The sequence below is a fragment of the Thalassospira sp. Z349TD_5 genome (assembly GCF_056173045.1).
In genome coordinates this window covers 1,760,001-1,817,551 of record NZ_CM149654.1, presented here as the reverse complement: position 1 = coordinate 1,817,551, position 57,551 = coordinate 1,760,001, and the positions used below count along the sequence as shown (strand labels likewise).

Below are 57,551 nucleotides of genomic sequence, written 5' to 3'. Positions count from 1 at the left end.
CACCTGCTCACAAACCCGCTCCTCCCCGCTTCCCATACACACCAGCACCTTGTCGATATGGATGGCTTCCTGACTCATGTTGCTGATCAGAAAACGGGCTTCGTTGGAATTGCCCAGCATCTGATTAATCACGATTTTCGGGCGACGGACCCGGCGATAGCTTTGAAACAGCAATTGCGCATAAAAAACCCAGACCAGCAGCGTGGCCACACTGACCCCGACCTGAAGCAATGTCGCGTGTTGTTCAATCCACGAACCCATGTGCGTCCTTTACCGGCTTAATCCAACGGCATGCTCTGCCAACCTATATCTCAACGCCTCCACACTGGTTTTGGTTCCACACCCCCGGTTTAACGCCCGCGTTGGCGTTGGCGTTGGCCTTGGCGTTGACTTTGGCTTTGGTCCGGCCCGCAACGCAAAACACCCCGGCCAAAGACCGGGGTGTTAAGATCATAGATCGCAAGACCTTGATACCAGATCAGGCCGCAACGCTCCCATGCGGGTCAATGACGAATTTCTTCGCCGCCCCGCCGTCAAAATCGGCATAGCCCTTGGGTGCCTGATCAAGGTTGATCATCTGCACATTGACCGCCTTGGCGATGTCGATCTTTTCAAACAAAATCGCCTGCATCAGGTTGCGGTGATATTTCATCACCGGGCACTGACCGGTATGCAGCGAATGTGATTTCGCCCAGGCAAGGCCAAACCGCATGCTCAGCGCACCGTGCTTGGCCGCATCATCGACCGCACCGGGATCTTCGGTCACATACAAACCCGGAATACCGATCTGACCACCCGCACGGGTGATTTGCATGGCGGAGTTAAGCACCGTTGCGGGGGCTTCATGACCATGGTTACAGCCACAGCCATGCGCCTCAAACCCGACGCAATCGACAAAGCAATCCACTTCCCGGTCGCCCAGAATGGCTTCAAGCTTGTCTTCCATCGGCCCTTCCTGTTTCAGATCGATGGTCTCACAGCCAAAGCTTCTTGCCTGTGCCAGACGATCATCAATCATGTCGCCAACCACAACACAGGCCGCCCCCAGAAGGTGGGCCGATGCCGCCGCTGCCAGTCCCACCGGCCCGGCACCTGCGATATAAACCGTTGTCCCCGGCCCAACCCCGGCGGTGACACAGCCATGGAACCCGGTCGGGAAAATATCGGACAGCAACGTCAAATCGCGGATTTTCTCCATCGCCTGATCGGCATCGGGGAATTTCAAAAGGTTAAAGTCGGCATAGGGCACCATGACATATTCGGCCTGTCCACCGACCCAGCCGCCCATATCAACATAGCCATATGCCGCACCGGGGCGCGACGGGTTCACATTCAGGCAAATGCCCGTCAGACCCGATTTACAATTGCGGCACCGTCCGCACGCAATGTTAAACGGCACCGAACACACATCCCCGACTTTCAGGAATTCAACATCCCGACCGGTTTCAATGATCACACCGGTGATCTCATGCCCCAGCACAAGGCCTTCTTCTGCTGTCGTCCGGCCGCGCACCATATGCTGGTCACTGCCACAGATATTGGTCGTGATCACTTTAAGAATGACGCCGTGTTCGCATTTACGGTTGCCCAGCGCCAGTTCAGGAAAGGCAATCGCCTCAATGGCCACTTGCCCCGCACCTTTATAGATCACGCCACGATTTGATGGATTACTCATTTTTCGTTTCCTCTCGCCTGACATTTGTTTTCAGGATTGTGCGTATCGCCTGGGCTGTCTGGGGCTGCTTGGGACTTTTTGTTTTTGTATTCGCCACCAATCAAACTCATAGCGTTTTTAATTGTCGCCATGCACAATCAAAACGGTATGGCTCACCCCATACCTTGTCAAACGAACTGAACGCCGTTCGCTAAACATCCTCTTGAATTCAGAACATTTGCGACATTTGGAAAAAACGAACAAAAAACGCCCCGGCCTGTTTCTGGCACGGGGCGTTTTTATTCAGCCTGATAACCCTTCTGATCAGGGTGCCGGCGGCAGGTCTTCTTCCAGAATGACCAAATTCAGCGAATAGCTGACTTCGCCTTCGTCCTCGTCACGATGCACGACACCGACGAATTCATCGCCAACACGCATTTCGATCGGATAGCCTTTTTTCTTCGGCGGGTCGATGGCGATGAGTTTATTGTCAAAGGTGCGGCGCAGATAATCGGTAACGCGCGCAATTTCGGTCGGTGTCATAGAACTTGCCCCTTGTTCTTTGCAGTCGGCTTACATCTGTTCGTCCGCAGAATATCGCAAGCGCCATCCGGCGTCAGCAGCGATCCTGCGATGTATAAATCTTGTGCCCATTGTCTTCCACAAACCACCCCTGCAAATCAAGCCCGAGACGGCAAAAAAGACCGATTTGATCAAATTTTACCGCCTGCTGTTTCAGGATATGTCCGATCTTCGACGCTGGACCCGTTTCTCAAACATAGGGAACTTTGCGCATTATTTCCAATCTGCGTTTCCCATCCGGTGTGCTTTGGGGCAAAATCCGCCCAAAGCAGTTGCAATCCCAGAGCACAGCCGTTAAGCCGAAGATATGACCGAGATTGACCAAACCACCCCGGCCCAAAGCGACGCCAAAGCCACCGACGAAGCCCGCAACGCGGCGACAAATCCGCCCGTTCTCTATAGCTTCCGGCGCTGCCCCTATGCCATGCGCGCCCGTATGGCCTTGCTCTCGGCTGGCATTGACGTCGAACTGCGCGAAGTTGTGTTGCGCGACAAACCCCAATCCATGATCGATGCGTCCCCCAAGGCAACCGTGCCGGTCCTGATCCAGTCCGATGGCACCGTGATTGACGAAAGCCTCGAAATCATGGTCTGGGCCCTGGTCGAAAACGATCCCAATGAGTGGATGACACCCGAAAGCGGCACGCTCGATGATATGCTGGCCCTGATCGCGCAAAATGACGGCCCGTTCAAGCATCACCTTGATCGCTACAAATACCATACCCGGTATGAGCACGCCGATCCGGCCGAACACCGCCGCGATGCCGAAAAAATCCTCAACCGTCTGGATGGCCGCTTGGCCGTTGGCCGCTATTTGTTTGGATCGCGCCCGGCTCTGGCCGATTTTGCCATTGCCCCGTTTGTCCGCCAGTTCGCCAATGCCGACCGCGATGCGTTTGATGCCATGCCGTTTGTCCATGTCCAACGCTGGCTGGCTGACTTTCTGGCCTCAAGATTCTTTGAAGGCGCCATGGTAAAATACGACCAGTGGCACGAAGGCGACGCACCGATTGTTTTTAAAGCGGCGTAATCTTTAAAAACAGCACACCGCTTTCCATCTAAGCAAAGATATCGCACCGATGCGTGCAACCCTGCGCACTCCCTCGCCCTTGGCGCGACAAACGATCACCAAACGTCGGGATTATACTTCTGTTACCATTCAGAGGCTGGTCAAGCACCGCTCCCTATGCTAGCAAGCTGCACACCATATCATAACGCTTCAGGACCGGAATTTATGGCCGATTACGATGTCAAGCCGCTGATAACGGCGGACGAAATTGCCACCAAGATTGATGCACTTGCCGCCCGGATCAATGAAAGTTTCAAAGACACCGAAAAGCTGATTGTTGTTGGCTTGTTGCGCGGGTCTTTTGTTTTCATTGCCGATCTGGCCCGCAAACTGACCGTCCCGGTCGAAGTTGATTTCATGGTCGCGTCAAGCTATGGCGACAGCACCGAAAGCTCGCGCAATGTGCGCATCATCAAGGATCTTGATGGTCAAATCCGGGGCAAGGATGTGCTTCTGGTCGAAGACATCATTGATACCGGATACACGCTTTCCGAAGTCGTCCGCCTGCTCAACACCCGCGATCCAAACCGTCTGGAAATTTGCACGCTTTTGAATAAGCCGTCGCGCCGCGAAGTCGAAATTCCGATTGGCTTCTGTGGTTTTGATATTCCCGATGAATTCGTGGTTGGCTATGGCATTGACTATGCCCAGAACAACCGCAACCTGCCCTATATCGGCACGGTGCATTTCCACGGCGAATAAGCCGGAAGAACTTCCAAAGACTTAAAAAAATGGCGGGAAGCTGATGCTATCCCGCCGTTTTTGTATCTTCATCTGGGTCGGTATCTTGCACCGGCTTGGACATTGGCCTGTCAAACACGCCCAGCGCCTCCAGATCCGTCATCATCTGATCGAACCCGGTTTGCATGTGGGGCTTGTTGCCCTGCCCGGTCGCAAAGCCGGTCGTTGCCGCATGGAGCAAAAGATCAAACAACACGTCGTCTTCGCTACGCCCCGCTTTTTGCGGTGCGTCGGATGCCTGTTTGGCAATGCCTTCACCCGGATCGCGTTGCGCCATAATGGCAAGCCCGACCAGTGCGATGACAATCAACCCGCCGCCAAAGGCAACGGCTGCGGCAATCGCACCAAATTTTGCCGCCACGGCCATAAAGGCCGCTGCCAGCAAAAAGCCGATCCCGATCAGAAAGGTAAGGCCGATCACGGCAAAAACCGCAAGCCTTGCGGCTGCGGCCTTTGCCAGATCAGTTATCAGATCGGTCAGTTTATCAATTAACTGATCGATCATTTCTGAAGCAGACGACCAATCAGCATGCCCACACCAAATGTCAGGGCGACAGAGGCCAGCGGACGGTCGCGGACATGATCCACGGCTGCGTCGCGCGCATGATCAAACTGGTCACGCGCCTGACCGGACACCTCGCGGATGCGTTCTGCTGCGGCCTGCGTTCGGCTATGTGCCGCATCGCTACCCATCGTCTTCAGGGTCTTGGTCACTTCAGCCAGATCTTTGCGAAGTGCATCGACATCGGCCTGAAGTTTGGCATTCTCAGCAGTCGTCTCGGTCTTGGTCACCATGGTTTTCTCCTGTTGTCTTGAAAACAGCAACACACACCTAACGTGCTAGCCCGCCAATCAGTTCCACATTCAATTGTGATATTTTGCGGGCAATGATGAAAACCGGCCTGTACATTTCATCAATCACGCAGAAATCCGCGCCATACAAAGACAAAACGGCCCGCGTGGGAGGCGGGCCGTTCTCTAGAGCGTGCTGCATTTAATCTGCACCGTTTTGCCGGAGGCAGCCTTCTGTCCTGCAAGGAAAGGGCTGCAGAGCGTAGAGGGCTACGGTCAAGGGCCTTGACGCTGCGGGGCGGAAGGCTGTCCCGGCCCGCAGGGTTTGTTTTTGGCGGCGTTTCGCGACGTTACACCGTTTAACCGATGCGCCGCATCGCTCTGCACGCTGTGCCTTGCCAGACGTCGCCAAAAACAAACAAAATGGCGCAGATTAAAAGCAACACGCTCTACCCTATCGGAAATTCTGGGCGGAATGGAGCATATGAATGCCCCTCGGGGGTGGGTATCCCCGTTACTTAGGGCCTGAACCCAATTGAATGTTTAAAATGGCATCAGAACAAGCAAGACATGCCAGGAAATCTCCGCCGCGCGGGGTGGTGCCCCGGGCAAGGGGATTGACGCAGCAGGCCGCAGCTTGCTCTGATGTCCTTTGGATCGGAGGAATTTGCACGGGCTATTGTGTCGCATCACCTTGCAAGGCAGCGAGCCTTGCTGCGGTAATGCTCCTGATATCCGCACAAATTCCTCGCGACCATTTCAAGCATTCAATTGGGTTCAGGCCCTAGTAAGGCAAACCAACGTAATTTTCCGACAGGGTGGTCAATCCTGCTTTTGACGACAGGATATACTGCAATTCAGCCTCACGAATGCGGCCTTCAAACTGGTTGTGATCGTCAAAGGTATGCAGCATCGAGGTCATCCACCACGAAAACCGCTCTGCCTTCCACACCCGCGCTAAAGCCGTATCGGAATAGCTTTCAAGCAGATCAGATCGATTGTTCTTGTATTTCGCAATCAGCGCTTCTGACAGGTAATGCACGTCACTCGCCGCCAGGTTCAGTCCCTTGGCCCCGGTTGGCGGCACGATATGGGCCGCATCACCCGCAAGGAAAAGCCGCCCGTGCTGCATCGGTTCGGCGACAAAGCTGCGCAGCGGCGCGATGCTTTTTTCAAACACCTCGCCCTCATTGACCAGTTCTGCGTCTTCTTCGCCAAGCCGGGTACGCAACTCGTACCAGAAACGGTCATCGGACCAGTCTTCGATCTTATCGGAACTGGGCACCTGCACATAATGGCGCACAACGGTTTCTGATCGCATCGAACACAATGCAAACCCACGGTCATGCTTGGCATAGATCAGCTCATCGGCAACCGGTTTGGCATGCGCCAGAATACCCAGCCAGCCAAACGGATAAACTTTTTCAAGCTCTTTCACGCCCGGCATCGTTTTGCGGCCAACACCATGGAACCCGTCGCATGCCGCAACGTAATCGCAGGTCATCTCGACCATATTGCCGTCTTTAACGTACCGGACACGCGGCTTGTCGCCGTCGATACCCTGCAGGCTGACGTCTTCGGCCTCAAAAACAATCTCGCCGCCATGGGCAAGGCGCGCGGCAATCAGGTCCTTGGTGACTTCGGTCTGGCCATAGACCATCACGGTTGACCCACCGGTCAGTTCTTCGATGTTCACATGGGTGCGTTTGCCGTTCAGGCTGATATAGATGCCGCCATGGATGATGCCTTCTTTTTTCATCCGCGCATCAACGCCAACCCGTTCCATCAGGCCAACCGTCCCCATCTCCAGAACGCCCGCCCGAATGCGGCCTTCGACATAGTCGCGGCTTTTGCGTTCAAGGATCACCGATGAAATGCCCTGCACATGCAACAGATGCGACAACAGCAACCCGGCCGGGCCGGACCCGATAATGATGACAGGAACATGCATGGCGATTTCCTCACAAGATCATTGTTTTTCTGTTCCTGCTTGAATGGAACAAGAACAATTCTATTGCGGAAATACTACGCCTGTTGGCCAACGGGCAGAATGGACAAACCGGGATAATAATTGGACAAATCGAACATCTATGACGCCGAAGTTATACGTCACACCCAAAATGGTTCCACACCGGCCAACGTCCCGATTTGCAACACAACATCAACAACCGGTCATCTGTCGCCTGTTGACGGGGCGTGAACTGACGCAAGACATGCATGCCATTTATGGCACAATTCCTGCCCGTCATCGGACGCCATATAGCGGTCGAACTCTTCCGCAAACCGTTTGCCGTCAGGATGTTGGCGTGAAAACAGGATAAACATGTCGTCTGTTTTTATCGGTTCTGACGCACCGTAAAGCGTGGCGGCCTCTGCCCCAAGGAAATGCACCATATCCGAACGCCCGACTTGTTCTTCTTCAACAAAGACATCAGCCCGCCCGGCATTGAGGAACCGCCATGCGGATTCCGGGTTGGTGACGATATCGGCATCAAGTCCCAGCCGTTGATAGGCTTGCTCATACCAATAAGACCCCACGCCAACCGGACGCAGGCCGAGTATCGCGATATCGCGCAGGGACGAAAGATTCAACCCGCCCGGAAACCGTGATTTTTTGTAAAACGCCTTTTGATAGGCACGCGCAATCGGGTGATCGGGAATATAAAACACATCGGCCCGGTCCGCCGTCGACAGCCATGAAAATGTCCCGACATAATCGCCTTGCCGGGTTTGCTCAGACGCACGCTGCCACGGCAGGAATTCAAGACGAACCCGATATCCCATGGCCCTGAAAACATCCATCACCCGCTTGGAATGAATACCGAAATTTTCGATATTTTCGCCAATCATCGGGGCCCATTCCCCCACAGCGAAAACAACCTCGGACGCCAAGGGGGACGCAGGCTTGCCATCTTCGGCGCGAACATCCTGTGTCGCACTGCAAAGGCTCCCGGCACACATCACGACAGCCAGAAGCCAGCGTCTCAACATCATCAACGGTCCCCAACTGTTATGGCATCTATGACCGGCCCGACGGAGTATTCCATGCGCTGTCACGGCACCCCGTCACCTGGGTGTAACCTGTAAAATATATGGGTCGTAGTGTCGGCATTTTAAAGCGAATAGAACCAACCATGCCGATACAATCAACCCTACCGCAATACGCATTATTTTTCATCAAAACAACATCTTGCATAAAATTTAACCTTCCGACTGTCGCACTGCCACAATCGCTGTGCTAAGCTGCTGTTCTGACCGCGCGTTAACGGTCACCCGACAGTTTGAAAAACCGCAACAGAACGGGACGATGCAACAAACACGCACCATCGCCATCTTTACCGATCTTGACGGCACCCTGCTTGATCATGACGACTATCGCTGGGATGCGGCCCGCCCGGCCATAGAACGCATAAGATCGCTCTCGATCCCCTTGATCGCCGTGTCGTCAAAAACCCTTGCCGAGCTTGACCATATTCAGATGAACTACGGCCTGTTTGACGGCTTGATTGGCGAAAATGGCGGGGTCATCTCACTGGATGGCGAAGTTGAACAACCCGGTCCATCATCGCAAACCATTGATTCCGCCCGCGACGCGATCATCGCCGCCGTGAATGTCCCATTGGGCAGCTTTCGCACCGTCCCGCCAGAAATGATTGCCACAGAAACCGGGCTGACGCTTGATGATGCCATCCGGGCCGGGCAACGCCATTGCTCCGACCCGTTGATCTGGCAACCAAGCGAACAGGACATTGACATCGCGACTGACATCGCCAGCCAGTTTTCGCTAAAGCTGGTCAAAGGCGGTCGGTTCCATACCCTGTGTGGCCCGTCAAACAAGGGGGCGGCGATGAAGCGGATGCTTGAACGCCTTGTGGTCTCGGGAAGACTGGGTGATGGCGATGGCGATCACGATCACGATCACGATGGCGACACCCATGCCACCAATACCGCCATCACCACAATTGCACTGGGCGATTCTGCCAATGATATCCCGATGCTGGCCGCGGCCGATATTGCGGTACAAATCCCGCCCAAGCGCGGCATCCGCTCCGAACCGCTTTTGACACATTCCGACCTTCGGATTGCGCCCTATCCCGGCCCGGAAGGCTGGAACGCGGCACTGCAGTCCATTCTTGATCAAATCATCAATACCAATAAGAAAAGCGAGGTACTTCATGGCTGATTTCCATCAGGGCGGCCCGATCACGACGCTGCACCGCATTCTTGACCGCAACCCCGAAGAACTCGCCTATGAAATGAGCGCCTTTGCCCGGCAACGGCGTCAAACCCTGATCCTGCCGTGCCTCTATTCGGAACTTGAAACCCCGGCCATGACCACCATTGTCGAGGGGCTTAAACAAGCCACCTATATTGATCAGATAGTCGTCGGTCTTGATCGCGCCAATGCGCAGCAATACCTCCATGCCCGCGAATTTTTCAAAGACCTGCCGCAACATGTGCGCATTCTGTGGAATGATGGCCCGCGCCTGCGCGGCGTGCATGACCGGCTGGCCGAATTTGATCTGGCGCGTTATGAGCCGGGCAAGGGTCGCAATGTCTGGTACTGCATGGGCTATACACTGGCATCGGGCCGCAGTTCCGTCATCGGCATTCATGATTGCGACATCGCGACCTATACCCCGGACCTTCCGGCCAAACTGATGTACCCAATTGCCAATCCGGCGTTTAACTTCGCCTTTGCCAAGGGATATTACGCCCGCGTTGCCAATGGCACGCTCAAGGGCCGGGTCTGCCGCCTGTTTGTCACCCCGCTTATTCGTGCGCTGAAACAAGTGATCGGCAAAACCGATTTCCTTAATTACATGGACTCATTTCGCTATTCCCTGTCAGGCGAAATCGCCATCCGCACCGATGTTGCCTATGGCCTGCGGGTGGCATCCGACTGGGGGCTTGAAGTTTCGATGCTTTCGGAAATGTATCGCAACCATACGGTCCACCGTCTGGCCCAGGTCGATATCGCCGATATCTATGATCATAAGCACCGCGATTTTGACCCGGCGCAAAAAGATGACGGCCTGTCGCGCATGGCAAGCGACATTGCCAAATCGCTGTTTCGTAAACTGGCCACACAGGGCACAATTTTCTCGCACGAAACCTTCAGAACGCTCAAGGCAACCTATTACCGCATGGCGCTTGATTTGATCGAGCAATACCGGGCAGACGCCATGTTTAACGGTCTTAAGATCAACCGCGACGAAGAAGAAAAATGTGTCGAGGTATTGTCCGAAGTCATCATCAGTGCCGGTCAGCACTATCTGGACAATCCGCTCGAAAGCCCCTTCATCCCAAGCTGGCAGCGGGTTGAAAGTGCCATGGGCGACATCTTTGAGCATCTTTCAAGTGCGGTTGAAGATGATCTGAATGACATGGACATCGGCAAGTCCTGAACCACTGCCTTACACAAAGAAAAATACTAGGGGCAGCCCGTTACATTACCATGGGCTGCCCCTTTTATTGGTCAGTGGAATCAACATCACGTTTCCCACTTTCCCGAACAAACACCCAATAACTACTTGCCTCTCTATTGAGACTGAGGCAACCTTAAGTTTAATTATAAAAAACAAATTAATTTTTCTTAATAATCTTTGGGGGTTAGCGCGGCACGGTTGTGGCTTTCAAGCCATGCCGACGTCATAACGACTTGATGAAATCAGGGAAAAATTATGTCAGGCACAACAAAAACACAGCACGTCAAGAACCTCACACCAACCGATGATCTTAGCACCTATCTTTTTGGATACAATATTACGGTCGGCCCTCCCGAGATTACGGGAGTTGAAGAATTTTCAGCAAGCCCAACCACTTCAGTAATTATGGGGACCAACAAGCCAATAATCGAAACCCAAACTGTCGATACCGTGCACTACTACTCGAAAAATCTGAAAGAAACATCGGGAACCAAGGCCTCCGGCCCAGGAGACGCGAGCGCGTGGTATCCCAGCTCTACAAACGATCAAATCACTTTTACACTGAATCTGCCCGGACCGGCCCCAACCATACTGGAAATTAAATATCTCTTCATGGCAATATCCCACGGGGCCCCTGCAAATTTATATGTCAATGGACAACACGTATGGCCTGGTCCGAACAACGCCAGTTACACAAAAGCCTTCATCGACGCCTCTTTTTTGAAAGCAGGCGACAACAAACTGATACTTGCGACGGAAGAACCAGTGAGATCGGTCACAGTAAGCTCAATCGAAGTGCAAGCTGAATACTTTTGGACTTCGCTCCTTACCGGCTCAGTAAGACAAGGAGGCACCTTCAGCAAAGAGATCGATATAACACTTGGCAACAGCGACACGGACTCTGAAACCAATCAATTCTCTGAAACGTTAGGGGGATCGGGATCTTTAAAAGGCATTGGGTTGTCTCTAAGCGCGGCGCTATCGACAAGCGAAACGCACAGCGTGACGATTTCAGAACAAGTTACAAAGAAACAAACAGTCACGCAAAGCTGCCCCGACAACGCAAAATCTGTAACCTTCCAGATGTGGCAACTCTGTGTAAAATTTACTGCTGGCGACAAAACACTGACGTTACGTCCGCCATCAGAAATCGGTGGAGAAATCATCTCCAGAACATACGAAGAGACTTAACTCTGTCTCTCCCCAATTCAATGTTGCATTATGACATCAAATCACGCATCGGAAAAATGGCGAGGAAGACTTGAAGCCGATCTTCCTCGCCAATGTGCTTGCGCGTAATCGGCAACAACAGCCGAACGCCGCTACGCCAGTCTTTCTGGAAAATCTGTAACATGTGAATTTGCGGCCGGGCTGTGGTTCGTGCCAGTGACATCGACGCGTGCAAAGACGTGGAATAGCGAAAATCAATTTCGCGGGCATAGGCACCGCGCCAGTCCTCACCGGTCAGCGCAATGATGTTCTCCCCTTCCAGCAAAATCTGAAAATCATCCTTGTCGGCTTGATATTCATAAATGCTGATATCCTCGATCCATGGCGCAAGCGTTTCCGGGGTGAAATCATCGCGGGTTGGCAAGCCCTCCTCACCCTGCCCGGCATATTGCTGCCAAAGCGCCAGCAACCCATATGCCTCGGCCGGGGCATCTTGCGGCAAGGCTTCCTTTGCAAATTCCTTGGCCTGAATCGTATGTTGCGTTGCCATTCTTCAACTTTCAAATGCAATGCATTGGTTCATACGCGAACCGCACACCAAGGATTTGATCAATCGGATCGCCGAACCGGTCAAAGGTTTGCACCGGCAACAAAACCCGAAGCCATTGCCGCGGCTCACCAGAAGCACTGACGATGCGGACGTAATGGAATGTCGGTTTTTTTTGCCGCATGGTCTTAAGCAAGGCCGCCATCAAGCAAGTCCCGTATTTAAGATCAATTTCGCGCGGCGTGCTGTTTTGAAAACTTTCGCCGTTGTTCTCAATGATTGTCGGCGCGTCAATCCGCACCAGAAAATCTTCTCTGATTGGCTGATACTCATAAATGCAAATATCATCGCGCCACTGACGCAACCGTTCCGCGCTTAAAACCGTGCGCGTCGGAAGTGCGCCATTATCCATCTGCGCACAGGCATCGCGCCACGCATCGACAAAGCAAATAATTGACGTGTCGATATCGTCCGGAAGCCCCGACAGTTCGACGTCCGTTGATTCCAGCATTCTGTGCCGCCAAGTAAAAACTTCTCCCACAAAATTAAGTGGGCAAGCCGCTACTTAAGAACAAGTGCATGCCTGCAAAATAGGAGGATTTTCAACACTAAACTTACTCCCCACGATAGAAAAAATGGGCAACAAGTACCTGAAGGACTGCCTGCCCTGCACGGTCGCGTGTTTGCACCGGCAGCAACAGCCGAACCCATTCTTCCCAAACTTTTCGCTCCACACCGATGATATGGAATGCCGGCTGTCTGCTGTCGATGACATCGAGAAGCGTGGCATGCACCCGCGTGCCAAAATCAAGATCAATCTGGTGCGGTGAACACCCCTGATAATTCTCGCCACTCGCCGCAATCATGTTTGGCGCATCAATCCGAACAACAAAGTCGCGCCGATCGGGGAGATACTCATAAATGCCAATGTCATTGATCCACAGCGAAAGGGTGTCGCTGCTAAGATCTTTTCGGTCGGGAAGTGCATTCCCGCATGTCGCGGCCCGCCACACGTCGAACAGTTTGCGCACATGCCGAGGCACATCTTCGGGCAAACGGTTCAGACGGGTTTCCTGCGCATAAGACATTGCGCCTCAAGCCTCTGATATTCCAATACTTGCTATAGTTTTACAGAGCCGCCGCACTCTGACAACCACCAATGCCGCCAGGTTACAAGATGACCAAATTAAACCGGCATCGCATCGCGGTACCGCTGCAACAATCGGCTTTCGGTGCGGTTACGCCCATCCAGATTGGAAATCCAGACAATCTGATAGGGTGCCAGCGTCATGATGCCATCGTAATCCTCTATCACTTGCTGGGTGATCAAATCCTGCCAGCCTTCGGTCATGATCAGATTGATCTTTGACAGATCAAGGTTCTGTGGCCGCTCGGTCAGGTTAAACACACAGAAAATGCTCTGCTCATTCAAATGCGACTGGCGCCAAACGCCGAGTAATTCCGACCCAAGGTTCAGCGTATATTGCGTCGCATTGGGGTGGAATGCCGGTTGCCCTTGGCGGATCGACATCAAGGCGCGCAATTGATCAAACGCCGATTTTGCAGGTCCCTCGTCGCTAAGAACCTTTTCCGCATCTTCAAGCTGCCAGATCTTGCGATTAAGGCGGCGCGGAATGCCGGTTTCCTCAAACGCCCCTTGATCATTTTCGGTCGCCAGAATGGTCTGAACGTAAATCGCCGGAATGCCTTCAAGCGACATGGCAATCGCCTGGCTCATGACAAACCGTTCCAGCCCCATGCGCGCCTCACCGGCGAAGTTTTCCGCCAGCATGCTAAACAGCGTGACATTCAACTCATAAGGCTTCTGCCCACCGCCCTTAAGCGCACGGTAACTCACCTGCCCGCCCATCCTGACCGCATGGTCTTTAAGCCCGTCGATATCCGCATCCGGGATCAGGTTTTCGGCCGGGCGCAACCCGATACCGTCATGGCTGGCGGTAAAGTTAAAGAACGTACAGCCCGCCGGGGCCGGTGGCATCGCCATGATGCATTTACGGATATAATCGCTCCGCCCGCTCAAAAGCGCATGAATGATCACCGGGGGCAGCGAGAAATTATAAATCAGATGCGCTTCGTCCTGATTACCAAAATACGACAGGTTTTCGAGCAACGGCAAATTGGTCTCGGTGATGAAAATCGCATCGGGATGCACCGCCGTCGTCGCCAGCCGCAACGCCTTGATAATCTTATGGGTTTGCTCAAGATTGATCGACGTCGTGCCTGCTTCTTTCCAGATAAACCCGATGGCATCCAGCCGCACGACCCGCACCCCATGTTTAAGGTACTCCAGAACGATTTTCAGGATTTCAAAGAAAACATCCGGGTTGCCGTAATCCAGATCGACCTGATCATAGCTAAACGTGCACCAGACATGTTTTTCACCGTCTTTGGTGACAACGTCATTGAGCAACGCATGACTGCGCGGGCGGACAACGTCGGATAAATCATCGTCCGGGCTGGCGGTCTTGATGTAATCGACCCCCGGCTTTTCCCCAACCAGAAACTGCTGATACCACGGATGGGATGCCGAAATATGGTTGGCGACAAGATCGGCCATCACGGTCGCGTTTTTCGACAACGCATAAACATCATCCCACGTACCAAGCTCCGGGCGGAGCTTGGTAAAATCGCTGACCGAAAAACCGTCATCGGACGTAAACGGATGGAACGGCAGGATATGCACCCCGGTCAACCAGTCTTTCAGCCATTTTTGATGAAATTCACCAAGGCTTTCGATGCCGTTTTTGCCCGCCTGTGAAATACTGTCACCATAGGTAATCAGAAACGCATCGCGCTGATCCCATTTGCGCAAATATTCTTCACTGGGTTCCGGCCCGTCGCCCTCAATCGGAAGACCCAACACCTCAAACACACGGCGCACCAATTCGGCTTGATCATGGCCGGGATAGACATCCGCAAGCAGGTTGCGCATCGCACTGGCAAACGCAATCCGTCCTGATGTTCCGACAACACGATCCATGATGGCTCCTTTAGGGCAGGCAGTCAAAATTCTTGAATTCAATGAAATAATGATTTTGCCTGCGATGCAAGCAGACATTTAAAGGTGCTAGCAAACTAGGCACAAATATTCCACAAGTCATTTAACATATTGGGAAATATCATTTTAATCAGACACTAAATCTGGCTTGTAAATCACGTTTTCCGCCCCCTCGGCCCCCATGAAAACCACAACAACCCGTGCCGGTATATCGCCGTCATTGATCCCTTCATGCCAGTAATCCATAGCTTCCAGCACCCCTTCTCCGGCATGATACGTCGTCTTACCGGCATCGCCGTAATCAACCGTGATTTGCCCCTCAAGGATGTATCCATAAGTCGGAACACCATGTTTGTGCCAGCCTGTCTTCTGCCCCGGCGCCATGGTCGCCAGCATCGACTTGATCTTGGCCAAACCCTTGGGATAGCTCACCTGCTCACCAACAAAGTTCACCCCGCTATCGAGCAACGGCAACCCGTCATGCACATCTATTGCGGGTTTTCGATTGCCCGCACCGGTATCACGCCCTTGTAGTTTTGCCATATCCTGAAAATGCCCGCTTATTGCCTGAAACCGCCTTACAACTCGCGCGATCATAGACAGATGAAACACCAAAACCATAAAAAACGGGCATCGGCCACTCGCGCTGAGTCCTTAAGAGACGAAGCTTCACCCCAAAACGCCAAAAACCTTGGTCCGCTTATCAAAGCCAAACAGCACCCTCAAAATAAGGGGGCGCCAGAACAACAAGGGAATGTAAACAAGGCTCGCGGCCACAAGTGCAAATGCTGGAAGAATGAATTGGGCATCATGTTGCGATAGGGCAGAATACACAAACATGAATAGTGGCCCCCAAAAATGCATACCAATCAAGAACAATTTCGGATGGGGACGACGCCGCCACCCCCAAAGGGTCGCCTTAAAGGCAATGGAGCGAAGGCCTTTCCGACGACGTGGAGAAGTAGTAGTCAACACCAAAAGGACAGAAGAAATACTGAAGTTCAACCAATCCAAATTCGGCAATAAGTGGTTATAAATCAAAAATCCGCCAATTATTGGCCAGAGAAACAAGGCGATCCCTATGCATTTGACGGCTTTCACAGGAAAGAAGCGCACATACTTTCTTAGCGTTGAATACTTCATTTTGCGCCCCTGCCCGCCGCTACGATCATGCAACCTAAAGTAATTTATCCGATTTGCCAAAGAATTAGGGCGCCGGTTTCCCGACGCCCTGCCAAAAAGTTTGCCTGTCTGCAACGACTTACGGCGTAATCGTCACTTCAACCAGCGCATGGGTGCGATTGGCATCAATATGTTTGATCGCCGCCCGCAAAATCCCCGGCAGGTCTTCGGCCCGTTCCGCCTTGGCGACCCACGCCCGGCTGGCCTCGGCAACCTTGGTGAAATCGGGGCTGGGTTTAAGGGCGGTTAACGGCATTTCGTTGGTTTTGGCCGCATAGCCATCAGGATACATCCCGGCAACTGATTGGCGCACAGCCCCCCATTCATTATTGTTCAAAACAAGGATCAGGATCGGCAGCTCCAGCGCCTCGGCAATCTGATGGCACGCCGTCGGGTTGGCAAACATGTATGATCCATCCCCCATGGTCGCGACCACAAGCCTGTCCTTATCAGCCAACTGATAGCCCATCGATGCCGGGAACGACCAGCCAAGCCCGCCCGAATGCGGTTCTTGGAACCAGCTACTGTGTGCGGACAACGACATGGGTTCTAACGGGCAGCCAAGCTCGGAAAACACCGTTGCCGGACGGCTGGCAATCGCTTCGGACAAGCAACGCGACACATAGCCCTTGCTCATCGGGTCCACCGCCCCGGCATCGGCCATGGCCAAGGCCTTCTTCCGGGTGTCGGCATTGATCGCGGCAACCTTGGATCGACGCGCATCACAGGCATCACTGTGATCACCCTGCCGACGATCCATGGCATCGGCCAGCATCATGATCACATCGCCGGTTTCCCCGGCCAATGAAATATCGGCGGCAAAATTGCGGCCCGGGAACCGGGAGTACAGCGGATTTTGCCCGACCTGCACCACCTTGCAGTCACCCCGCAATGTGTGGATATCGGGCGACCATGGGGCAAGGCAATCAATCACCACCACCGCATCGGCGTCCTTTAACCATGGGGCCGGGTCCATGCCGGCAAACATCGGATGTTCGGTGCCGATTGCAAGCTGGATCGCCCAATATTGCACGACGGGAATGCCCCACTGATCGACAAGATCGGCAAACCGGCCGAAGGCTTCGGCCGTCCCCGTGCCACGCTGGGCAATGATCACCGGGTTTTTGGCCTTGGCCAGAATATCTGCCGCCGCCTCAACACTGGCCTGCGGCGGGGCAATCTGAACCGGCTGCTGGCGCAACGGCCCGTCAATCGCATCGCCGGGGCACGGTTCACACAAAACTTCACGCGGCAGGCTGACATAAACCGGCCCCTTGGGCACCGAAGACGCAATCGCATAGGCCCGATCGACCACATCGGGCACCTGTTCGGGGAATTTAAGCTCGTACTCCCACTTGGTTGATTCCCGGACCATCGCCCCCTGATCGCGCATTTCCTGCCCCCAGCCAATCGGCACGGTGCGCGCACCAAGGCGGCCCTTTTCCATCACCGGGGTTCGGCCCGACATCAGGACAATCGGCACATGTTCGGTCGCGGCATTGATCGCGCCAATCGCACAGTTGGCAAGACCCACATTGGTATGCGCCATCACCGCCTGCGCCTTGCCGGTCGCCAGGTAATAGCCATGCGCCATGCCCATCGCTGCATTTTCGTGCGGCATCACCAACGCATGCGGAAGGTCGATATCCTTTGCCGCCGCCTCGGCCAGCCCTTCGATGATCGGCGGGAAATCCGTGCCCGAATTGGCAAAGATATAATCAATCCCAATCGCCTTCATCCGCGCCAAAACCGCTCCACCGGCGGTCAGGGTAATGCCCGCGGTTTTTTCCATGTCGTTTTTCATCAGACGCCTTCTTGCAATATTGCTATATTTGAAATATTATTTATAATATAGTTTATTATTGAAATCCGGCTGGCGTCAAGTGCGGCGACCGGCACCTATGCTTGAACCTGTTATCGACCCTGCTACGTGAACGGAACATCATGACCAGTCAACTCAACGGCTCTGTGCTTAAGGCGTTTAAAATCCTCGACCTGTTTGCGGCGGGGAAAATAGAACTGACTGCACAGGAAACCGCCGATGCGCTTGGCATCAACATGATCACTGCCCACCGGTTTTTGCACACACTGGTCCATGCCGGGGCTTTGCGCGTCACGTCACGCGGGGTGTTTCGGTTGGGATATATGTTTGCTGATTTGGGGCATCGGGTGATGCGCGACGGCAATCTGGCAGGGCTGCTGCAACCGATCCTTGATCAACTGGCGCATGATACGGGGGAGGCCTGCATGGCGACCGAGTTTGATCGCGATATGGCCGTCTGCATTGCCAAGGCCCTGCCCGACCGCCCGCTCTATGTCGATATCCGCATTGGATCGAAACTCGATGCCTTTTGCACCGCCCACGGCAAACTCTGGCTGGCCCATATGAGCCCCGCCGATCAGGATCGATACTTTGCCAAGGCCGATCTCACCTGCATGACCGATCACACCATCACCGATGTCAAAGCCCTGAAATCCGAACTGCATCATATCCGCGATACGGGCTATGCCACCAATAATGGCGAGCGTGAACATGATATTTACGCCATAGCCGTCCCGATCCTGACCCGGCACGGCAATATGGTCTCGGCCTTTTCGGTGTTTGGCGCATCCCCCGCCACCCTGCAAACCCATCGCGACCGATTGCTTGAAAGCCTGAAAACAGCGGCCACCACCGCCCAGAACAGTCTTTATGGCGCGGACAATACGGATAGTGCCGATTAAGCCACCGACGTTGAATCCGCGTGATCCACCCGGCGCACCGCACCGGGCGACATGCCCGTCGTGCGTTTAAACGCCCGGCTAAATGCCGCGACTGAGGCATAGCCAAGCCGGTCGGCCACCTCATCCATCGGCAGTTTTTCGCGCCCGATCCACTGGCTGGCCAGCCGCATGCGCAAGTTCGTCAAATATTGCTGTGGCGTTGATTGCGTCAGCGCGACAAACCGCTCGGCAAAGACCGACCGCGACATGCCCATTTCGGACGCCATATCGGCCACCGACCAATCGCGTCCCGGCTCCTTATGCAAGGCGGCCAAAACGCGTGCGAGTTTCGGATCACGCACCGCCTCGACCCAGCCACACACATCACACCCGGCCTCGACCCAGCGGCGCAGGATGGCTGCGGCCACCACATCGGCCAGCCGGGTCAGGATCACGCCATACCCCGGCCGTTTGGATTTAAGCTCGGCGGTCATCACGTCCAGAATAGCGGGGATTTGCGGATCATGATCGGGCACGGTTTCAATATGCATGACCTCGGGCTTAAGATGCGCGAGGGGATGCAACCACCCCAGATCAAATTCCATCGCACAGCTGAAAATCAGATTGTCCTTTGTCCGGCACACATCCTTTTCACAGGCCCGGATTTCAGACGCCACATCACACAGATGCACCTTTTCAAATGCATCCACACTGCGCAGCGCAACCCCGTCCTTGCTGTATAAATCATGAATACCCGCACAGGGCAGCAGCACCGCATCCCCGCAGCCAAGCGTATGTACCGCCCCGCTTTTGGTCCGCAAATGCACCGTCCCCTGCCCGATGAAATGCAGCCACGCCCGGCTGTCATCGACATCCTCACCAAACCGCAGCCCATAGGGGGCTGAAATCTCGATCCGGCGGTAATCAAGCCCGCGCAGGCGCACGCCCGACAAAAGCTCGCTGACCATATCATGCCCGTTCGCATCAAAGCCGCCATCATACTGGCCTTCGATGTGCGTGGACGGGCTGTTAAACGCGGCATTGGCAATGGGGGACATGACACTCTCGGACGATTGATCAATAACTTCGGACAAACTGCCATAGAACGTCCGACCCGTCCAGTCTATCTTGGGTGCAATGCACAAACATCAACTCAAAGGATCCCCCATGAGTGAACCTCAAACCACCCTCCAACCCGCATCTGCGGCATGGGGTGCTGTTATTTCGATGACGTTGGGGGTTTTCGGCCTTGTCACCGCCGAATTCCTGCCCGTCAGCCTGCTGACCCCGATGGCCGATGATCTTCGCATTACCGAAGGCATGGCCGGGCAGGCCATGTCGGCCACCGCCGTTATGGCCCTGATCACCAGCCTTCTTACCGCAACCGTCACCCGCAAGATTGACCGCCGCTATGTTCTGCTTGGTTTTTCAGTCCTTCTGATTGCCGCGAACATCATGATCGCACTCGCCCCGACCTTTGCGATCCTACTCGCCGGGCGGGTCTTGCTGGGCGTTGCCCTTGGCGGATTCTGGACCATGTCGGCGGCCACCGTCATGCGGCTGGTGCCTGAAAAAAGCGTGCCCCGTGCGCTCGCCATCCTGTTTAGCGGCGTTTCGGCGGCCACCGTCTTTGCCGCCCCGCTCGGAAGCTATCTTGGCGATGTGATTGGCTGGCGCAATGTGTTTTTGCTGGCCTCCTTGCTCGGCGTTCTGGCCCTTGTCGTGCAATTTGCCACCCTGCCCAAAATGCCGCCGCGCGGCCGTGCGACCTTGCGCACCTTGATCGAGGTCATGAGCCGCCCGCGCATGAAATTCGGGCTGTTTTCACTGGTCCTGATCATTACCGGCCATTTCGCGCTGTTTACCTATGTCCGCCCGTTCCTTGAAACGGTGTCCGGTGTGACCACGGCGGGTGTTTCGGGCATTTTGCTGGGCTTTGGGGTCGCCAACTTTATCGGCACCTATGTCGGCGGCGCGCTGATTGCGCGCTCGCTGCGCATGACCATTGCGCTCATGCCGCTCGTCATGGGCCTGGCCGGGGTTGGCATGGTCGTCATTGATGGTGCGGTTGCCCCGACCACCGTGCTTGTCGCGATCTGGGGCATGGCCTTTGGCGGTGTGCCGGTGGCATGGTCGACCTGGATCACCCGCACCGTTCCCGATGAAGCCGAAAGCGGCGGCGGACTTCTGGTTGCTGGTTTCCAGCTTGCCATTGCCACGGGTGCAGCCGCCGGCGGCCTTGTCTTTGACACCAGCGGCGCGCTTGGCGTCTTTACCATCGCCGGTTTCTTACTCCTTGCCGCGTCTCTCATCGTAACGCTGGGCCTGCGAACCGCCCCTGTTCCCGCCGAACAGGGATAACAGCATCGCCCCAACCCCCGCCGATGCCGCATCGGCCCAGCCCGCCCCGGCAGTTGAACGACTGCCGGGGCATTTCTCCCTCGCAACCACCACCATCCCCACCCAAAAACCCGTCATTCCCGCGCCAGGCGGGAATCCATCCATCAAAGCGCACAGGTCCCCACGCCAGTACCCCCAAACCCGTGCCACAAAATCGTCACAGGAAAATTTGGAACGTTATCAAACCGCAGCCGTTGGCGGGGTGTAATGTTCGACATCAATGAAAGGAGCGACATTATGCCTGCGATTGATACCGCAAAGATTTTGATTCTCGCCACCGATGGTTACGAGCGCTCGGAACTGCGCGTTCCGCTTGAAAAGCTCTCGACCCACGGGGCCGATGTTAAAATCGCATCGCCCAAACCGGACCCGATTAAAAGTTGGGATAAAACCGATTGGGGCGATACGGTCGATGTCGATGTCGAAGTCAAAAATGTCGATATCGCCGACTATGACGCGCTGGTCATCCCCGGCGGGCAGATCAACCCGGACCTTCTGCGCAATGACGAAGCATCCGTCAGTCTGGTGCGCGAATTTGTCGCCTCGGGCAAACCGGTCGCGGCGATCTGTCACGGCCCATGGCTTCTGGTCGAGGCCGGTGCGCTGCGCGGTCGCCGTGCGACGTCCTATAGCTCGATCAAAACCGACCTTCTCAATGCCGGCGCGCTCTGGCAGGACGAAGCGGTCGTCTGCGAACAAGGGATCGTCACATCGCGCACCCCCAACGACCTTGACGCCTTTGTCAGCAAGATCGTCGAGGAAGTCAGCGAAGGCACCCACCACAGCCGGGCTGCTTAATCCCGTCAAACTTGACGCTTAAATAAAACGGACGGAGGGGCAATCCTCCGTCCGTTTCACGTTTTAAAAGGCACTTGGCGGCGCAAAGGAACCAAATTTTCACCGGCAGGCGTTAAAAACAGCACCGGTTGAGAAGGCCTTGCTGGGGTGCAGTTTCATGTTTCTGGCCGCAGCACTATCGGTAAAAAGGCGCTTTCCCTTGCCCAGAATGACCGGCATCACCCACAGCCGGTATTCATCGACCAGATCATTGGGAACCATGCGTCAAACCGCGCGCAACCAATTTATGGGTCGGGCGCCTAAGTAGCGGGAACAGGTGCCTGCCTCGTTCGTTTGCCCCCTTAATTCATACGCTGCGGAACTGATTCTTAGCCGTACAGCAGGGAATGGAGGCCGTAGTAAAGAACGAAGGCGTTGACGAAGGCGAGATAATAGAGGCCGGTCATGAAATAGGCCTCCATCTGTGGCGACTTTGTCGAGAGCACCAGGATGTAGCGGGCATCGGTCGGGCCGCGAAAGATCAGCACGAAGAGGACGGCATTGATCATCAAGTGGCCGACGGCATCGACCAGGCCGAACTCGAAAATGCCGAGGACCAGCAAGGTCTGGAAAGCAAAGGCGATCAAGCGGGTCACCACCGAGGCCGCGCCCAGCAAGGTGAAGATGATCACGAACTCCACGAACCCGGCCAGCACCATGTAGGTCTCCGGGTCGATGCCCATCAGAATTCCCGGATGTTTGGCCAGAAGCGGATAGGTCCAGTCCGGAAAGGCGAACTTCTCGATCGCGAGCCAGAGGAAATTGATTCCGGTGACAGCATAAAGGGTCACAAAGCCGGATTTTTTCCAGCCATATGAGGGGCTGGCAGTCGCCATGAAGAAATAGGCGATGGCCGGGAAGATCAGGTAGTCGATCAGATGGAAAACGCCGTAATGGTACAGTGCCAGGACATAGAGCACCAAAATCCCCGCACCAAGCACCGGTGTGGTCCACCGGCTCAGCGCAAAGAGCGCCAGGGCCAGCTGGAACCAGGGCACCCAGACCTCATGAGCGGCCAGCTCCGGCGCAAGGTAGAAGTGAATATCGCCGAACATGGCCATGGCCCATGCAGCGGCAAAGAACAGCCCCGCCGCGCCGCGCATGATCAGGATCGAAAGCCCGTCAAAGACCTTCAGCCGCTTGTGGAACGCGTCCAGGATGCCGCGACGCAGCGCGATGCGGTTGACCATGAAGAACATGAAGACGAGCGCGACCGAGATCAGGAAGAATGTGACGAAAGTGGTGTTCAGCACGGCGTCGATTGATTTGGGCTGGGCCGAGACGTCGAAAGGCTCGAACCACTTGATATGCGCCGCTGCGGGCGACGCGATCAACATCGTCGCAAACAGGATTGCGAGGATACGGCTTATCTTCATTACGCACTTCCCTTCCCCAGCCAATGATCTGGCCGCGTGAAAAATTGAGCCGTCATACGGCGGGGATTATTGCAGCGGGTCCGGCTGTCAACCAGCGCGCGCGTCCATTTCGATGAGGCCACGGGCGTTGTCCGGCTCCCGGAAGGAGAGCTGATTTCAACCGGCGATCGAATGCGTCTCGCAGATCAGCTGTTTCCGCACCCCCCTCCAGCATGTACACCCTTGGCCCTCAATAGCTATCATAGCCTTGATTTTAATGCAAGATTCGGGCTCAGGCGTCAAGAATACTCAGAGTCAGAAGGGCAATCCAGTGTGATAGATATCCAATTCCCTGGCGAACATGGCCGCGATGGTTACGGTTGCGAAAGCCGTCCCCGGCACGCTGTTTGAGAGCACGGAGAACGGCACCGCCTACGCGCGCCCAACCGGCCGCGTCAGCACCGGGAACAAAGCCGGCCAACAAACCCGGCCCCCCGTCATTCCCGCGCTAGGCGGGAATCCATGTGTCAAAGCGCACCATCCATCACGCATCGCGCCAGTACCCCCGCCACCATCACTCATCCATTTCAACAGCAGAAGGCAGCGCAAGCGCGTCGGCAAGCGGACGCTCTGCATCAAGCCCGACCAGAAGCTCCGCCTCTGAAAAAGGAAGATTGACCGTTCGGGGCGCTTTGCTGGAAACCCGGCCAGCGGCACTTTCCATCTGGCGCTTAATGTCGCTTTTCATAATGCCCTCTCGACGTATGCCAAGCGTCAATAATGATACCGCGCCTGCGCGATATAAATCGCGTCATCCGTGTGCTTATACACCAGCCGATCCACCTGACTGATCCGGCGCGACCAATATCCAGACCAGTTATGGCGCAACGGTTCGGGCTTTCCGGTCCCCTCATAGGGCGTGCGCTTGATCTCTTTGATCAGGGCGTTGATCCGCCTGACCATCTTTTTGTCATTGGCCTGCCAGTACAGATAATCCTGCCAAGAGTCCTCGCTCCAGACCAGCTTCATGCGTCGTCGGCAAGCGGACGCTCAACACCGTTTCCCGCCTCAAGTTCCGCAATCGACCGGTTAAGGCGCTGTGCATTGGCCGGACTGGACAGCAGATGCATGGTTTCCTGCATGGCGTCATAATCCGCCTTGCTGATGATCACCACGTCATCACCCGATTTTTGCGTCACATGAAATGGCGTGTGATCCGCATTCGCCGCCTTCATCAAGTCGGCAAAGGCCTGTCTGGCACGGCTGTAGGATAAAACCCGCATGACCATACTCCTGTTAAGGCATCCACGCACACTTGTACATTATATTGTGCAAGTGGACAATAAGTTGCCGAATTTCCCTTTTAAAAACAGGGAGCCTATCCCTAAATTTATTCTGCGAAACATGTTTCCGGAAAACGAATCCTCAGCAACAAATCAAGTTTTGGCTATGTGAACAAAACAGGAATTGACATAAGTCAACCCGTCGACAATAGTTGGAACATGAGTGATTCACCCGAACAATCTGGACGCAAGATCGTTGGTTTTTCTCTTTCGCCAGATATGGCGCGGGAAGTAAAAACCGAAGCCGCACGTCGCGGCTTATCCTTACGTAAGCTCTTCGAAGAAATGTGGACGAAGTATGAAAGAGAAAGAGGCGAGGAAGGGCATGGTCGAAAATGAACGTCAACTCGCCGGTATTGCCTATGCTTTAATCGGAACAGAAATGTGTCTTTCGAAGGCAGAACAACGCCTTGTCGCAAACGCTATATCTCCGAATCCCCAGACCATAGACATCGTCCGTCGAGCGATTGCCACTGGCGACGATCCTCTAGGCACACAATTTTGCATCCTCCGTTCACCAGAACATCGCCGCAAGACCGGCGCAACCTATACGCCTCACATGATCGTCGCATCTATGGTGGCTTGGGCGGCGAGGCAAGCGGAAACACCTTCACGAATTGTTGACCCCGGATGCGGATCGGGTCGGTTTCTCATGGCAGCCGCCCATCGGTTCCCTAAAGCAAAGCTGGTAGCTATCGATACAGACCCACTGGCGTTATTGCTTGTACGTGCCAACGCTGCGGTCTGTGGTTTTGCTAACCGGCTAACTGTTAAAGCGGCAGATTTCCTTGAAATTAAACTGCCAAGGATCAAAGGCCCAACCCTATATATTGGCAATCCGCCTTATGTCCGCCACCATCAGATCAGTGACAAATGGAAATTATGGTTTGCCAACACAGCGACTAAACATGGCCTCAAGGCCAGCAAACTCGCTGGCTTGCATATCTATTTTTTCCTAAAGACACGTATTATGGCCCAGTCCGGCGACTTCGGTAGCTTCATAACGGCAGCCGAATGGATCGACGTAAATTACGGCTCCGTTCTACGGGAAATGCTGTCAAATGGCCTCGGCGGTGCATCGCTGCACGTTATTAACCCCAGAGCACAGCCCTTTGCAGACGCGATGACGACGGGGGCGATTACCTGTTTTACGCCGGGCAATCGTGGCGACGAACTTGCCGTCCGTACTGTAGATAATCTCAATCAGCTTGCAGACCTTTCGCAAGGTAAGCCAATCGCATGGGCAGAGTTACAAGATGCTCCTCGGTGGTCGCATTTCGTCCGCAAGACCCCAAAACCGAGCGCTGGCGACATTGAGCTTGGCGAACTTTTTCGTGTTCACCGCGGTCAGGTAACGGGCGCAAACAGCATTTGGATCGCAGGAGAACAGGCAGCGAAACTGCCCAGTCGCTTCCTTCATCCAACAATCACCAAGGCGCGTGAACTTATAGCGGCAGGCAGGGCCCTTAAAGTTTCCACCGACTTGAAGAAGGTCATCGACTTGCCCGTCAATCTTGATGAACTATCAACATCCGAGCTCAAAACCGTTGAAATATTTCTTACATGGGCGCGGACTCATGACGCAGACAGTGGTTTCGTCGCTCGAAATCGGCGGGCATGGTGGTCTGTAGGGTTAAAGGATCCGGCACCAATCCTCTGCACCTATATGGCTCGTCGTGCACCAGCCTTTGTGCGTAATTTTTGTGGTGCCAGACACATCAATATCGCACATGGCCTCTACCCACGCGAGCCAATCAGCGAGCAACTTCTCGAACAAATCCACACTTATTTAAACGGTAATGTTTGCACTAGCTCGGGCCGTACATATGCAGGAGGCCTCACTAAGTTTGAGCCACGAGAGGTTGAGCGCTTGCATATTCCCTCTGCGGAACGGCTTGCGGAGATAACTGCATCATGACCATTCCAAATATCAATCGCTGGCCTACCATCTGGACCGATGAAGAGCTCACCGAGCAAGCTCAGCATTCAATAAATGCCTTTGTAGATCGCCGTTTGAAAGAGCCACGTAATCGATACATCGAACATTTTAAAGAGCGTCAAGACAGCGTCTTGCGCCTTTTTAAAACTCTGACTGATGTAGATCCGGCTAATCCTGATCCCAACACTGTGCGCGCAATCCTATTTGATCAGAAGTTGCTTGACGCACTACGCTATGTTGCTGGCCCACCGGTATCTGAGGATGATCTGGGTGTACTCGTTACCCGCTCAACAGATCGTCTCACTAAGACCCGTCTGCGCAGTGATGACACACTGCCAGTCTCAGTTCTCAAACTACTATGCAGTATGTCCGATCCCGTTCGGTTTCCTTGGATCGGCGATGGCCGAAAGCCAACGAAACATGAAATCAAACAAGCGATCCGCGCCACAGCCGCGATGCACGCAACGCAAACTCTTCAAACTGAACGTCGTGGTCATGGACGAGTTGTCGAAACGGTGCTGAAAGAGCGCCTGCTCGCTGAAGGATATGTAAAAGCCTCAACGCCGAACAGTGGAAAAATTACTACTCCGAGTCATTGGCCAAAGGAAAATACCTTCTACGGTGAATGCACTGTCTACAGCCGCAAAGCGGATATTCTCGTTGGAACGAAAGACGGTCGAATTATCGCAATCGAAGCCAAAGACTCCTCCTCCGCACTTAACAGCATAAAACGTGTTTTGAACGACACGGCTGCAAAAGCAAAGCACTGGAAAGTAAAAGCAGGTGAAGAAATTGTACCCGTTGCCCTGCTGTCAGGTGTGTTTGGGGTTGAAAGCCTGAAAATCGCACAAGAAAGCGGCCTTTACATCGTATGGACTCACGCTCTAGACAGCTTTGTTGATTGGCTGACTGCTCAATAGGGGCAACGTTCTTTTTCCGTTCGGCGCGGCCTCCCTAGGAACACCTCAGACTGAACTCGCCCTTACCCAAAACCCCCGGCCCAATCGCTTGAGCCGGGGAAGTTTGTGTCGTTCGGAGGAAGGCGGGGTTTTGACACCCCTTGGGATTTCAAAAATCCCGAAAACACGCATCAGGTTAGATGGTTTTCACAACCACCTTGCGTTCCGCCTGCGTTTTCAACCGGTTGCGCAGGGCCCGGCCAAACAGGGGCGATTCAATTTCGAACTCATCCCCATCCTGTGTCGTCACACCATCGGCAAAGCTGAGCGTCGCCGTGCCAAAGAAATGCGCATGCACATCGCCGGGGCGGCAAAACAGGTCATATTTGAAATGATGGTATTCAAGGTTGGCCAGCGTATGGGACATATTGTCTTCGCCGCTGACAAACGGTTTTTCCCAGATCACCTTGCCATCGCGATACAGGCGTGATGTGCCCTCAACATGGCTTGGCAAATCGCCGAGCAACAATTCCGGGCCCATGGAGCACGCACGCAGTTTGGAATGGGCCAGATACAGGTAATTCTGGCGTTCGGTCACATGGTCGGAAAACTCGTTGCCAATGGCAAAGCCGATGCGCACCGGATTGCCATCCGGGTCAATCACATAGATCGCGGCGATTTCGGGTTCTTCGCTGCCATCAAGCGCAAAGGACGGGCTGGGCATATCCGCCCCCGGACTGGCGACGATCGAACCATCACCCTTATAAAACCATTCGGGCTGTACGCCGGTTTCCCCGGCTTTCGGTTTGCCGCCCTCAACCCCCATGCGAAACATCTTCATGGAATCGGTTTCATCGGCCGCCTTGGTGCCCGATGTATGCATGTTGGCCCGTGCCGAGGCCGAACCAAGGTGGGTCAGGCCGGTGCCGGTCACCAGAAAATGCGCCGGATCGGCATGGCTGATCGGCGGCAAAAGACGCCCGCTTTTGGCGACCTCGTCATAACTGATGCGGTCTTCGCCCATGCGCGACTTGGCCGCCGCAATCATGGTCGTGCCTTCCTTGATCGCGATTTCGGCCAGCTTCCGGGTCGACGAAACCCCGGTCAGCACCAAAAGCGTCTCGGCATCTTCAACAACGGCAACATGCTGCGCGCCGGAGGTCTCTTTAAATTGAACCAGTCTCATGAAATGCGTCCTGATATCCTGATATAAGTCTGTCTTATGCGGGAAGTATCGTTGTGTAAGTGCGCGGGATCAGACCCAGCCCCCATCAACGATAAAGTTCTGGGCGGTGACCATCCGGCTTTCATCGGAGGTCAGGAAAAGCGCCATGCGCGCGATGTCTTGCGGCATTACCTTGTTCTTAAGGCACTGGCGTTCATCAATCTCGCGCTCGGCGGCTTCATCAACCCAAAGGTCAAGCTGGCGCTGCGTCATGACCCAGCCGGGCACAAGCGTATTGACGCGGATGTGATCCTTGCCAAGGTCGCGTGCCATGCCGCGTGTCATGCCATGCGTTGCCGCCTTTGCCGTGGTGTAGCCGGGCATGCCGCCCTGCCCCATCATCCAGCTGACCGACCCGAAATTGACAATCGCGCCACCCCCGGCCTTTTGCATCATGGGTGCCACGGCCTGAATGGCAAAGAACGATGGGCGAATGTTGATCGCCTGGCGTTCATCCCAGTATTCCGGGGTGACGTCCTGCCATTTATGGCGGGTATCATTGGCGGCATTATTGAGCAATGCGGTGATCGGGCCATTAAGCTCTGCCGCCTTGGCGATGGCTGCCTGAAGCGCAGCAATGTCGGTCAAATCGCATGTGATGAAAACCGGCTTGTTGCGCGCCGTCTTGCCAAGTTTCTCGACCAATTCATTGCCGGCATCTTCGATGATGTCGACAAAGGCAACCTTGGCCCCCTGCTCGACAAAGGCCGTAACGATGGCCTCGCCAATGCCCGAAGCACCCCCGGTGATGAATACTGATTTGTCTTCAAGGCTTGTGTAGTGTGTCGGTTTGCGATCAGCCATGATCGTTCCGTCTCCCATATTCTGGTCTATTGTTCTCTATGCGTCGGTCAAACATACAGGGACTCCGTATGTCAGACATCCGTATTCTCACACCAAAATTGGCAGAATTTGCATCAAAAAGCCGATGGCGCAGCGCAGCGGGGAAATTTTTCCTCAAGCGTGAATATGCCCTGTCACATCGGGGGATCACCGCCCTTTTCAGGTGCCAGAGATCTCAATCCCTTGTGTCCACATGATGCTTCCTCCTGACAATCTTGTTTTTGGGTCAGGGTCTATTAATTTGGCGCAAAGGACGCTCCAAATCTGTGTGGATGCCCTTCCAATCAAACTAATAGACCCTGCCCCTTATTCTTCATACAATAACATTAATGATCAGGATATCCGCCCCTGTCAAGCGTCAAACAGGCGAAGTCATGCCTTTCGATCTTGGCAACTGTGGTTTATAACACATCACCTTTGCACGAAGGATTACATCGCACCGCACAAGTCCCCTGAAATAATTATATGCTTTGCAGCACAAGGGATTAAGCTGCCTAGATAAGTTGCTCTAAAAATTAATTCATATTATATGAATAATATCAGCGCGGGCTTTTCGCCGTTTTCGTATTTAACAAGGCCGTGCCGGAGGGAATTTAATGTCGTCTACTATGTCGAGAACCTATGCCAAACGCAGCCTGCACAGCATTGTTGCGCATGATCTTGGAATGCGCATCGTTTCTGGCAAACTGGTCCCGGGGGATGTCCTGCCGACCGAGGCGGCTTTAAGTGAATCCCTCGACGTCTCGCGCACGGCCCTTCGCGAAGCCATTAAAATCCTCTCGGCCAAGGGACTGATTGAATCACGCCCCAAAACCGGCACGCGGGTTAAACCGCGCACCAGCTGGAACCTGCTTGATCCTGATGTGCTGTCATGGCACTTCCCCGATCCGGACCCGGCGTTTCTCTATAGCCTTCTCGAAACCCGCCTGATTATCGAGCCCAATACCGCCGCCATGGCCGCCATCCGTGCGACCCCGGAACAGATCAAGCATCTGGAAACCGCCTATTTCGAAATGGAAAAGGCCGAACCGGGGACCGAGGCTGTCTATATGACCGACCTTGTCTTCCATCAGGGTATTTTGGATGCGTCGGGCAATGATTTCATGAAATCGTTTGGCATGCTGATTGAAACAGCACTTATCGGCTCCTTCCGCCTGTCGTCTGGCGGGCCAAAGGCGCACGTTAAATCGCTTCCCGATCATCACGCGGTCTATGCCGCGATCAGTCAGCGCGACCCGGAAGAAGCACGTGCTAAAATGCACGGCCTGCTCCGCCGCACCATGCGTCAGCTCCGTCAGGAACTCGGCATGGAAGCCGAACATGACTGGGACGTGATCGGGCTGTAAGCCTGCCTCAACGGTTCTGGCGGGCAACGAAACAGCCCGTCCCGGACCAGATCAGCGGATTAGCCGATCAGCCGGTCAGAAGATCGCGCCGCCGATGGCTCCGCCCTATCCCATCACATCCCCTGACGTGAAACGTCGCACAACCGGCCCTTTGGCCGGTTTTCTTCATTTTAACGGAGAATGTGATGAAACACCTCATGATCGCGCTTGGCGCGCTGTTTGTTTTTGCGCTGGGCACCCAGACCGCAAAAGCAAATCTAAAGAAGGATTACTGCAGCAACCAGGAATACTACACCAATGCTGGCGCCAATGACGGCAGCAAATACCCGCACCTTCATTGCGGCAAGACCTTCCTGACCTACAGTGCCAGTTCCGGCAAACACTATAACTTTGTCGTCGGCGACGCGCTTAAGACCGGAACGGCGGGCAGTGCCTGCTCCAAAGCAGATGAGCAATCGGCCGATGCGCTGAAAGACATCATCGCCGAGGTTTGCACCGACGACAGCAAAACCTGCACCGGCTGCTGATTAGAACCGCACAACTCAGGGCGGCCCGATGGAGGGTTCAATGAACGGCCGATGGATGGTTCAATGAACGGTCCGACGAACGGCCCTAGGAACTGTTCAATGAATGATCCGACGGACGGTCAGATGAACGGTCCAATGGCCGATCCGACGAACGATCCAAACGGCCGCCCTGTCCATTCCTCATACAAATATCATTTCGCCAAAAGTTGACAAACCGGCCCCCGTCGCCGGGATCGCGCCCGACCGCCGCCCATTATTCACCAAAAATGACTAATCAGATGAATTAAACAATATATCTGAATAAAAATCGGGCCGGAACAGCACCCCGTTCCGGCCCGATTTCACATTTTTACAGTCCGATCTATTAACACATCACACTCGCCTCTGCACACCGTCTAGGAAAAGCATAGCGACGTGAGAGAAGAGAATCTTTTTTCAATAAAGCGAGGTGGCCAAAATGAAGTTGATTTTGTGTATGCTGCTCGCAGCAACTATCGACACTGTAGCTTCACTTCCTGCAAGCGCAGATTCTACAAACCCTAAACTAGTTGTATGTTCGGGGCAGGAATACTTTACAAACACCGGTGAAAATAACGGTGATGTTTTTCCCAATTTACATTGTGGTGACAGCTGGCTTACCTACAACAGTGACAAAGACAGTTTGGAGATCAAAATTGTCTCTGACGGTAAATTTTCAACGGAAAATGCGGCGGCCGCATGCTTGGATGCCCAAAGTTTAGGCGCGCGGAGCCTTTCCGAGAGGATTGCACTCGCCTGCGTCGGGTACACAGGAGAGGCGTGCCTCCCCAACGCAATCCCACCAAATCCCTGCCTGAGCGGGAATTGAGAAAGACGGCCCCACCTAAAACGCATATCGTCAAAGGAGCTATCCGTTTGATTTTTCGGGGTTTCTAAGTGCGGCTGCGTCTGGATCATACGCATCCAGACGCAGCTCATGCAATCAGCCCGCCCCGGCCCGCATGCCCGAGAACGACCGGGTAATCAGGCGCTGCAAAACGATAAAGCCAAACAGCAATGCGCCAATCATGATCTTGGTCCACCAGCTATTAAGCGACCCGTCAAACGCAATCAGCGTCTGGATCACACCCATGATGATCCCGCCAAAGAACGTCCCAATCACAAAGCCCATACCACCGGTCAAAAGGGTTCCGCCAATCACCACTGCGGCAATCGCATCAAGCTCCACACCCACCGCTGCCAATGGATAGGCAGATGCGGTGTAAAAGGCAAAGACAACACCGGAAAGCGCGCTGAAAAAGCCTGACAATGCATAGACCCGAATGATGGTTGCATGCACCGGAGTTCCCAGCAATTCCGCCGATTGTCGGTCCCCGCCAATGGCATAGACATTGCGCCCGAACCGGGTGTAATGGGCAATGATGATCCCGCCAATCACAGTCAGGATCATCAACACCGCCGATGCCGTCAACCAGCCCCGTCCGGGCAGCGGAATTTTAAAACCGCTGAACTCCGACACAAAGGAATGGTCAATCGGAACAGAGTCCAGATTGATCAAAAAGCACATCCCGCGCAGGAAAAACATGCCTGCCAGTGTGATGATAAACGGCTGAATATCAAACTTGGCAATCAGCACCCCCATTAGGGCCCCGAATGCCGATCCGACAATGATCGAAATCACTGCGGCCAACACCGGATGCATGCCAAACCCGGTGACAAGTTCGGCCATCAACACCCCGACAAAGGCAATCATCGAGCCGACCGACAAATCAATCCCGCCCGACAGAATGACAAAGGTCATGCCAACAGCAGTAATGATCAAAAAGGCATTATCGGTCAGAAGTGCGCCCAGAACGTAGGTGTCTGAAAACGCACGATGTTCAAAAATCCCATAGCCATACAGCAAGGCCAGAACAGCCAGGGTCGCGACCAGCGGGTAAAAGCGTTCATTAATTTTCATTGGATTTTCCCCGCGTCATCTTTCCCCATGCCAAACCGACAAGTTCGCGCGATTTTGGTGCCTGCACCAGCAGTACCGCCATCACGACAGCGGCCTTGACAATCAGGGTGTATTGCGACGGCAAACCCGACAATAAAATGCCGGTGGTCAGGGACTGAATGATCAAAACCCCGATCACGGTCATGCCGATAAAGAACCGGCCGCCCATCAGCGACGCCCCGCCAATCACCACGGCCAAAATCGCATCAAGTTCAAGCCAAAGCCCGGCATTGTTGGCATCCGCCCCGCGAATATCCGCAGCAATAATGATCCCGGCCACCGCCGAACACAGCCCCGCCGTGGCATAGGCCATCAGCTTGATCCCGCGTGCGTCAATCCCGGCAACCCGGCTGGCGCGCGCATTGCCGCCAACCGATTCAACAAACAGGCCAAGGGCTGTTTTGCGCATGATCAGATACAGCCCGCCAATGACAAAACCGGCAATGATCACCCGCCACGGAATACCAAAAAGATACCCGCTGCCAATACCTTCAAAGAACGCCCCGTGGAAGGTCACGATCTGACCGCCGGTGATCATCTGCGCGATACCACGCCCGGCCACCATCAGGATCAGGGTGGCAATAATCGGCTGAATATCAAGGAAGGCGACCAAAACACCGTTCCAAAGCCCGCACAAAAGCCCGGCCCCAAGCGCGGCCAGAATGATCACGGCAGGATGCAGATCGGTATCGCGGATCAAAACCGCCATCACCGCCCCGGAAATCGCAATCACCGAGCCGACCGAAAGATCAATGCCGCGTGTGCCAATGACAACCGCCATCCCGACCGCAACAAGGGCGGTTGACGCCCCGCGATGAACCACATCAACAAGCGACCCATAAAGATGCCCGTCAACAATGCGAACGTTAAAGAAGTCCGGCGAAATCACGCCAATGCCCAGAATAATCAGGACAAGGGCGGCAACCGGGCCAAACCACGGACGGCTTATTAAAGAAGATGCAGACATGATGCTGCTTTCCCGTACTTTCTTTTTATCGTGTAAACTGCTCATCGTGCGATCGCCTCGATGATGTTTTCCTGCGTGATCTGAGCACCCGTCAGCTCAGACACCTTTTCACGGTCGCGCATCACCGCAACACGGTCAGCAAAGGCAACGATTTCATCAAGCTCACTTGACGCCACCAGCAAGGCCAGCCCCTCGTCACAGAGTTCCTTGATCAATTTGATGATGTCGGCATGTGCGCCGACATCAATGCCGCGCGTCGGCTCATCCAAAATCAGAAGCAGCGGCTTGGACACCAGCCAGCGGGCCAGAATGACCTTTTGCTGATTGCCACCACTAAGCTGCCCGACGGGCTTTTCGCTGTCCGGGGTGGCAATGCCAAGCGCCTTGATCATTTTATCGGCAAGCTGTTGTTGCTCGGCGCGCGGGATTGGGCGCAGCCATCCTTTGCGGCCCTGAAGGGCGAGCATGATGTTTTCACGCACACTCAGTTCGGCAACGATCCCGTCTTGTTTACGGTCTTCCGGGCACAGGCCAAAGCCCGCCCGGATCGCATGGCGCGGCGACCGCAGCATCACCGGTTCCCCGTCCATAAAGACAAGGCCGCTGTCGGCCCGTTGTGTGCCAAATATCAGTTCGGAAAGTTCCGTCCGCCCCGACCCCAGCAAACCGGCAAGACCGACAATCTCACCGGCCTGAAGATCCAGACTGACCGGTTCAAGTACGCGTTTCTTGCCAAGGTTCTTGACCTGAATTTCACGTTTGGGTCCGGTATAATTGCCTTCGTCCTGATGACGGTGTGCGCTGACTTCGGCCAGTTCATGGCCCAACATATGATTGATCAGATCAATCTGTTCGAGTTCTTTGGTGACAAAGGTGCCGACCAACTCGCCATTGCGCAGCACCGTGATCCGGTCGGTGACGGCATAGACCTGATCAAGGAAATGGGTAACAAAAACAATGCCAAGCCCCTTGGCCTTAAGGTCGCGCATGATGCGAAACAGGCTTTTGATTTCTTCGGCATCGAGGCTTGCGGTCGGTTCATCCAAAATCAGAACCCGCGCATCAAGGGCGACCGCCCGCGCAATCGCCACAAGTTGCTGAATGGCAACCGAATAGGAGCCCAATGGCCGGTGGATGTCGATATCAAGACCCAAGATTTCAAGCGCGGCCTTGGCGTCTTCGTCGGTTTTTTTCCACGCAATCAGACCAAATTTACGGGTCTGACGTTCCAGCATCAGGTTTTCGGCCACCGACAACGTCGGGATCAGATTGACTTCCTGAAAAACTGTGGAAATACCCAGCGCCTGTGCGTCGCCCGGGTGGTTTGGATGGATTTCTGTGCCGTCGAGTATGACGGACCCGGCATCGCGCGGATGGACCCCGGTGATCACCTTGATCAAGGTCGATTTGCCGGCCCCGTTTTCACCCAAAAGTGCGTGAATTTCGCCTTCGTGCAAATCAAAATCAACGTCCTGCAGGGCCTTGACCCCGGGAAAGAATTTCCCCGCCCCGCGGACTGAAAGCACCGTCTTGCCCGTTTGTTGGGGCTGTGTTGCCTGTGCCATATAAACGCCCTCTCCCTTTTGGTTCTGACTGGGCTAAAGCATTTTGTCTGCCATCTGCTTTAGCCTATATGCACCCGGACGCACCCCCACAATCGCGGGAGCACGTCCGACGCATTATCAGCCAGAATTCATCAGATCACCGTTCATAGCGTGATGCACGGATAACCTGATGACTGCACGTTACTTGCTGCGCATTTTGTATTCTTCAGCAGCAGTCGCCGGCAGGTAGAGCGGGCCATTTGCCTTGATCCATTTCGGAACTTCTTCACCAGCCATCGCTGCTTTGATCGCATCGAAGGACGGTGCACCCAGATGCGGGTTCAGCTCGATCGTGGCATTGGTATCGCCGTCAGCCATGGCTTTGAAGATATCAGGCACCGCATCAATCGATACGACAAGGATATCATCAGCCGGGTCAAGACCGGCTTCCTTGATGGCCTGAACGGCACCAAGTGCCATGTCATCATTGTGCGCATAGACCGCACAGATGTTTTTGCCGCCATCTTCGGCCTTCAGGAAGCTTTCCATGACTTCCTTACCACCCGAACGGGTGAAGTCACCCGACTGCGAACGGATGATGTTGATCGCCGGGAAGTTGCCGACAACGGATTCAAAACCTTCTTTGCGGTCATTGGCCGCAGACGACCCAACGGTGCCCTGCAGTTCAACAACATCACAAACACCGTTGGTTTCAGCAGCCAACCAAGCAGCAGCCAAGGCACCTTCGACGACGAAGTCAGAAGCCACTTTGGTCAGATACAGGTCTTCGTCCGCAGCAACACCACGGTCCACCAGCACGACCGGAATACCGGCATCTTTGGCTTCTTTAAGAACCTGATCCCAACCGGTTTCAACAACCGGGGCCAGCAAGATACCGTCAACGCCCTGGGCGATGAAGGAACGAACTGCCTTGATCTGGTTTTCCTGTTTCTGCTGTGCATCAGAGAATTTCAGGTCAATGCCGCGTTTTTCGGCTTCGGCCTTGATCGATGCGGTTTCAGACGTACGCCAGCCACTTTCAGAACCGATCTGCGAAAAGCCGATCATCATTTCTGCCTGTGCGGCAAACGAAAGACCCAGTGCAACGCCAAGTGCCGCAGTTGATACGGCTAATTTTTTGAGACTCACCACGAGTTCCTCCCTAAGTGTGGTTTCTTGCTTAAAAGCCATATAGTAATACAATATGAGTTGAAGCGACTCAACCATATAGTTATTCGCTCATACACGGGATCGCTCCCCGCGATCCGAAACATGTGCTAAGCTCAACAAAAGCAAAGACTTCGGGAGTTGGAAATGTCGAATTCACCGCAATCCTCAAAGGTTGTACACCCCTCGTCAGACACCCCTAAAGAAGGTGCAAATGCCCCCCGGCATGTGCTGCGCACCGATCAGATTCGCGTCAGCCTTTCTGCGGTTGGCGCGCGGATGTGCGGGCTGTATCTGCGCGATGCCAGCAGCGGAAATGAAACCAACATTGCCGTCGGTCTGGAAAATGACGGGGCATATCTGGCGCAAGACAGCTATATCGGCGCAGTTTGCGGGCGTTACGCCAATCGAATTGCCAATTCGCGCTATCCCGACCCGTCGGGCAAGGACGTCATTCTTTCGTCTAATGAAGGGCCGACCCATTTGCATGGTGGCCAAATCGGCTTTGATAAAAAGACATGGACGGTGAAAGAAGCCAGCGACACAAAAGTCTGCTTTGAGCTGACCTCAGACGATGGCGATCAGGGCTATCCGGGAAGCTTCACCGCAACGGCCACCTATTCGGTCATCGCCCCCAATCGCCTGCGTCTTGAACTGACGGCGACCTGTGACCAGCCCTGCCCGGTTAATATGACCAGCCATGCCTATTGGAACCTGTCGGGCGCGTTTAACAAAACCGCCGCCGATCATGTTTTACAAATCAATGCCGATGCGTGGCTGCCAATTGATGATCATTTGATCCCGCTTCCGGGCACCCGTGATGTCGCGGGAACCGGCTATGATTTCAGAAGTGCGGCACGGGTGTCGGACATGCTGCCCCATGCGTCGCAGGGGTTTGATCATAATTTCTGCCTGACCGGAGATCGCGGCACATTGCGCCAGATCGCCACCCTGTCTGATTCCGATAGTGGCCGATCCATGAAACTGTTTTCAACCGAGGCTGGCCTGCAATTCTACCTCTGTCAGCATTTCACGCCCGATATGAAAACCGAAACCGGCGTTTCGCTTCACAAATCGGCTGGCATAGCACTTGAACCCCAAACTTGGCCCGACAGCCCCAACCGCCCGGATTTCCCGAGCCCTTGGGTGAAACCCGGTGAGACGTATCGGCATGTGATTGAGTGGGAGTTTTCCTCTCACACTTGATTGAAAAGCAACCATGGGTTTTATTAGACATATAAATGAATATTTCCTAATAAAACTGGATGAACGAAAATGCGCAGCGTTGCTTTGATATTCTGTTCTATTTTCCTGTCAACAACGCTTGCGCATGCCGGAGGTCGAGTCTCAGACGAACTGCGCTTTAAAATTGATGAAGGATATATTGAAGTAAGCGCGGGCAACATGCGATGGAAGCCCATTCCACTGCAAAAAAACGCAAAGATTGAGGTCCTAGTCGATGTTCATAACCAGAGATACGATGACCTAAGCGTTCTTATTTGTGACGCACAGCAGCTGTCCGTTTTCCGCTCTGGCAACTCTGCCAGATGCTATGGCGGCACCAGACTAAAAGATCGCTTTCAGATATCCGGGACGATAGATGAAACGCGCCAATATTACCTTGTATTCAGCAACACATTCAGCCTTCTCGTCACGAAAAAAGCGTCTTTCACAGTATACGCCACCACGCCTACACCTTGGGAGTTGGCACATAAACTGGAAGAAGGTTTTTCAGCACTCACAGCAGAGCTATCCAGAACATACGGCATCAATGAATTTGACATTCTAGTTGAATCTTGCGGTCATGAGAATGCCTACTCTGCCCACAAGAGCGGCAACATCACCCTTTGTTCTGAATTACTGATGGAGCTTATCAAAACCAACAACGAGGGGGCGCTTTTTGCTGTTCTACTGCACGAGGTTGGCCATAGCCTGTTAAACAAACTAGGGCTACCGAACTGGGACAACGAAGAGACAGTGGATGAGTTCGCGATTTACATGCTTTATCTCGCGTCCAAACAAGAGGCCGCATTATCTTGGATAGAATGGAACGAGCAGAAAAATTCGCGAGCAGAAATGATCAACGCCCTGGAAAATGACGTTCGCCATCCGCTCTCTATTCAAAGAGCGCGAAACGTTAGACGATTGTTAAATAACCCTAGCGAAATGATAACGCGGTGGAACAATCTTCTTTATCCACATATGACCAGTCCAGCCCTGCAAAAGATTGCCTCGACCTCACCACCACGCTCCGACCCAGAACTGGCCAACAGCATTCTCGCTGCCCGTAATTAATACCCCGTCGCTCCCGCAACAGCAGGAACATGATGCATACCGCCCGTTGTGAGCGATTGGGTCGAGATTCCGGGCTTGCGCTGCGCTCCACCCGGAATGACGGTTATATGGGCCTAGTTACCGCCCCCTATAGCTTACAGTGCAGCAACCGCCCCATCCGCGCGTGGATCGGTCGCACCTTCCATCACACCATCGGGCTGCAACCGAATGCCGCCCGCGTGGCCCATGATGTCTTCATAGGGGCCGACGAGTTCGACCGTATGACCGGCTTTTTCAAGTTGGTCGATCAAGGCCGGATCGAAACGATTTTCGAGTTTAAGCGTGGTGGTTTCATCGCCCCATGTTTTGCCGAGCAACCAGCGCGGTTTGGTGATGGCGTCTTGCAGGTCCTGACCAAACATCACGTTGCGGGTAAAGATCGCAGACTGGGTTTGTGGTTGGCCTTCGCCGCCCATGGTGCCGTAGGTGAGCACCGATCCGTCGTTGAGTTTTGCCAGTGCCGGGTTAAGGGTATGGAACGGCAAGCGGCCCGGTCCGAGTTGGTTGGGGCCATCATGCAAAGTGAAGCTGGCCCCGCGATTTTGGAACAAAACGCCGGTTTCGGGCACAACCACGCCGGATCCGAATTCCCAGAAAATGCTTTGGATGTAGCTTACCGCAACCCCGTTGGCGTCAATCGCCCCCATCCAGATGGTATCGCCCGGTTTGGCGACATGCGGCCATGGCAAGGCGGTGCCCATATTGATTTTGGCGGCCTCGGCATCGAGCATCGCGTCAGTCAGAAGGTCCATCGGATCAATCGTCATCCGGTCCGGATCGCCGATATGGGCATCGCGTTTGAGAAAGGCGCGCTTGGTGGCCTCGATCAAGCCATGGATATGATCAAAACCCTCGGCACTCGTCACACCAAGACGGTCAAACAGGCCAAGGATCATGAGTGACGCCGCCCCTTGGGTTGGCGGCACCATGTTAAACACTGTGCCGGTGGCAAGTTTGACCGACAGCGGGGTTGTGACTTTGGCGTGATAGGTTTCAAAATCGGAAAGTCGCAACGGGCTTCCGACCGCAGACAGGCCGTTGGCATTGCTGCGCGCGACATCGCCGCGGTAAAAATCACCGAGCCCGACCTTGCCCAGATGGGCGAGCGTCGCGCCAAGGGCGGGTTGTTTAAGCACATCCCCGATGGCCGGAACGCCGTTGGCAGCATAGGTATCGACAAAGCCCGGTGAGCCTTTGAGTTCGGGCATTTTGGAATGCGTCAGTTCGGCCTGCGATTTTGTCACCGGCACGCCGGTTTTGGCGTGATGCACCGCATCAGCCACCAGCCGCGCCATCGGAAGCGTGCCGCCCAACCCCTTGGCAATCTCAGCCGCCTTGATCCAGCCGCCAATCGCACCGGCCACGGTTAAGGCCGCCAGTGGCCCGCGTGCCGGGATCGCGGCCTTACCCTGTTCACGGTAAAAATCCGGGGTCGCAAGACCCGCCGCCCCGCCGCACGCCCGAATGGCCACCGGGTCCTTGCCCGGTTCGGATATGAGCCAGAACCCATCGCCGCCAATCGCATTCATATGCGGATAGACAACCGCAATACTGGCAGCCGCGGCAATCATCGCTTCAACCGCGTTGCCACCATCACGCAAGATATCGCGGCCTGCCTGTGCGGCCAGATGATGCGGGGCGGTGATCATGCCCCCAAGGGCGGTTCTGGAACGTAACATTTAATCGGCCTCTACTCTTGCTTCCGTGGCGTCAACCGTCGGACATGCTGCACGTGGGTGCACAGCATGTCCGGGTATAGGCCCTGAGCCTAGTTCTAGCGCTGTTTTGGAAATCCGTTCAGCGCCTTTTCACATCGTAGAATAATCGCGCTACCACCCGATCAGGTTGGGCAGCCAACTGGTCAGTTCCGGGAAGATAAACAGCAAGACCAAAGCCACCGCCTGAATGCCGATAAACGGGATCACACCGCGGTAGATATCGACCGTCGAGACCGATTTTGGCGCAACGCCTTTGAGGAAGAACAGCGCCCAGCCAAACGGCGGGGTCAAGAAGCTGGTTTGCAGGTTCATCGCCACCAGAATGGCCAGCCACGCCATATCAATCCCGCTGTTGATAAACACCGGCAGGAACATCGGAAGCGCGATATAGGAAATTTCGATCCATTCAAGGAAGAAACCCAGCACAAAGATCACGGTCATCATGAACAGAAGATTGCCCATATCACCACCGGGCACCCATTCAAACATGGCATGGACCAGTCCCTCGCCGCCCAGTCCGCGAAACGCCAGACCAAAGGGCTGCGCGCAGATCAGGATAAAGAACACCATCGCACTGGTGACCAGCGTGTCATGCAAGACATCGCGCATCACAGACAGGTTCAACCGCCCCGCAACAAGAGCCAGAATAAGCGCACCGAGTGCGCCCATGGAGGCGGCCTCTGTCGGGGCGGCGATGCCGCCAACGATGGAGCCCAACACGGCAAAGACCAGGGCCAGAGGCGGGATAACCACCTTGCAGATTTTGATCATAAGTTGCTGCGTACTGAGTGCGTCGCGTTCTTCCTTGGGGATGGCGGGCACCATGTCGGGTTTGAAAATGCCGAGCAACACCAGATAAAGGCCGAGCATCCCGGCCAAGATCAATCCGGGCACCATGGCCGCAGCAAAAAGCGTTCCGACAAACTCACCCAGAATATCGGCAAGCAGGATCAGAACAAGGCTGGGCGGGATGATCTGGCCCAGCGTGCCCGATGCGCAAATCACGCCACAGGCAACGCCCTTGTTATAGCCACGGTTGATCAACGGTTGTAGCGACAACAAGCCGACGGTGACGACCGTTGCACCGACAACGCCCGAGGATGCGCCCATCAAAACACCGACAATGACAATCGCCAGCCCCATGCCGCCACGAAGGCGTCCCATGGCATGGCCGATGACATCTATGAGTTCTTCGGCGAGTTTTGATTTTTCAAGCATCACCCCCATAAAGATGAAAAGCGGCAATGCCAGCAAAGTGTAGTTGGTGACAACCCCGTAAACGCGGGCGGGCAGCAAATTAAACAGGCCCGTGCCAAAGCCCATAATCCCAAAGGCCAGTCCCGAAATCGCAAGCGAGATTGCCACAGGCACACCCAGCACGAGGAAGCCAAAAAAGCCCCCGACCATGCCGATGGCCAGCCATTCATTTCCGGTCATGATTGATTAGTCTCCTGCACCATTTTGCGCCGCCACACCAGAGGTGCCGGGGGCGTCAGATGCATCAAAGGCACGTGCGCCGTCTTCGTTAGTGTCGGCGATAATTTGACGATAATTGATCAGCCCTTGGGCAATCGCCTGTATGAACATCAAGCCAAACCCGATGGGAATGAAGGATTTGAGCAAGAAGCGATACGGCAAGCCACCGGGATCAGGCGACCCTTCGCCCATCATGATCGATTGCCCGACATAGGGGATCGAAAACCAGATCAGGGCCGCGCCCAGAATGGCCATCAACACCGCTGAAATCAGGTCAATGATCGCCTGAGCCCGGGGGCTCAGACGTTCATAGAGAAAATCGACCCGCACATGGCCGCCATGGCGCATGCCATAGGCCATCCCCATCAGCGCAATCGGTGACACCAGATGCCATTCGAGTTCCTGCATCGCGACACTGCCGGAATTAAACAGATAGCGCAGCAACACGTTTCCGCCGACCACCAGTACAAGGGCAAGGCCGCTTAATGCTGCCCCCCATCCGGCGACATCGACAATCCGGCCCAGAACACGGTCAAGAACAGGAGCCAAAACAGGGACCGGGAGCGGTTCAGTGCGGGTCGCAGTCATATCAGCCCATCCCGTCTTTCGATGAAATGATGCCGTGATACGGCTTTTCACTGATCGCGGCCCATTCGCGGTGGGTATCGCGGAAGGCCATGAAGCTTTCGTGGACCTTTTTGGTCACCGGATCCTTGGCGGCTTCGGCTTCAAGAGTGTCCTTGGTGATGCCTTTGAGCTTGGTCACGACTTCATCAGGCAGGGTTTGCGCGATGACGCCGTAATTTTCCACCAGATCGCGCAAGGCAGCGGCATTATTGGCTTCGCACCATGAATGGCTGTCAAGGTTACAGGCCTGTGCGGCGTTTTTGACAATCGCCTGAAGATCGGCCGGAAGGCTTTCCCAGGCTTTCTGATTGATCAGAAGCTCGGTCGCGTTGGACGGTTCGTGCCAGCCGGTGGTGTAGTAATATTTTGCTGCCTTTTGCAGACCCAGACGCCGGTCCTGATACGGGCCGACAAACTCGGCGGCATCAATGACACCACGCTCCAGAGCCGGGAATATTTCCCCACCCGGAAGCAGTTTTACCTCAACCCCGATCTGCTGATAGACCTTACCGGCAAGACCGGGAATACGCATTTTCAGGCCATTGAAATCTTCAAGACTTTCGATTGGATTGCGGAACCAGCCGGTCATCTGAACGCCGGTATTGCCCATCGGAAACGCAATCAGGCCATACGGCTTATAGATTTCATGCCACAGATCAAGACCACCCGCATGATAGAGCCATGCGTTCATGCCCTGAAAATTCAGGCCGAACGGAACGGTGGTGAAATACTGCGCGGCAAAGATTTTACCGGCCCAGAAATAGGCGTTGGCGGCATTCATTTCCACCGTGCCGGCCTGAACCGCATCGAACCCTTCAAGAGCCGGGATCAGTTCGCCAGCGGCGAAATGCTGAATATTCAGACGCCCATTGGACATTTCCGTCACACGCTTACAGAAATCTTCCGGGCTGCCTGGACCGGTGACATAAAATGGCGACCCCGGACCATAGGCGTTGGTCATTTTCCAGTTAAAGGTTTCCTGTGCGCGCGCAATGTTCGGAGCGGCGACAACAGCGGCCCCAGTTGCAGCCGCGCCGATTGCCGACTTGGTGAGAAAGTCGCGGCGTTTAACATTTGTCATTGATGACTCCCTGATAGAGATAGCTATTTCAAAGAAAAGTAATCTCAACGGAATTTGATCCGCATTGTGTATACATCCTGCAACACACATGCCAATCCATTCTTTTCAATGACTTAACAAAAATATACTCTAAATTCAGCGTCGTTATTGCACATTTTTTAAACTTTATATTGCAGTGCACTTTTTTATTGCACAATAATTGCGCAAAGCTTCGTGCGAAAAACATGCTTGTTTTCACAACCATTGCGATGCTTGGATTTACAGGAAATTATCGTGTATACATCATCTTCATAAGAAGCCTTCAAACCGCGCAATAAGGGTTTAAACGCCAGATGATTGAGCTTACCCAGTCGCTTGCCATGCAGTCGGCCCCATTAGAACCGTCTGATGGTGTTGGCATTGCACAGCAACTTTGTCAGACACTGGAAGATGATATCGTCACGGGCAAACTGCCGCCCGGTCAGCGGCTTGAAGAGCCCCTTCTTGCCAAGCGGTTTGGCGTGTCGCGCACTCCGGTCCGCGAGGCATTGCAATTGCTAACGGCAAGCGAGCTTGCGGAAAAAATCCCCAACAAGGGGGTTTATGTTTCACTTGCCACCCCGGAACGGTTGACCGCGATGTTTGAAAGCATGGCCGAGCTTGAAGGCATGTGCGGGCGCCTGGCCGCCAAACGCATGACCAGCGGGGAGCGCCATAACCTTGATAAATTGCATCATGAATTGGCCGAAACCGTGCGGCTTGGCGACAGTGACGGATATGAAACGCTTAACCGGGCGTTTCACAACACGTTGTATCGCGGCACACATAATGATGTTCTGGTCGATGTGACCTTATCGGTGCGCCGTCGCGTCGCCCCGTTCAGACGCGTACAATTCACGAGCCTTGCGCGGCTTGCCTCCTCGCACGCCGAACATCAGGGCATTGTCGATGCGATCCTGCGCGGCGATGTCAGCGCGGCCGAGCAACTGCTCTATGATCACATCATGGCCGTGCACGACATCAGTCAGGATTACCTCATCAGCCTGCGCGAGGCATCGCCCGCCAATGACATGCCGGCCTTCAAGTAAGGCAAAACCATTGGCGGGGATTAACGCGTTGGGGATGCTTTGCCCGCGCTCAGGATTATAGCCCGTCAGTCTCTGGCGCGACTGATGGTCGGAGAAGAGCCGCCGGTTGAAATCCACGGACGACCATCGGCATCGACTGCAAGCCCCCCGGTGGGCGAATTATTGACTTCGTCAAAGCTGTCATTGGCACCGTTCCATTTGCGCAAGGCATTGTTGATGTCCATGATATAGACCGTCCCATTCCCGCCAACATCAATCCTTGAGGCCTTTTGGCTTCCGCGTTTTGGCCGCAGCTCAAAGCTTGATCCAGTCCACTGCCGGACCAGATTGCTTTTATCAACAATCCAGATATCATTTCCCGGCCCTGCCCCGGCCACATGAACCTGATTGAAGTCACTGAAACGTTTGAATTCCTCGGAATTGTCCACCTTGCTATAGAGAAAGGTGTCGCCCCCCGATCTAAAGATCACAAAGACAGTACCATCGGGCGCAACAGTCACGTCACTCGGAGAAAACCCACTGACTGAATACTCTTTAACGACCTGATTACGTTCACGGTAAAGCTCTGCGGTCATACTTGTGTCAATGGCCCAGATATCGCCATTCGGCGCGATGTCAACACTGGTAAAAGTGCGTGACGAATCCACCAGGCTTGACGAAAACTGGACGAATTTTTTGCGTCTTTCGTCATATTTTTCAAACTCTTGGCTGCCACCGCCGATAATGACAGAGCCATCTGAGGCGGTTGCGACTTGCCCCGCACTGGTTCTTTGATCCATCGGCACGGTTGTAAATCGCATGTTCTTTCGAAACACAACGCCGGATGTTTCGGTACTGACAACCTGTTCGGTTTCACCCGTGCCCACCGTGTCGCCACTGGTGGCATTGGCAACCATCAAGTCAGTACCTTCGTCACGATCAAAGAATTTTGAGGATAATGCGATCCCTTTGTCACTGACCAGCCAAGGATATCCCATCGGTCCAACCGCCACTGTAGAAGGCGTATGCCCCGGTGTCTGGACCCGAATGAATTTGCCGTCCTGATCCAGTCGCATCAGCAAGTTATTGGTCGATACGATATAAACGCTGTTGTCGGGCCCAACCGCAATCGACTTGGCCTTTTGCGCATAGACCTTGCACGGATTGGTGTCACAGCGCGAAACAAGCTGATCAGATCGAACCACCCATGGCGTGCCATCAGGCCCGGCGGCAATCAAGGATGCCCCGGTTCCCGAAATCATTTCAAAACGGGTTTGTGCATCGTTCAGGCGAAAAATCCTGCCCGCTGCATTGGTCAGTAAAACCGTCCCGTCATAGCCCGCGGATATATCTGATCCGGTCGCACCCGTGATCTGCTTCCAAAGGGTTCCGGTATGGCGAAACACCCGCCCGAGTGCGGAAATGCCCCATGGATTGCCTTCGCGGTCCACGGTGATCCGCACCAATTCACCGGGAAAGCTTTCAAAATCATTTTGCCGGTTCGACCAACGCAAAACTCCGCCCGCGCCATCAAGGCCAAAGACACTGCCATCCCCGCCAATCGCAAGTGATGCAGCAGATTTCAGTGTATTTACAAAGACAATCGTATCGGTTGTGGTGACGGTTACAGGATCGGTAAAGGTATTATTCCCGCCTGAACCGCCCCCTGATGAGGTTGCCTCGGTGTTGCTGGAACCCGGTACGACAACACCCGGCGCAACGGCAGACGGTGCGACATCAACGGGTGCCAAAGCAACCTCGGCGGTCGGTGCGTCGGCCACATTAACTTGTGCACGGGCATCCTTTGGGCGCGGCACTGTCGCAGACACGTCGGCGGCCTCTTCGGACGTATCATCAATGGTGAGCCCGCCATTGGCAAAGATAAGGCCATCATTTCGGACCGCCCAGATGTTGCCTTGGGGCGTTACGGCTAAACTGACAACATCCTTCACCCCATCGACAATTTCCCATCTTTTGCGGGCGGCCAGCCAAGTACGGACAAGTCCCGCGTCATCGGCCATGGCGACAACATCCGTCGCACCAAAGGCAATGTCGCGTGCGCGCCCCGGATAGGTCCGCCAGACGTCACCGTCATAGGCACGCACCTTGGCCGCATCTGTGATCGCCCATGGCAGCCCGGATTTGCCAATGGCCAAGCGTTTCGCCGTTCCGGCAATCGGTTGCCATTCATTGCGCAAGGCATACCATTTCCAGATGTCGCCATTTATCTTGGCGATATAAACATTGCCCTGGGTATCAGCAGCAACATCGAGAACATCCACTTCACGCGGCTCCCACCACAATCCGTTATATTGTGATAGTTCCCCCAGCGCATTGATCGCCCAAGGGCGGTTGCCAATTGCGGCCGATATGCGGGCAAATTTGCCCGACATCTGCCGCCAGCGTTGTTCAGCCTTATCCCATCGCCATGGCACCCCGTCCAATCCGACGGAATAGGCCTGCCCGTCTTCATTGATCGAGATATCCAAAGCGGATCCGGGCAGTTGAACCCAAGCCCCGGAATTGCTTTCCTGTGCAACTGCCAGCCCGGCCCATACGAACCAGATTCCGGAAACAAAAACCTGAAAACAACGTTTCATTGGTCTATCCACCCTTGCTGTTACTTTGCCTGTCCATTGACTGGACTTCTATCCAAGGTCAAACCTTAGTTTTCAAGCAGTCGGTCGCGCACGGATGCGATCATTTGTTGCGACTCAGGATTGCTTTGCCACGCATCGATCTGAACATCGCCAGCACGGAATTCTTCAAAGAATGCCTTGCCTTCAAGATGTTCACGCAGAACATCAAATGTCGGTCGCGGGGTGTACCAATCCCCATGACGCCGTTCGAGTTTGGCCAGTTCCTGTTCGAGTTCCGACAACTCCCCATGTACCGCAGCACGATCAGACCCGCTCTGTCGGGTATAGACCGGTCGGCGCGGCGTCATCAGGATCAGGATGGAACGCTCAAACTCACGTTCAACCCGCTGAGAGAAGAAATAGTTCAGGCCCGGAATATCCATCAAACCCGGAACACCGTCTGCCGTTTTTGACGTTTCGCGTTCACTCAAGCCACCCAGGATCAGGGTTTCACCAAACTTCATCGTCACGGTCGAGTTGACGTTGGTTTTGGTGGTATCAAGGCGGAATTCAAACACAACCGAATTGGACGGATCGGTCAAAAAGGTTCGTTCCGCAACAACATGCAGGCGGATCATGTCATTGGGCAGAATTTCGGGTGTAACGGCCAATTTCACACCGACTTCCTTCTGGACCGAAACACTGTCCCCACTGCCCCCGGAAACGGCGGCGGCAAGAATTTCTGTTCCTGAAAAGAATTCCGAAGTTTCACCAGCCTGTGCCACAAGGCTTGGCTTGGCGAGAACCTGATTATTGGCATCCGCCGAATTGGCAATGTTAAGCGAATAGGTCACCGCAGGAATACCGATCTGGCGGGTGATGGTCTGCGTGCTTTCTTCAAGCCCGGTTCCCAGGTAATCCTTGGTTTTCGTTGAACCATATCCCAACCCGGCCGCCCCGGTTAGCGGATCACCAAACTGCAATTGCAAACCGTTGAGAAGATTGATCCCACGAGAATTACGGACATCTTCCTGGGTTCCGATCAGAACCACATCAACCACAACCATCCCGGAATCAACAAATTCGGTCGGTGTATCGTCGATATTCTGTTGGCCAAACGGGTCTTGCACGCTGCTGAAGGGATCGGACGGTTCCGTTGTCTGGCCAAACGGATTGCTGTCAAACGGGGATATTTCACCATCACTTTCCGGTTCGACAAACGGCTCGCCGCTGAACTGGGTCTGAATGTATTTGCCTTCGCTTTCGTAAAAGGACTGCCAGCCTTCAACACGCCGATCAAGATCGCGCGCACGGTTCACATCCTTGATCACATCGCGATATGTTGTAATGAACTCTTGGGCAGATGACCGGTCATCCATTGCCGAAAGTGCCAGTGCCATCGCTTTGAGGATTTCCGGGTTTTCCCGTGATTCCGGGGAAATTTCCATTAACCGTTTCAACGCAGCAGCGGCCGTGCGTGGATCGCGGGAGTAATAGGACGCAGATGCCAGACTGTATAAAACAGCCGGATCATTATTATGATGAAGCGCAACGGCGGCAAAGTTTTCCTGCGCCAATGGATAGCGCCGCTGATCCATATAAAGCAGGCCAAGCTGATAGCGCGACGGCAAGTTGCCCGGATCAAATTTCAAGGATTGTTTGTAGCCCTGTTCGGCAAGTTCAAACTTTGATGCATCGCCCAGAACGCCCATCAAGTGATAGGTCAATCCGTTTAGAAATTGCAGATCCGGATTGGTCACATCAAGCTTCAGCGCCAGATTGATCAGTCTTGATGCTTCTTTGGCATTTCCCTGTTTCAGGAAATCGATGCTGTCACGCACCAGCACCTGAATTGCGCTGTCTTCGGCGGGCATGCCCAGAACAGATTTGTTATATTCAAGCGGCTTGTCGATCGACATGACCACGCCAGATCGCGTTTGCCCCCCATCCATGCCCGTGGTTTGACACCCGACAAGTGCTAAAAGAGACACCCCCATCAAGGCATAACGACAAACGCGGCGACGTCCATCAACAGAACGCTGGTATGTAAATTTACGCAAAATGATATCCCCACTTATCCGCAACCAAGAATGGATGCGGACAATTTCCCCATGAAATCAGAAGCAATTCGGCCTACACATTTTCTGTGTTTTCACCGAACTGCTTCTGTTTAAGTGTTGTTTGAATTAACCGGCATAAGTCCAAGGACGCCAAACCTGCGACTCAAACTTTTTGACTTTGCAGGGTTCCATTTTCACCACGGAGCCGATTGCAGGTTTTGCGTCCGCGACCGTCATGCACATCCGCCTACCCGTCCCGACATATCGAATTTGTCCCACTTGATCGAGACCCCAGGTCTTGAGGTTTGCGTTGGAACATTTCCGGATCCATACCGGGTCATTAGCACCAAGTTTCTCGGCTTCGATGCTCAGACAATAGTTGTCGATCACCACGAGTTCTCTGGTGCGGGCATTTGGAAACACCCACGGTGCTTCAGGCGTATTACATTCGCCAAGAACAGCAACAAGACTGTCGCCTTCCTGCTTGACAAGGCAAAGCCCGGGGCTTGCGGTGAATTCAAGGCGGAAAGTCCCGGCAACTTTGGCTTTCTGCTTTTTCAGACCATCGTTAAGGACTGTCGATTCTGCCGTAATTGCCGCCTGTCCGCCATTGAGGCTGGTTCCTCCGACAATAACCGGCATAACCGGCCCTGTTGACGCAGCAACAGTGCTGCCTGCTTTGATCGCGGCAATTGCGCGGGCATAATTCGCACTTGGTCGCGTTTCACCGGCGATCAAAGCGCTCCAGTGATACAAGAACTGCTCTTCACCGGTTTTTTCCTGCAGCAAAAGCGGGATGTCAGCCGGACGGCTGGCAATAAGTTCGGCCTGCCGTATCTTGCCTTCGGCGGCTTCGATCTTGATGATCTTGTCGATTTCCATGGCAATGCTAATTGCAGTGGTGATTGCGGTCAGCGCCGGACCTGCTGCGCCGCTTACCATCCGCGACATGGTTACCGAAACTTTTCCAAGCGGCGTAACAATCTTGGTCAGGACTTTGGCACTGAGTTTAGCTGCTGCTTTGGTGCCTGCCTGGGCTGCGCGGTTACGATATGGGGCAAAAGCCTTGAAGCTGGCCATGAAAAACCCGTTGCCAATACCACTTGCAAAGGTGCCTGCCATTGCCCCCCCTTGTAAGGAGGCCGAGAGAACTTCATTGAAATTTGGCGCCTCGGAGATTGCACCTGCAAACGCCAACATGTTGTGTCTGGTGTCTTCGGCGAATTCGAGTTCTTTTGTCTTTTCCCAGTTTTCAAATACTTGACGAAGCTGCGATGCAATGAATTGACGGTTCCACTGAATTTGCACGCCGACATCATCGAGCAATCGTTTTTCAAGTGCGGTCCGTTTTCCCGGCGCGGTTGCCGCTGCTTTCATCAGGCGCTGGGCAATCACACTTGCTAGTGCTTCACTACGCCATGGTTCATTTTCGATCAGCAACCATTCAACATAAGATAATTCTTCGACGGTCGTGTCATCAAGTTGATGCACGGTCTGTGCAATGATCTCGTCAATTTCTGTGCGGTCACGCACCAGCTCAAGCGTCAATTCCTCGACCGCCGGGCTAAGACCAAATAAACCCGGCATGTTGCGCTTTGGCGAGCTCCACTTCATTTCGGTCGCCTTGCAGGCTTTAGTGCTTTTTACCGAGAAGCTTGTCCGAAGGTAGGTATCAGGACAAGACCAGCAGGTCCCGCCATCGATAAAATCGAAAATCTGACCCGGGGGGCAGGTCAAAGCGGTAATTTTCGTGGCTGGCAAGAAATCAATGGTTTTCACGCAGGCCTTATTTCCGGTAACCGCCGTTGCTGTGCGATTAAAACCTTCCGGGCAGCTCCAGCATTCGCCGCCATTGCGCGGATCGGTAAATGAGTCTTGCGGGCAGGCACGTCCTTCGAACGTGGCACTAACGGCCTTTTTCAGAACCATGCCACAGGCGTTCCATTTATCAACAGATGCCGCAGTACGACCATATCCTTTTGGGCAGGACCAGCATTCACCACCATTGCGTTTATCAAGGAACGAACCAGCCGGGCATTCCTTTTTGCCAAGAAACGTCGCGCTCAGAAGCTGCTTTACGCCGGTTGGCTTGTCACAGGCCTTCTCACCACTGATGCTTTTTGCGTTGCGGTTATATCCGTCAGGGCAGGCATAACAGGTCCATGTTCCCAAATCGAAAAAGGATCCATCCGGGCATTTGCCGACAGCCTTTGACTGAAACTTCGCAGACACGCGTCCGCACGGTTCTTGCAGATTACCGCGTTTATCAACGCCGCCGCATTCGGGCCCTCCTTGCAAGTTCTTCCACTGCGAACTTGCATGCGCCGGTCGATCCATCACGATCATCATCAACAGGGCAAGTAACAGCAACCCCGCATAGTTTAATATTGGCGTCAATCTTCTGATCTGCATGCCCGGACCCTTCTTGCTTTTTTACTTTTGCATCCGGGTTGAGGTTCCCGCATGGCGAATGTCACGCAGGGAACAACGCATTAAAATTCTGCCCCTCCCCGTCCTATGCGGCAGGATTACGCAGAAGCATGGAATGAAACCAGAAGGAATAAAGGCAGCATGTCGATTAACGACCATAAGTGGATAGGCAATGCACAAAAGTGGATAGCCTTACACTTTTTACGGCAACAACTTAACAGCATGCACGTTGGATTTAGCGGCGACGATCAGGGTCCGGACTGTTTCACATAATCACCCCGGTCACCCGTATTTGTGCGGATACGCGAAGCAAAACCGCAGGAAGATATACATCTTTCAAGGTTTTGCGGCAAAGTAGGCCGTGCAAATGCGGGGGATCCTATGGACAACTGATATAAGAGAAAACTCTGCGTCAAATCCCTTGACCGGGGATCACCCCGCTCGGCGGTCTTTTCCTAGTGTTTTCTCTTATATCAGTTGCCGGGGCGGTTATGTGAATCAGTCCGGACCCTAAGCGTCTCGGAAGGGGACACACCGAAATGCAGCGTATAGTTTTGTGCGAACCGTCCGGCATGCACAAAACCCCATTTGCGGGCGACGCTGGCAATCGTTGTTCCAGGTGTTGCTTCAAGCAAATCATTATGCGCACGGTTCAGGCGCACCATCTTGGCATAGGCCATCGGCGCCATGCCGAAAGTTTCGTTAAATCCGAGCTGAAGGGTGCGATAGCCGCACCCGACATGCGCCAGTAAATCCACCAGTTGGATCGAATGTTCTGCATGTTCGTGAATATAGTCGCGGGCACGCTTGACCTGACGCGGCATCGCAATACCCGACGGCCGGTCATGAAGAATTTCCGAATAGGAATTTGGCAGCAACATCAGGATATTGGTCAGAAGCACATCGCGGAGTTCCTTAAGGATGATCCCGTTCTTTGTATCGTGAAGCGGTCCATCAAGGGCATTGGCGATATAATGTAGCGTACTGGACACATGCGCCCCGCCCGGGGGTGTCAAATCAAGTGCCGTGTCAAATACCAGATCATTGCGAAAAACATCCTGCCCGGTCAGGGCAAAGGCATGTTTGCGCAAGGTATCGACAGGAAGCTTTGCCCCAAGGGCTGCGAAATTGTCTTCGATGGCATTCATCGGCATGCGCATGTTGCGCATCATGCCCTGCTTGGCCGAAACTTCGAACTCTTGGCCGCCATGATTGACCTTGCCATGGCCCCTGTTCACAAACAGCAAAAACAGGTCGTTATCTTCGGTTGCAGGTGCTTTGATCGTGACGCGGTCCGGGCCAAAGGACGCGCCAAGCAAATCAATATCGGCAAGTGACGCGGCTTGAATGGAAATATCGGCTGTTGCTTTTTTACCGAGCAGGTCAAACTCATCAATGCTGTTCATTTCCGCGAGGAAAGCCTGCGTCTGATCCAGGCTTTTTGACGCAAAGACCTGATGGTTTTTAAGATAGCTCACCGGTTTCATCCTGTTTGATACGACCAGATATGCCGGAGCTTCCATCAAAAAGCCGATTGTGTCCCGAGTTGTCAGGACATCAACAGAAAATCCGTACCGGGAATATATTCCTTTATTTCATCAGAAGAAACAAATGGATGTTCAAAACATGCAATTACATCACAAATCGCGCGCCGATGTCCGCAGCATCCGGTTCAGGACGCGATCAAGTGAAACCTTACCGCCGCCTGAAAACACCAAAATGCTCAACACAGCCCCCCACAGCAACCGCTGATCAATCAGTTCTGTCGGCAGTCCATTGGCAAGGCTGCCCAATGCCGCCCCGTGAAATGCAACATCAACACCAGTTTGCACCACCACAAACCCGATCATGCCAACAGCCGAAAGCCGAGTAAGCAGCCCGAGTGCGATCAGAACAGGCAGGATGAACTCGGCAAGTGTTCCGGCCCATACAATCAAATGCCATGGGAAAAACGGGATGGCGGCCGTGTCATAAAGATACTGTTCGGCAATCGGTGGCAGTATCTGGGCGAAGGCACCGGCACTGAGCGCGCCACCGTCAATCTTGGTCAGGGCACTGTTGAAATAATAGGGCAGCAACAGCACGGCAAACAGGATGCGCACCACAAGACCAAGATGATCCCGACCAACCCGACCTTCCAGACAGCCAACCATATGATCATAATGGGCGATCCATTTTGCTTTTAGGTTATCGACCATGCTGTTCTCCCGTGCATGATATCGCACGCAATGCACCGCTTAGCAGCAGGTCGGCAAAGCACTGCGTGATATCGAAATTCTGATTAACTTCTGATGCCCTATCGACAGCATCTTCAACGGTCGCGCAATCCCAAAGGACAGCCCGGCAAAACGCGGCGGCGTCAGGGGATAACACCTGCATCTGAAGCGACATTGCCGGTCGGGTTACCAAGACGGCTTCGGGTTGATTGAGGATGCTTTTGGCACGCACCTGCCCGTCTTGTGGGTTCTGCATTTGCCAGATGCTCATGACCGGATGATCAGAGATCACCAATCGGCATGCCGGATGGGCCGCAAAGGACATTTGACCAATATCCACCTCGCATCCGGCAAGGTCGGCTGCGGCAAGTGGCGGCGTGTCACAGGCATGCTGGGCCCCCAGCCGGGCGCGTTCCAAACGGGCGATGTCGGCCAGATAAGCAATGCCACGCGCAGCATCATAATTGGCAATAAAATCGGCGAACCCGTCACCATATAGCGCAAGACTGCCGGGACGTTTATGCTCGGATGCAATGAAATCGCGGGCAAGAGTGGCAAAGAAATCAGCGCCAACCAGCTTTTTAACCGTCGGGTAGGCCGCGGCCAGGGCATCACCCAATCCACGGTGCACATTGTTGCGGTAAATGGCAAAGCGATGGGCTGCTTTGGCGGGGAAACCATCGGGTACGCCGCCCGGCTGCGGGCGGAGCAAGGCATTGCTGAACCCGTCATAAAACGGTTTAAGGTTGCTCATGACGCCATCTCGGGCGCGCGTGATCGCACCGCGTTCAATCGCGTGTCGGCCAGGGCGGCTTCGTGCTGCAAAACCGGCCATGATGGCACATCATTATCCCATTCAATCAGGGTTGGTTTTGGACCAATTCGGGCAATCAGCCGGTCAAACAGCGCCCACACCGGATCGGCCACGGGCCGGGAATGGGTATCAATCAAAATACTGTCCTGATCATTGGCATCACGCTCATGCCCGGCAAGATGGATTTCCCCGACCAGATCGGCGGGAATACCATCGACAAAGGCCTCTGCGTCAAAACCCAGATTATGGGCGGATATGTAAATGTTGTTTACATCAATCAGTAAACCACAGCCGCTGCGGCGCGCCGCCTCGGTGATGAAGTCCAGTTCCGAAATCGAATTTTGCGGTAAGGGCAAATAAGACGTCGGGTTTTCAATCAGAATACGACGGCCAATATGGCTTTGAACCGTATCAATCGCGGCAACCAACTGATCAAGGGATGTTTTTGTCATCGGGGTCGGCAAAAGGTCGGCCATATACAGACCGTCGTGCGATGACCATGCAATATGTTCTGAAACCATGGCGGGGTTGAACCGGTCCACCAGACGCTTAAGATCGGCCAGATGACGCGCATCAAGCGGATCTCCGCCGCCCAGTGACAGCCCAACCCCGTGCATGGACACAGGATACTGCGCACACACATCTGCCAGCATCGCCAAACGTGGTCCACCAGCCACCATGTAGTTTTCAGGGTGGATCTCAAACCAGCCAACGGATGCCTTACCGCCAAGAATGTCACTGGCATGCTCGGCCTTAAAGCCAACACCGGCACATGCGGGCAGATGTGTCATTTAAAGTCCTTTACCCTCACTCGGGAAGAATGATCGTGGATCGACAATCCGATCAACCTTCGGGAATATCGCGATCAAGCCTGTCAAGACTGCCCATAATTTCGCGGCCATCTGCCGTGGTAAAGCTCATGTCCTCGCAGGTTCCCGCCGGCACCAGTTTCCAGGCATTGCCCTGATAATCGACTGTTGAGGTTCCCGCACAGGTCGTCCCCGGCCCGGCGGCACAATCATTCTGGCCTGCCATTGAAACGCCGTAGCATTTTTCTTTGGCACCTTGTGCTGCGGCCTGCTCGGTTGCGGCCAATGATACCGCGGCGGTCAATGCTGCGCCCAAAATCAATGCATTTTTCATCGTCTATTCCCTCTATGTGAAAGCAAGTCAGCATTCATCGTCCAGACCTTGACCCTAGCGGCCCGGTTGCAAACAGTCACTGCACCTTTCACACACGGGGCATCAAACCGTTGTGATGCCACGCATGGTTTAATCTCACGCTGGCGTGAGATGGTCTTTGGAAAACAGGGAGAAAACAGGCCGTCTTTTGCCCAGTGATAGACACCAGAAACGACGAAACCCCTGACCAATGAAGGTCAGGGGTTTTTAAATATCGTTGGATAGGGAACAAGCTGTGTTTAGAAGGCCCGGCAGTGACCTACTCTCCCGTGCCTTAAGACAAAGTACCATCGGCGCAGGCTGGTTTCACTTCTGAGTTCGGGATGGGATCAGGTGGTTCCCGGCCGCTAATGCCACCGAGCCATCTAAACACAGCTTTGAAGAGAATGGATATCGTGATTGTGTGTGCGAACACTGTTGTATTTGGTCTTGCCAGATTTTACCGCTGCGCAAGCTATGCAGACAGTAGCAAGAGGGATCAATCAAGCCGATCGATCAATTAGTACTGGTTAGCTTCACGTGTTGCCACGCTTCCACACCCAGCCTATCAACCTGGTGGTCTTCCAGGGATCTGATAGGGATACCTCGTCTTGAAGGGGGCTTCCCGCTTAGATGCTTTCAGCGGTTATCCTTTCCGCACTTAGCTACCCGGCGATGCTCCTGGCGGAACAACCGGTACACCAGAGGTGCGTCCATCCCGGTCCTCTCGTACTAGGGACAGCTCTTCTCA

The 57,551-nt window shown here is 54.2% G+C and carries 54 protein-coding genes and 2 rRNA genes (2 of these 56 cut by a window edge); 16 read left to right on the top strand and 40 right to left on the bottom strand.

From position 1 onward, the window contains the following. From AC0VXT_RS08155 to AC0VXT_RS08145, 3 genes are all read right to left on the bottom strand, one after another. Positions 1–261 carry the start of a hypothetical protein gene (locus AC0VXT_RS08155; protein WP_475548239.1) on the bottom strand. It extends 399 nt beyond the left edge of the window, so 261 of the gene's 660 nt are visible here — the first part of the coding sequence; its start codon is at positions 259–261; its stop codon lies beyond the left edge, outside the window. 217 nt (positions 262–478) lie between these two features. Further along, positions 479–1,675 (bottom strand): formaldehyde dehydrogenase, glutathione-independent, encoded by a 1,197-nt coding sequence (gene fdhA, locus AC0VXT_RS08150; RefSeq protein ID WP_475548238.1) that lies wholly within the window; start codon positions 1,673–1,675, stop codon positions 479–481. A 303-nt stretch (positions 1,676–1,978) separates the two neighbouring features. After that, the gene (locus tag AC0VXT_RS08145; RefSeq protein ID WP_022732516.1) at positions 1,979–2,197 is read right to left on the bottom strand and encodes a DUF3126 family protein; all 219 of its coding nucleotides are present in this window, start codon (positions 2,195–2,197) and stop codon (positions 1,979–1,981) included. A 346-nt stretch (positions 2,198–2,543) separates the two neighbouring features. On the opposite strand from AC0VXT_RS08145, the gene AC0VXT_RS08140 reads away from it, so the two are divergent. After that, on the top strand, positions 2,544–3,266 hold the full coding sequence (locus tag AC0VXT_RS08140) for a glutathione S-transferase (RefSeq protein ID WP_475548237.1): 723 nt from the start codon (positions 2,544–2,546) through the stop codon (positions 3,264–3,266). Between the two features lie 204 nt (positions 3,267–3,470). Then, a complete protein-coding gene (hpt, locus tag AC0VXT_RS08135) occupies positions 3,471–4,007 on the top strand; it encodes a hypoxanthine phosphoribosyltransferase (RefSeq protein ID WP_101300838.1) in 537 nt (178 codons plus the stop codon). Positions 4,008–4,053: 46 nt separating this feature from the next. Here the strand turns inward: hpt and AC0VXT_RS08130 are convergent, their stop codons facing one another. The 4 genes from AC0VXT_RS08130 to AC0VXT_RS08115 form a co-directional block, all read right to left on the bottom strand. Continuing rightward, positions 4,054–4,551: a hypothetical protein gene (locus tag AC0VXT_RS08130; RefSeq protein ID WP_475548236.1), complete on the bottom strand. Its 498-nt coding sequence runs from the start codon at positions 4,549–4,551 to the stop codon at positions 4,054–4,056. Beyond that, a complete protein-coding gene (locus tag AC0VXT_RS08125) occupies positions 4,548–4,841 on the bottom strand; it encodes an ElaB/YgaM/YqjD family protein (protein ID WP_022732526.1) in 294 nt (97 codons plus the stop codon). Before AC0VXT_RS08125 ends, AC0VXT_RS08130 begins: the two co-directional genes overlap by 4 nt. Before the next feature lie 781 nt (positions 4,842–5,622). Then, on the bottom strand, positions 5,623–6,789 hold the full coding sequence (pobA, locus tag AC0VXT_RS08120; protein ID WP_475548235.1) for a 4-hydroxybenzoate 3-monooxygenase: 1,167 nt from the start codon (positions 6,787–6,789) through the stop codon (positions 5,623–5,625). 221 nt (positions 6,790–7,010) lie between these two features. Continuing rightward, complete coding sequence (locus AC0VXT_RS08115; RefSeq protein ID WP_475548234.1) at positions 7,011–7,832, bottom strand: substrate-binding periplasmic protein; 822 nt, start codon at positions 7,830–7,832, stop codon at positions 7,011–7,013. A 313-nt stretch (positions 7,833–8,145) separates the two neighbouring features. Here AC0VXT_RS08115 and AC0VXT_RS08110 point away from each other — a divergent pair, with 313 nt between their 5' ends. From AC0VXT_RS08110 to AC0VXT_RS08100, 3 genes are all read left to right on the top strand, one after another. Next, complete coding sequence (locus AC0VXT_RS08110) at positions 8,146–9,021, top strand: HAD-IIB family hydrolase (protein WP_475548233.1); 876 nt, start codon at positions 8,146–8,148, stop codon at positions 9,019–9,021. Further along, entirely contained in the window at positions 9,014–10,246 is a 1,233-nt protein-coding gene (locus AC0VXT_RS08105) for a glycosyltransferase family protein (protein WP_475548232.1), read from the top strand. Before AC0VXT_RS08110 ends, AC0VXT_RS08105 begins: the two co-directional genes overlap by 8 nt. 276 nt (positions 10,247–10,522) lie before the next feature. Continuing rightward, the gene (locus AC0VXT_RS08100) at positions 10,523–11,458 is read left to right on the top strand and encodes a hypothetical protein (protein ID WP_475548231.1); all 936 of its coding nucleotides are present in this window, start codon (positions 10,523–10,525) and stop codon (positions 11,456–11,458) included. A gap of 28 nt (positions 11,459–11,486) precedes the next feature. On the opposite strand, the gene AC0VXT_RS08095 is transcribed toward AC0VXT_RS08100, so the two are convergent. From AC0VXT_RS08095 to AC0VXT_RS08065, 7 genes are all read right to left on the bottom strand, one after another. Further along, complete coding sequence (locus AC0VXT_RS08095; protein WP_475548230.1) at positions 11,487–11,987, bottom strand: hypothetical protein; 501 nt, start codon at positions 11,985–11,987, stop codon at positions 11,487–11,489. Between the two features lie 10 nt (positions 11,988–11,997). Next, the gene (locus tag AC0VXT_RS08090; protein ID WP_475548229.1) at positions 11,998–12,495 is read right to left on the bottom strand and encodes a hypothetical protein; all 498 of its coding nucleotides are present in this window, start codon (positions 12,493–12,495) and stop codon (positions 11,998–12,000) included. 103 nt (positions 12,496–12,598) lie between these two features. Next, complete coding sequence (locus tag AC0VXT_RS08085) at positions 12,599–13,072, bottom strand: hypothetical protein (RefSeq protein WP_475548228.1); 474 nt, start codon at positions 13,070–13,072, stop codon at positions 12,599–12,601. A gap of 98 nt (positions 13,073–13,170) precedes the next feature. Continuing rightward, positions 13,171–14,985, bottom strand: coding sequence for an alpha-amylase family glycosyl hydrolase (locus tag AC0VXT_RS08080; protein ID WP_475548227.1), 1,815 nt, complete (start codon positions 14,983–14,985; stop codon positions 13,171–13,173). A 144-nt stretch (positions 14,986–15,129) separates the two neighbouring features. Then, positions 15,130–15,546: a cupin domain-containing protein gene (locus tag AC0VXT_RS08075; RefSeq protein ID WP_475548226.1), complete on the bottom strand. Its 417-nt coding sequence runs from the start codon at positions 15,544–15,546 to the stop codon at positions 15,130–15,132. 126 nt (positions 15,547–15,672) lie between these two features. Next, positions 15,673–16,146 (bottom strand): hypothetical protein, encoded by a 474-nt coding sequence (locus tag AC0VXT_RS08070; protein ID WP_475548225.1) that lies wholly within the window; start codon positions 16,144–16,146, stop codon positions 15,673–15,675. A gap of 118 nt (positions 16,147–16,264) precedes the next feature. Further along, positions 16,265–17,989 (bottom strand): thiamine pyrophosphate-requiring protein, encoded by a 1,725-nt coding sequence (locus tag AC0VXT_RS08065; RefSeq protein ID WP_475548224.1) that lies wholly within the window; start codon positions 17,987–17,989, stop codon positions 16,265–16,267. Between the two features lie 140 nt (positions 17,990–18,129). On the opposite strand from AC0VXT_RS08065, the gene AC0VXT_RS08060 reads away from it, so the two are divergent. Then, the gene (locus tag AC0VXT_RS08060) at positions 18,130–18,909 is read left to right on the top strand and encodes an IclR family transcriptional regulator (protein ID WP_475548223.1); all 780 of its coding nucleotides are present in this window, start codon (positions 18,130–18,132) and stop codon (positions 18,907–18,909) included. Here AC0VXT_RS08060 and AC0VXT_RS08055 read toward each other — a convergent pair. Continuing rightward, the gene (locus AC0VXT_RS08055; protein ID WP_475548222.1) at positions 18,906–19,946 is read right to left on the bottom strand and encodes a cupin domain-containing protein; all 1,041 of its coding nucleotides are present in this window, start codon (positions 19,944–19,946) and stop codon (positions 18,906–18,908) included. The genes AC0VXT_RS08060 and AC0VXT_RS08055 overlap by 4 nt on opposite strands. A 109-nt stretch (positions 19,947–20,055) precedes the next feature. Between AC0VXT_RS08055 and AC0VXT_RS08050 the strand changes: the two genes are divergently transcribed. Both AC0VXT_RS08050 and AC0VXT_RS08045 read left to right on the top strand, forming a co-directional pair. After that, positions 20,056–21,249: an MFS transporter gene (locus tag AC0VXT_RS08050; RefSeq protein WP_475548221.1), complete on the top strand. Its 1,194-nt coding sequence runs from the start codon at positions 20,056–20,058 to the stop codon at positions 21,247–21,249. Positions 21,250–21,525: 276 nt separating this feature from the next. Further along, entirely contained in the window at positions 21,526–22,086 is a 561-nt protein-coding gene (locus tag AC0VXT_RS08045; protein WP_475548220.1) for a type 1 glutamine amidotransferase domain-containing protein, read from the top strand. A gap of 99 nt (positions 22,087–22,185) precedes the next feature. Here AC0VXT_RS08045 and AC0VXT_RS08040 read toward each other — a convergent pair whose 3' ends face one another. The 5 genes from AC0VXT_RS08040 to AC0VXT_RS08020 all read right to left on the bottom strand — a co-directional run bounded on the left by AC0VXT_RS08040 (position 22,186) and on the right by AC0VXT_RS08020 (position 24,763). Continuing rightward, positions 22,186–22,347: a dihydrofolate reductase family protein gene (locus AC0VXT_RS08040; protein ID WP_475548219.1), complete on the bottom strand. Its 162-nt coding sequence runs from the start codon at positions 22,345–22,347 to the stop codon at positions 22,186–22,188. A 107-nt stretch (positions 22,348–22,454) separates the two neighbouring features. Next, positions 22,455–23,501 carry a hypothetical protein gene (locus AC0VXT_RS08035; protein WP_475548218.1) on the bottom strand — a complete coding sequence of 349 codons (1,047 nt, stop codon included), beginning with the start codon at positions 23,499–23,501 and terminating at the stop codon, positions 22,455–22,457. A gap of 553 nt (positions 23,502–24,054) precedes the next feature. After that, positions 24,055–24,228: a hypothetical protein gene (locus AC0VXT_RS08030; RefSeq protein WP_475548217.1), complete on the bottom strand. Its 174-nt coding sequence runs from the start codon at positions 24,226–24,228 to the stop codon at positions 24,055–24,057. A gap of 26 nt (positions 24,229–24,254) precedes the next feature. Next, positions 24,255–24,509 (bottom strand): Txe/YoeB family addiction module toxin, encoded by a 255-nt coding sequence (locus tag AC0VXT_RS08025; protein ID WP_475548216.1) that lies wholly within the window; start codon positions 24,507–24,509, stop codon positions 24,255–24,257. After that, positions 24,506–24,763, bottom strand: coding sequence for a type II toxin-antitoxin system Phd/YefM family antitoxin (locus AC0VXT_RS08020; protein WP_475548215.1), 258 nt, complete (start codon positions 24,761–24,763; stop codon positions 24,506–24,508). Before AC0VXT_RS08020 ends, AC0VXT_RS08025 begins: the two co-directional genes overlap by 4 nt. 358 nt (positions 24,764–25,121) lie before the next feature. Here AC0VXT_RS08020 and AC0VXT_RS08015 point away from each other — a divergent pair, with 358 nt between their 5' ends. Then, positions 25,122–26,741, top strand: coding sequence for an Eco57I restriction-modification methylase domain-containing protein (locus AC0VXT_RS08015; protein WP_475548214.1), 1,620 nt, complete (start codon positions 25,122–25,124; stop codon positions 26,739–26,741). After that, a complete protein-coding gene (locus AC0VXT_RS08010) occupies positions 26,738–27,682 on the top strand; it encodes a XamI family restriction endonuclease (RefSeq protein WP_475548213.1) in 945 nt (314 codons plus the stop codon). Before AC0VXT_RS08015 ends, AC0VXT_RS08010 begins: the two co-directional genes overlap by 4 nt. A gap of 175 nt (positions 27,683–27,857) precedes the next feature. On the opposite strand, the gene araD1 is transcribed toward AC0VXT_RS08010, so the two are convergent. Both araD1 and AC0VXT_RS08000 read right to left on the bottom strand, forming a co-directional pair. Further along, complete coding sequence (araD1, locus tag AC0VXT_RS08005; RefSeq protein ID WP_475548212.1) at positions 27,858–28,847, bottom strand: AraD1 family protein; 990 nt, start codon at positions 28,845–28,847, stop codon at positions 27,858–27,860. 69 nt (positions 28,848–28,916) lie between these two features. Next, the gene (locus AC0VXT_RS08000; RefSeq protein ID WP_475548211.1) at positions 28,917–29,690 is read right to left on the bottom strand and encodes an SDR family NAD(P)-dependent oxidoreductase; all 774 of its coding nucleotides are present in this window, start codon (positions 29,688–29,690) and stop codon (positions 28,917–28,919) included. A 635-nt stretch (positions 29,691–30,325) separates the two neighbouring features. On the opposite strand from AC0VXT_RS08000, the gene AC0VXT_RS07995 reads away from it, so the two are divergent. The 3 genes from AC0VXT_RS07995 to AC0VXT_RS07985 all read left to right on the top strand — a co-directional run bounded on the left by AC0VXT_RS07995 (position 30,326) and on the right by AC0VXT_RS07985 (position 32,449). After that, a complete protein-coding gene (locus AC0VXT_RS07995) occupies positions 30,326–31,075 on the top strand; it encodes a FadR/GntR family transcriptional regulator (protein WP_051145988.1) in 750 nt (249 codons plus the stop codon). A gap of 185 nt (positions 31,076–31,260) precedes the next feature. Then, the gene (locus AC0VXT_RS07990; protein WP_475548210.1) at positions 31,261–31,602 is read left to right on the top strand and encodes a hypothetical protein; all 342 of its coding nucleotides are present in this window, start codon (positions 31,261–31,263) and stop codon (positions 31,600–31,602) included. A 457-nt stretch (positions 31,603–32,059) separates the two neighbouring features. Continuing rightward, entirely contained in the window at positions 32,060–32,449 is a 390-nt protein-coding gene (locus tag AC0VXT_RS07985; RefSeq protein ID WP_475548209.1) for a hypothetical protein, read from the top strand. Between the two features lie 114 nt (positions 32,450–32,563). Here the strand turns inward: AC0VXT_RS07985 and yjfF are convergent, their stop codons facing one another. From yjfF to AC0VXT_RS07965, 4 genes are all read right to left on the bottom strand, one after another. Continuing rightward, complete coding sequence (gene yjfF / locus AC0VXT_RS07980) at positions 32,564–33,541, bottom strand: galactofuranose ABC transporter, permease protein YjfF (protein WP_101305044.1); 978 nt, start codon at positions 33,539–33,541, stop codon at positions 32,564–32,566. Continuing rightward, entirely contained in the window at positions 33,531–34,547 is a 1,017-nt protein-coding gene (locus AC0VXT_RS07975; RefSeq protein ID WP_475548208.1) for an ABC transporter permease, read from the bottom strand. The genes yjfF and AC0VXT_RS07975 overlap by 11 nt, the downstream gene beginning before the upstream one ends. A 41-nt stretch (positions 34,548–34,588) precedes the next feature. Further along, positions 34,589–36,112 carry a sugar ABC transporter ATP-binding protein gene (locus AC0VXT_RS07970; protein ID WP_475548207.1) on the bottom strand — a complete coding sequence of 508 codons (1,524 nt, stop codon included), beginning with the start codon at positions 36,110–36,112 and terminating at the stop codon, positions 34,589–34,591. Between the two features lie 180 nt (positions 36,113–36,292). After that, positions 36,293–37,240 (bottom strand): ABC transporter substrate-binding protein, encoded by a 948-nt coding sequence (locus AC0VXT_RS07965; protein WP_033368837.1) that lies wholly within the window; start codon positions 37,238–37,240, stop codon positions 36,293–36,295. Positions 37,241–37,405: 165 nt separating this feature from the next. Between AC0VXT_RS07965 and AC0VXT_RS07960 the strand changes: the two genes are divergently transcribed. Beyond that, on the top strand, positions 37,406–38,464 hold the full coding sequence (locus AC0VXT_RS07960) for an aldose epimerase family protein (RefSeq protein ID WP_475548206.1): 1,059 nt from the start codon (positions 37,406–37,408) through the stop codon (positions 38,462–38,464). A gap of 69 nt (positions 38,465–38,533) precedes the next feature. Next, positions 38,534–39,553 (top strand): DUF4344 domain-containing metallopeptidase, encoded by a 1,020-nt coding sequence (locus tag AC0VXT_RS07955; protein ID WP_475548205.1) that lies wholly within the window; start codon positions 38,534–38,536, stop codon positions 39,551–39,553. Positions 39,554–39,687: 134 nt separating this feature from the next. On the opposite strand, the gene AC0VXT_RS07950 is transcribed toward AC0VXT_RS07955, so the two are convergent. The 4 genes from AC0VXT_RS07950 to AC0VXT_RS07935 form a co-directional block, all read right to left on the bottom strand. Beyond that, positions 39,688–41,271, bottom strand: a complete 1,584-nt coding sequence (locus AC0VXT_RS07950; protein WP_475548204.1) for a gamma-glutamyltransferase family protein — start codon at positions 41,269–41,271, stop codon at positions 39,688–39,690. A gap of 150 nt (positions 41,272–41,421) precedes the next feature. Further along, positions 41,422–42,747 (bottom strand): TRAP transporter large permease, encoded by a 1,326-nt coding sequence (locus tag AC0VXT_RS07945; RefSeq protein WP_475548203.1) that lies wholly within the window; start codon positions 42,745–42,747, stop codon positions 41,422–41,424. A gap of 6 nt (positions 42,748–42,753) precedes the next feature. Further along, complete coding sequence (locus tag AC0VXT_RS07940; protein ID WP_475548202.1) at positions 42,754–43,374, bottom strand: TRAP transporter small permease subunit; 621 nt, start codon at positions 43,372–43,374, stop codon at positions 42,754–42,756. A gap of 1 nt (position 43,375) precedes the next feature. Beyond that, a complete protein-coding gene (locus AC0VXT_RS07935) occupies positions 43,376–44,494 on the bottom strand; it encodes a TRAP transporter substrate-binding protein (RefSeq protein ID WP_475548201.1) in 1,119 nt (372 codons plus the stop codon). Between the two features lie 332 nt (positions 44,495–44,826). Between AC0VXT_RS07935 and AC0VXT_RS07930 the strand changes: the two genes are divergently transcribed. Continuing rightward, entirely contained in the window at positions 44,827–45,561 is a 735-nt protein-coding gene (locus AC0VXT_RS07930; protein ID WP_475548200.1) for a GntR family transcriptional regulator, read from the top strand. 65 nt (positions 45,562–45,626) lie between these two features. On the opposite strand, the gene AC0VXT_RS07925 is transcribed toward AC0VXT_RS07930, so the two are convergent. The 10 genes from AC0VXT_RS07925 to AC0VXT_RS07880 form a co-directional block, all read right to left on the bottom strand. Then, positions 45,627–48,140, bottom strand: coding sequence for an NHL repeat-containing protein (locus AC0VXT_RS07925; RefSeq protein ID WP_475548199.1), 2,514 nt, complete (start codon positions 48,138–48,140; stop codon positions 45,627–45,629). Between the two features lie 65 nt (positions 48,141–48,205). Next, positions 48,206–50,179, bottom strand: a complete 1,974-nt coding sequence (locus AC0VXT_RS07920; protein ID WP_475548198.1) for a hypothetical protein — start codon at positions 50,177–50,179, stop codon at positions 48,206–48,208. A 126-nt stretch (positions 50,180–50,305) separates the two neighbouring features. Further along, a complete protein-coding gene (locus AC0VXT_RS07915; RefSeq protein ID WP_475548197.1) occupies positions 50,306–52,591 on the bottom strand; it encodes a ricin-type beta-trefoil lectin domain protein in 2,286 nt (761 codons plus the stop codon). Positions 52,592–53,082: 491 nt separating this feature from the next. Beyond that, a complete protein-coding gene (locus AC0VXT_RS07910; RefSeq protein WP_475548196.1) occupies positions 53,083–54,087 on the bottom strand; it encodes an AraC family transcriptional regulator in 1,005 nt (334 codons plus the stop codon). 159 nt (positions 54,088–54,246) lie between these two features. After that, entirely contained in the window at positions 54,247–54,807 is a 561-nt protein-coding gene (locus AC0VXT_RS07905) for a DoxX family protein (RefSeq protein ID WP_475548195.1), read from the bottom strand. Beyond that, positions 54,797–55,579 (bottom strand): HvfC/BufC N-terminal domain-containing protein, encoded by a 783-nt coding sequence (locus AC0VXT_RS07900; protein WP_475548194.1) that lies wholly within the window; start codon positions 55,577–55,579, stop codon positions 54,797–54,799. The genes AC0VXT_RS07905 and AC0VXT_RS07900 overlap by 11 nt, the downstream gene beginning before the upstream one ends. Continuing rightward, entirely contained in the window at positions 55,576–56,430 is an 855-nt protein-coding gene (gene bufB, locus AC0VXT_RS07895) for an MNIO family bufferin maturase (RefSeq protein ID WP_475548193.1), read from the bottom strand. The genes AC0VXT_RS07900 and bufB overlap by 4 nt, the downstream gene beginning before the upstream one ends. Positions 56,431–56,482: 52 nt before the next feature. Then, on the bottom strand, positions 56,483–56,782 hold the full coding sequence (locus tag AC0VXT_RS07890) for a BufA1 family periplasmic bufferin-type metallophore (RefSeq protein ID WP_475548192.1): 300 nt from the start codon (positions 56,780–56,782) through the stop codon (positions 56,483–56,485). A 285-nt stretch (positions 56,783–57,067) separates the two neighbouring features. Next, positions 57,068–57,182, bottom strand: a 5S ribosomal RNA gene (gene rrf, locus AC0VXT_RS07885). A 117-nt stretch (positions 57,183–57,299) separates the two neighbouring features. Beyond that, positions 57,300–57,551 (bottom strand): 23S ribosomal RNA (locus AC0VXT_RS07880) (it continues 2,495 nt past the right edge of the window).

Bases quoted from the DNA above. Each gene is read 5' to 3' on its own strand.
- fdhA (WP_475548238.1), bottom strand. From the start codon at position 1,675: ATGAGTAATCCATCAAATCGTGGCGTGATCTATAAAGGTGCGGGGCAA.
- AC0VXT_RS08145 (WP_022732516.1), bottom strand. From the start codon at position 2,197: ATGACACCGACCGAAATTGCGCGCGTTACCGATTATCTGCGCCGCACC.
- AC0VXT_RS08140 (WP_475548237.1), top strand. From the start codon at position 2,544: ATGACCGAGATTGACCAAACCACCCCGGCCCAAAGCGACGCCAAAGCC.
- hpt (WP_101300838.1), top strand. From the start codon at position 3,471: ATGGCCGATTACGATGTCAAGCCGCTGATAACGGCGGACGAAATTGCC.
- AC0VXT_RS08130 (WP_475548236.1), bottom strand. From the start codon at position 4,551: ATGATCGATCAGTTAATTGATAAACTGACCGATCTGATAACTGATCTG.
- AC0VXT_RS08125 (WP_022732526.1), bottom strand. From the start codon at position 4,841: ATGGTGACCAAGACCGAGACGACTGCTGAGAATGCCAAACTTCAGGCC.
- pobA (WP_475548235.1), bottom strand. From the start codon at position 6,789: ATGCATGTTCCTGTCATCATTATCGGGTCCGGCCCGGCCGGGTTGCTG.
- AC0VXT_RS08115 (WP_475548234.1), bottom strand. From the start codon at position 7,832: ATGATGTTGAGACGCTGGCTTCTGGCTGTCGTGATGTGTGCCGGGAGC.
- AC0VXT_RS08110 (WP_475548233.1), top strand. From the start codon at position 8,146: ATGCAACAAACACGCACCATCGCCATCTTTACCGATCTTGACGGCACC.
- AC0VXT_RS08105 (WP_475548232.1), top strand. From the start codon at position 9,014: ATGGCTGATTTCCATCAGGGCGGCCCGATCACGACGCTGCACCGCATT.
- AC0VXT_RS08100 (WP_475548231.1), top strand. From the start codon at position 10,523: ATGTCAGGCACAACAAAAACACAGCACGTCAAGAACCTCACACCAACC.
- AC0VXT_RS08095 (WP_475548230.1), bottom strand. From the start codon at position 11,987: ATGGCAACGCAACATACGATTCAGGCCAAGGAATTTGCAAAGGAAGCC.
- AC0VXT_RS08090 (WP_475548229.1), bottom strand. From the start codon at position 12,495: ATGCTGGAATCAACGGACGTCGAACTGTCGGGGCTTCCGGACGATATC.
- AC0VXT_RS08085 (WP_475548228.1), bottom strand. From the start codon at position 13,072: ATGTCTTATGCGCAGGAAACCCGTCTGAACCGTTTGCCCGAAGATGTG.
- AC0VXT_RS08080 (WP_475548227.1), bottom strand. From the start codon at position 14,985: ATGGATCGTGTTGTCGGAACATCAGGACGGATTGCGTTTGCCAGTGCG.
- AC0VXT_RS08075 (WP_475548226.1), bottom strand. From the start codon at position 15,546: ATGGCAAAACTACAAGGGCGTGATACCGGTGCGGGCAATCGAAAACCC.
- AC0VXT_RS08070 (WP_475548225.1), bottom strand. From the start codon at position 16,146: ATGAAGTATTCAACGCTAAGAAAGTATGTGCGCTTCTTTCCTGTGAAA.
- AC0VXT_RS08065 (WP_475548224.1), bottom strand. From the start codon at position 17,989: ATGAAAAACGACATGGAAAAAACCGCGGGCATTACCCTGACCGCCGGT.
- AC0VXT_RS08060 (WP_475548223.1), top strand. From the start codon at position 18,130: ATGACCAGTCAACTCAACGGCTCTGTGCTTAAGGCGTTTAAAATCCTC.
- AC0VXT_RS08055 (WP_475548222.1), bottom strand. From the start codon at position 19,946: ATGTCCCCCATTGCCAATGCCGCGTTTAACAGCCCGTCCACGCACATC.
- AC0VXT_RS08050 (WP_475548221.1), top strand. From the start codon at position 20,056: ATGAGTGAACCTCAAACCACCCTCCAACCCGCATCTGCGGCATGGGGT.
- AC0VXT_RS08045 (WP_475548220.1), top strand. From the start codon at position 21,526: ATGCCTGCGATTGATACCGCAAAGATTTTGATTCTCGCCACCGATGGT.
- AC0VXT_RS08040 (WP_475548219.1), bottom strand. From the start codon at position 22,347: ATGGTTCCCAATGATCTGGTCGATGAATACCGGCTGTGGGTGATGCCG.
- AC0VXT_RS08035 (WP_475548218.1), bottom strand. From the start codon at position 23,501: ATGAAGATAAGCCGTATCCTCGCAATCCTGTTTGCGACGATGTTGATC.
- AC0VXT_RS08030 (WP_475548217.1), bottom strand. From the start codon at position 24,228: ATGAAAAGCGACATTAAGCGCCAGATGGAAAGTGCCGCTGGCCGGGTT.
- AC0VXT_RS08025 (WP_475548216.1), bottom strand. From the start codon at position 24,509: ATGAAGCTGGTCTGGAGCGAGGACTCTTGGCAGGATTATCTGTACTGG.
- AC0VXT_RS08020 (WP_475548215.1), bottom strand. From the start codon at position 24,763: ATGCGGGTTTTATCCTACAGCCGTGCCAGACAGGCCTTTGCCGACTTG.
- AC0VXT_RS08015 (WP_475548214.1), top strand. From the start codon at position 25,122: ATGAAAGAGAAAGAGGCGAGGAAGGGCATGGTCGAAAATGAACGTCAA.
- AC0VXT_RS08010 (WP_475548213.1), top strand. From the start codon at position 26,738: ATGACCATTCCAAATATCAATCGCTGGCCTACCATCTGGACCGATGAA.
- araD1 (WP_475548212.1), bottom strand. From the start codon at position 28,847: ATGAGACTGGTTCAATTTAAAGAGACCTCCGGCGCGCAGCATGTTGCC.
- AC0VXT_RS08000 (WP_475548211.1), bottom strand. From the start codon at position 29,690: ATGGCTGATCGCAAACCGACACACTACACAAGCCTTGAAGACAAATCA.
- AC0VXT_RS07995 (WP_051145988.1), top strand. From the start codon at position 30,326: ATGTCGTCTACTATGTCGAGAACCTATGCCAAACGCAGCCTGCACAGC.
- AC0VXT_RS07990 (WP_475548210.1), top strand. From the start codon at position 31,261: ATGAAACACCTCATGATCGCGCTTGGCGCGCTGTTTGTTTTTGCGCTG.
- AC0VXT_RS07985 (WP_475548209.1), top strand. From the start codon at position 32,060: ATGAAGTTGATTTTGTGTATGCTGCTCGCAGCAACTATCGACACTGTA.
- yjfF (WP_101305044.1), bottom strand. From the start codon at position 33,541: ATGAAAATTAATGAACGCTTTTACCCGCTGGTCGCGACCCTGGCTGTT.
- AC0VXT_RS07975 (WP_475548208.1), bottom strand. From the start codon at position 34,547: ATGTCTGCATCTTCTTTAATAAGCCGTCCGTGGTTTGGCCCGGTTGCC.
- AC0VXT_RS07970 (WP_475548207.1), bottom strand. From the start codon at position 36,112: ATGGCACAGGCAACACAGCCCCAACAAACGGGCAAGACGGTGCTTTCA.
- AC0VXT_RS07960 (WP_475548206.1), top strand. From the start codon at position 37,406: ATGTCGAATTCACCGCAATCCTCAAAGGTTGTACACCCCTCGTCAGAC.
- AC0VXT_RS07955 (WP_475548205.1), top strand. From the start codon at position 38,534: ATGCGCAGCGTTGCTTTGATATTCTGTTCTATTTTCCTGTCAACAACG.
- AC0VXT_RS07950 (WP_475548204.1), bottom strand. From the start codon at position 41,271: ATGTTACGTTCCAGAACCGCCCTTGGGGGCATGATCACCGCCCCGCAT.
- AC0VXT_RS07945 (WP_475548203.1), bottom strand. From the start codon at position 42,747: ATGACCGGAAATGAATGGCTGGCCATCGGCATGGTCGGGGGCTTTTTT.
- AC0VXT_RS07940 (WP_475548202.1), bottom strand. From the start codon at position 43,374: ATGACTGCGACCCGCACTGAACCGCTCCCGGTCCCTGTTTTGGCTCCT.
- AC0VXT_RS07935 (WP_475548201.1), bottom strand. From the start codon at position 44,494: ATGACAAATGTTAAACGCCGCGACTTTCTCACCAAGTCGGCAATCGGC.
- AC0VXT_RS07930 (WP_475548200.1), top strand. From the start codon at position 44,827: ATGATTGAGCTTACCCAGTCGCTTGCCATGCAGTCGGCCCCATTAGAA.
- AC0VXT_RS07925 (WP_475548199.1), bottom strand. From the start codon at position 48,140: ATGAAACGTTGTTTTCAGGTTTTTGTTTCCGGAATCTGGTTCGTATGG.
- AC0VXT_RS07915 (WP_475548197.1), bottom strand. From the start codon at position 52,591: ATGCAGATCAGAAGATTGACGCCAATATTAAACTATGCGGGGTTGCTG.
- AC0VXT_RS07905 (WP_475548195.1), bottom strand. From the start codon at position 54,807: ATGGTCGATAACCTAAAAGCAAAATGGATCGCCCATTATGATCATATG.
- AC0VXT_RS07900 (WP_475548194.1), bottom strand. From the start codon at position 55,579: ATGAGCAACCTTAAACCGTTTTATGACGGGTTCAGCAATGCCTTGCTC.
- bufB (WP_475548193.1), bottom strand. From the start codon at position 56,430: ATGACACATCTGCCCGCATGTGCCGGTGTTGGCTTTAAGGCCGAGCAT.
- AC0VXT_RS07890 (WP_475548192.1), bottom strand. From the start codon at position 56,782: ATGAAAAATGCATTGATTTTGGGCGCAGCATTGACCGCCGCGGTATCA.